Consider the following 57,671-nt stretch of genomic DNA (forward strand, 5'->3'; position numbering starts at 1 on the left):
CGGCAACGGGTCGGTACTGCCACATGCCCTGTACCACCCCGCCACCATTCCCCGACGACGGTATGGTGCCGAACGTAGTGGAGTTGGAGTAGCTGGCGCTGAATCCCATTTTTAACTGCTTACTAATACGCTGGTCCAGCGCCAGTCGGCCTTCGTAACGTTTCAGGCCCGTATTGAGAATAATACCTTTCTGGTCGTAGAGGGAACCCGACAGCGAAAAGCGCGTATCAGTACTTCCGCCCGATAGGTTCAGGGAGTGATTTTGGGTGATGCCGTCCTGCAACAATAACTGCTGCCAATTGCTGCCCGATTCATTTTTGTACGAATCCAGCGTCTTGTCGGCACTCAGGTAGATATTACGGAAGCGGGTTGAGGGAACCGAAGGCGTGCTGGCCAGACTGTCGAGTTCCAACTGAAGTTTGACAAACTCGTAGGGGCTCATCATTTTCATCGTTTTAATAGCCCGCTGGATACTTGTCTGGTAGCCGTAGGTAATCCTGACCGGGCCCGCCTTACCCCGCCGGGTCGTAATCAAAATGACCCCGTTGGCTCCTCTGGCCCCGTAGACTGCAATCGACGAGGCATCTTTCAGCACTTCCATCGATTCTATATCGGCTGGATTGATAGAGTTGACGTCAATGTTCTCCATCGGAAAGCCGTCAATGACATATAAAGGCGACGCATCCTGAGTGACCGAACTACCCCGAATTGTTATCTGGGCAGCCGCACCGGGTTGCCCGTCGTTGGAGGTTACCTGAACACCCGCAATTCGACCAGCCAGTGCCTGGTCGAAGGAGGGAACGGGGGCTTTTTTAACATCCTCCATATTCGCTTTCCCAACCGAACCGGTCAGGTCTTTCCGCTTGACCTGACCGTAGCCGACCACCACCACTTCGTCAAGATTATTTAAATCTTCAACCAGTGAAATGTCAATGGTACGCCGGTTGCCGACCGTAACTTCCTGTTTGAGATAACCAATGGAACTGAATACCAATACAGCCTTGTCCGTGGCTACGTTGAGCGAGTACTTGCCCTCCGCATTGCTGCTCGTTCCGACGGTTGTTTTCAGAACGGCAATGTTGGCACCGGGTAAGGGTTCACCTTTGGAGTCGGTAACGGTCCCATTTATACGAAAAGAGCCAGGCTGGGCACTGGCCGTAAAGGTGCCTAGCAGCAACAGGAGCTTGAATAGCCGCCATAAACCCGGCGGGCGATTCAGGAAATAGAAATGATTCATTTTATGAGGGTTTAGAACATGAGTTTTTTAACAGATTTTGTTGGCCTGACTAGCGGCCCTTCAACCGTTGCAGGTCTCCAGCAAGCATCTGATTCACTTCCAGAGCCGCAAACAAAACGGCAAACAAACCGTGGGTGTCGTTGTCGAAATAGGGGCGGTTCAGGTAGTAATTGACATCTTCGGAGCACATCGTTCCCATGCAGATATTATGCACGGTACCGTCGGCGTCGACCTGCGTTTTCAGGGCGTTCCAGCCTTTTACTACTATGGGCTTGTACTGTTGAGCATCAATCCAGCCATGCGTGATGCCGCGTGCCATTGCCATGGTCAGGATAGCCGTGCCCGACACCTCGATTTTACCATCGGGCCTGTCCATAACGTTTGGCCAGAAACCCGCTTCTGTCTGATACCTGACCAGCGATTGAACATGTTTCCGGTACTGATTCAGAATGGATTGATACTGCGGGTGGTCGTTCGGTAACGCCACCAGTACTTCCGAGGTTGCCCAGATGGCCCAGCCGTTGGCCCGTGTCCAGTGGGGTAGTTTCACGTCACGATTGGAGTAGCGGGCATGCATGTACAGATTTGCAGCAGGGTCCCATACCTGTTTTGTAAAGCCAAGTACCTGACTGGCCGCATCGTCGAGTATCGCTTTTCGGGTGGTCGCATCAGGTGTATACTGCGCGGCCTGTACCAGAAATGGGATACCCATAAACATATCATCGGCCCAGGTGGTGTATTTTTCGGGCGTTGTGCGGGTATAAATGCCGGAGCCGGGGAGCCTGATTTGCTCAAAGCGGGCATACTTAATCATATTGGCGATAAACGATTCGTAATCGGTCCGGTTGGCAAACGATTGATTTTTACGAAGTCGATAAATGAACGGGAGAGCGGGAGCCAGCGTAAAATCGAGCAGGGGCGTATCGACAAGCTGATAATTGGCTGAGTTCACCGCATTGAGCGTCTTGACCTGATACCTTACAAAGGGAATGCTGGCCAACTGGAAATCGCAGAAACGACTGGCAAAGTCGTCGTATTTCTTCTCGCCCGTTTGCTCCGCCAGTTGCTGCATAGCCCAGGCTACACCCCCGTTGTGGTAATTCCAGTTGTAGTTGGTGCCCCAGGTCAGTGGGTTATACACGTCGCCCAGTACATCGACTTTCGGTATTGTCCAGGTAACGGGTGCTTCGAGGCCGCCATACATGGTGCCAAACTGAATGCCGGTTTCCGGCCCGTTGGCCTTATCGAGACCCGTGCGTGTTGCGCCGGAAGCAGGGTTTGCAAACGGGCCAATGACAAGCCAGTTCGATAGGTCGGCCACACTACTATCCACGCTGTCAAGACCGTGTAGCCCGATGGTCAACGGAGCCTGTTCGCTAGTAAGTACGGCACCTTTCGTGCTGGGTGGCTGTAGATAAACTCGCCAGTCCTTACCGGCTGTTTCGGATTTAATGAGCAGGTCGTTGGCCCCTTTGTGCAGCGTCAGTTTAAGCACATTGGGTAATTCGATGCTGCGCTCATCATGGACGATGTTAATGGCGTGATTGCCTTTTTTCTCGTAAACAAGTTGCCCGTTGAGCCAGATTTTGCAGCCGTCGTTATGCTCGACCTGTAGGGTTCGGGTCTGATTGCCGGGGGCCGTTAACCGGGTGTAGGCATAGGCCACGGCGGGTTTGCACAGGGTAAATGTCCGGCCAAAATCAATAGCCTGTAGACCATCAAATGTTGTGGAAGGCGTCGCTCTGACCAGCCGATAGGAAAACGGTGTATCCCGAATGAGTTTATCGCCAATCCGTTTGATTACGTCGAGCGGGGTATCGGTCGTTGGGACTGGCTGAGCGACGGATAGACAACTGCTCAGACAGGCCAGCAAGAAGAGATGATTTTTCACGAAGAACGGGTTTGGTCGTGCATTAATTACGGTCAAGAATATCCTGCCCCAGTAGGTCGGCGCTTTCACCCTGCCCAAACCGGCCGATTTCGGCGCTGGAAGGCAGCTTTTTACGGTATTCATCGACGTACAGGCCGATTTTATCAAACGGAATCGGTTTAAATCCAGGCAGGTCTTTCAGTAGTTGCGCATCGGGTTTCAGGCTGAAATCGAACCGGTTCAAGTCAGCAAAGCCGGGGTTGGTTTCGTAGGCAATGTTTTTGCCCGATGCCAGCGACTCGTCGGTTTTGACTTCTTTGCCGTTGAGCATCTCGACGTACGAAAAGGGTTTCTTCGACTGAATGGCCACGTTATTCTCGATGTGGTTGCCGGGCCCGCGGACCGTAACGAACTGAAAACCGTAGTTGCAGTTGATGGCTACGTTGTTATAGCAGTCGATGGTTTGCGGGTGTTTGTCCTGAGAACCGCGTTTGTAGAGGTAGCCCGTTCCGCGTTTGTTGGGCGAACTGTTCAGGTACAGGATGTTACCAAAGATGTGCATATCCCGGTGGTCGTGGTCGAAATAAATACCATCGCCTTCGGTGCTGTTGTGGATGAAGTTGTAAGCGAACGTGTGGTTGCCCATCCGTTCGTACTGGTCGTAGCTGTAAAAGCCGCCCATATCATCGGAAACGAGACACATCCTGAAAATCTCGTTGTATTCGAATCGGGAATCCCAGCTACCGAACAGCACCCCGGCATGGGGCGTGTCGTGAATCAGGTTGTGCGCTACATACATGCCTACGGCTGGATGATGGCCGCCACCACCGCCCCCGGTGAAGCCCGCATTGACGGCAGGCGCATAAATCCGCGTAATCTGACTGAAGTGGTGAATGTGGTTGTTAACTACCTGATGGCCAGCTGCTACGCGCGGGGTCGTTGTTTCGTCGCCCCCGCCCAGCCACACCCCCCCGGCTCCCAAATCGAACAGGTCGGAGCTTTGTACGATGTGGTTGCTACCTCCATCCAGCCGGATAGCATACTGGTTTATGTTATGGATTGTGCAGCCCGCAATCCGGTTATTGGCCCCACCGTTGATAACGATGGCATCGGCTAGGTTTTCCTCGAACGTGATGCCCTGAATCACAACATTCGACACATCGGTCAGGCGGAGAAGCGGTTCACTCAGGTCGGCCAGGCGGACCTGAGTGTCCTGAGCGGGCGGATAGAAATAAAGTTTCTGGTCAGAGAAATCAACGGCCCATTCGCCGGGTAAATCCACTTCTTCGAGCAGGTTCATCAACCAGTACGGCTCCTTGCCGTTGCCTTCGGGCCGGGTGTATTTGTTGCCAATGCCACCCGGTACCGGTGCTGCCAGCGTAACGGTATGGGCAGCAGTGTCGATGGCGGCTACCCGCACGGCTTCGTTCTGCCAAGGTATCCGCCAATACCCTTTTAGCCAGACACCCCGGCTAACCTGACGCATCCAGCGGGCGGGCCGGTCGGCGCCAGTCGTGTCCCGGCCATTCGTGGCCCGGCGGTACTCGAAAACGCCGGGACGGGGTGGGCGGGGCGCTTTAGCACCGTCGGCGTAGAAATTCCGCCAGTCTTCGTTTTTCGATTCCTGTCCCCCACCATTAACAATGACTTTCTTGATTGTCATATATCCCTTGTTGGGGTAGCGCGAGAGCGGCATTCGTTTGCCATCGATAAACAGCGAAACAATGCCACCCTCGTCGTTGAACAAATCAGGATAAGCGTTACGGTGGGATATTTTCAGGGCTTTTAAATCAATGAATCGGATTTTAGGGCGTAAATCCGGCAAGATGCGGTCGAGTGTGGCCGGGTCACTGACGGGCTGTACCGATGAAGGCGGTACAGGGCTGGACCCGCAGAGAATGGCTTTCTCCTCACCGAATGCCCGGTAAACAACAGGAGCGGCTTCCGTGCCACCATCCTGTTTGGTAAGGTCTATGGTTTTGGATACATAATAGGTACCGGCCCGTAGATACACCGTTGCGGGTTTTTGCTGACTAGCCCGTTCTCGTACGGCATCGCGGGCACGGGTAAGCGTCGCAAACGGCGCGTTCTGCGTACCTGGATTGGTATCCCGCCCGTCGGGACTGACAAAAAAATCCTGCGCCAGCAGCGGACCAATGCCAAAAAAAGTAGTGACGGAAAGGGTCAGCAGCGCAACATAGCGGCTACATGTTAACGATAAAATCATACGGATTTAGGTATCAAATGAGGCCTGAAACGACTGGTCAAAAGTAGCCTGTCGCCTATCACAAGGCTTTTCCGTATGTTGCGAATGTTGGTCTCGCGGTTGCAAATTTGGATGGAATAGGGATTAAATAGGCAGAAAGCAGGGTGTTTTACGTCCCCAAGACAATTCAGCAACCTCCTGACCAGTACTTAGCACATCTCGTATAATGAAGTACTACCCGACTGTCTAGCTTTACGGATTGCTCTGATTGACCGCCTGTCCGGGGAAGTCAGGGTGTTTTTTATTTATTCAGACTCCGTTATTACATGAACGTACGCCGACTCAAACCACTGGTCTTTCTGACACTGGTCTATGCAGGCCTCACCTCGCTATTCCTTTATTTACTTTTTTTACTTCTATAAGCTGTATTCAGCATTTTAGCCGTAAAAAATAAAAGTATAATCAGATGCATTGTTGCCTTAGGTAAGCAGCGTATAGTGTGTAGAGACCTGTATGATTCCTCGTTATGCGATTACATACTACACTTTTCTGGCTACTCCTTTTTGTGGTGTCTCCGCCCGTTTATTCGGATGATGGCTTTACGGTGGCAACGGATAAGGCGATTAATCCGGATGTACTCTTCGAGCGATTTACCAGCAAATCAGGCTTACCTGATGAACGGATTCGGGCTTTCTACCAGGATAGTAAAGGGTTTTTGTGGATTGGTACAATGAATGGCCTAAGCCGGTACGATGGCTATTCCTTCCGGAATTATTTCAGGAACCAGGAGAAAAACAGCATCTCGGGCAACTGGACCTACGCCATTTGTGAAGATGCCGGCCATTCTCTCTGGATTGGGACGAAGGATGGACTCAGCCGGTTCGACCCGAAAACAGAAACGTTTACCAATTTCCGTAATAACCCGGCTGACCCGACCTCATTATTCTGTAATCAGATCAATACCATGCTGTTCGACAGCCAGGGTAAACTCTGGATTGGTACGCCCAAAGGTGTCACCGTTTTCGACCCGGATAGCCGGTCGTTCAGGCGGTTAAAGCAGTATCCGTTCAATACGCCCATCGGGAAAATGATTCGGTCGGCAGGCGATTACATCTGGATTGCGACCGCCGAAGGTCCCGTTCGCTATGATGTTCGCAACGGAAAATCGACCTTTCATCGGCTGACCGTCCGGCCCAATCCATACGGTGACCGCTTCTGGTCACTGCTGGAAGACAATCGCCATTTATACATCGGGACGGGGGGCGATGGGCTGTTGCGCCTGACCTACAACGCCGAACGCGGGACGTATGAAGGGTTCGAGTCGCTGAATCAAGTAACCGAAAGTGGCCAGTCGCTCCATCGGACCGAAATTTTCGACATCTGTAAAGCCGACGCTACATCATTCTGGCTAGGTACCGACCGGGGTATTGTGCGACTCGAAAAGCCCGGAACACCAGCCGCCCGGCTGCGCTTTTATAAGCATAATCCAATCAACGAAAAAAGCATTAGCAACGACCTCGTTTATAAGGTCTTCATCGACCGAACCAACGTGCTGTGGTGTGGTACCGAAATTGGTCTGAATAAGCTCGACCTGCACCTGTTACCCTTTCATTATTACACGTTTGCCAGTCAGCAGGCCAGCGATCAGGTCCGTAGCATCCTCTCCGCCGATGACGTAACGATCTGGTTGGGCACGGCTCAATCCGGTTTGTATCGCTATCACCTGGCCGATGGAACCACGCAGCGTTACCGCTTCCGCCCTGAACCGTCGTTCCTGAATTACCACCGCTCACTCCTCATGGATGCTGACCGAAACCTATGGGTTGGAACCCTCGGGGGAGCCACCCGATTGGCCGCGGGTTCCTATACCCGATCAGAGACGATGCTCGACGGCGCGGCCGTCTTCTCCATTTTTCAGGATTCCCGTAAAACGCTCTGGGTCGGCACGAATAATGGCTTGTATAAACTAGGTGCCGATGGTTCAAAAACCCATTTTCCATTCGGTGGCAGAAACCCCGGCGAAGCCACCAGCGAGTTCGTGCGTTCACTTTATGAAGACCATACGGGCGCTATCTGGGTGGGATTTGAAAACCGGGGACTTTGTCGGTTCGACCCTAAAACGGGGGCGTTTACCCCCATTGGGGGAAGTCGGGCCAATGAGCGTCTGGCGGGTGGGACCGTCTACTCGATTCTGGAAATGCCCCGGAATGTAATCTGGGTCGGTACCGAGTCGGGGCTTAACAAAATTACCCTTTCGGATGATGCGACCCGTCGAGTGCCGATGCGAATCAAAACCTATCGCGAGGTCGATGGCTTACCCGACCAGTCGGTGAATGGAATCCTGGCCGACCGTCAGGGCTTTTTGTGGATTAGCACGATTAAAGGACTGGCCCGGTTCGACAGTCGCCGGGAGCAGTTTCAGGTCTTCCTGCCTATGCTGAATTTTACGCATAGCTGCCTCAACCAGTTAAATGGGAAACTATTGTTCGGGGCATCGGATGGGTTTGTCATCTTCGACCCGGCCGAAATCAGGACGGATAAGCGTATGCCAGCGGTGGTTTTGTCGGACCTCAAATTATTCAATAAAGGGGTGGGTATCGGTCAGGTTGTCAATGGCGATACGATTTTACGCCAGTCGCTGGCCACCAGCCCGGAGATTGTCCTGAACTACCGCAACAACGGATTTACGATTGGCTTTACGGGGCTGCATTTCGCGAACCCGGACGAGAATGCGTATGCCTACCGGATGGATGGCTTCGATGCCGACTGGATTCCGACCGATGCCCAGAACCGAACGGCCACCTATACCAATCTGGACCCTGGCACCTATCGCTTCGAGGTGAAGGCGTCTAATAGTTCGGGGCGATGGAATCCCCATGCAGCCAGTATTACGGTAACGATTCTGCCACCACCCTGGAAAACATGGTGGGCCATTACCTTGTATGTGCTCCTGTTCAATGCGCTCCTGTTCATTTTCATCCGTTATCTGCTGATTCAGTCCAAACAACGTCAGCAAATTCGGTTCGAGCAACTGGAAAAAGAGCAGCTAAAGAATCTCAATCAACTCAAACTGCGGTTTTTTACCGACGTCTCGCACGAGTTCCGAACCCCGCTGTCGCTCATCGTCGGGCCGGTTGAAGACCTGTTGGCATCAACGGATATTCGGGGCGTAGCGCGGCAAAAAATTCAGTTTGTTCAGCACAACTCGCAGAAACTGCTGCAACTGATTGACGAACTGATGACATTCCAGAAACTGGACCAGGGCATGCTCAAACTGAAGCCCGAGCGGCTGGAACTGGTGACGTTTACGCAGGACATCTTTGGCAACTTTGAGTCGATGGCGCAGAAGAAAGGCATCCGGTTTCAGTTTTCGTCCGGCCTATCCTCCGTAGCCGCCATGGTCGATTCAGAAAAGTTAGAGAAGGTGCTCAATAATCTGATTGTCAACGCACTGAAGTTTACGCCCACGGGTGGGGCTGTTACAGTGCAGTTGACGGCTTCATCGCCCGGTCTGGTACCCGATTCCGACCGGGAATGGATTCGTCTGACGGTGGAGGATACCGGAAAAGGCATCACCCCCGACGAGCAGCAGTATTTGTTTGAACGCTATTTCCAGTCGGAGTCAATAAAGGGTGGAACGGGCGTTGGCCTGTCGCTGACCAAAAGTCTGGTCGAACTGCACGGGGGAACGATAACGGTCGATAGTGAACCGAATGTACGAACCTGTTTTACAGTGCTGTTACCGATAGACACTGTAGCGGCACCCGATACTCTGCCGTCCGTACAAGCCGCACCGAAGCCGTTTGTTTACGAGCAAATTGTCCCTAACCTAACGCTGGCGAATGAACTCGTGACGCTACCGCTGCCGAGTTTAGCAACTGGCAATGTGGCCAGTCGGCCAGACCTGCTCATTGTTGATGATAACCTCGATGTACTCGATTACCTGGAACTGACCTTTCAGAATCAGTACCGGATTGTGAAAGCCGAAAACGGACGACAGGCGCTGGACCGCATCCGGGAGCGCGAACCCGATGTGATTATCAGCGACATCATGATGCCCGAAATGGATGGTATCCAGTTATGCCGGACGCTGAAAACCAGTCTGGACACCTGCCACATTCCACTGATTCTATTGACGGCTCGTTCGACGGTTGAGAATCAGATTGAAGGCATCGGCACCGGCGCTGACGACTATATACCCAAGCCGTTCCATCCTGAACTCCTGCGGGCAAAAGTCGAAAATCTGATTGAGTCCCGGCTGCGGTTACTCGAAAAATTCCGGTCTAATTCCGTCGTTATTCCCAAAGACATTACCCGGAATCCACTCGACGAGGCCTTCCTGCAAAAAGTCATTGATACCATCAAGGCGAACCTCAGTAACGAAGAGTTCAGCGTGGAGGAACTGGGCGACCATGTCAGCATGAGCCGGAGTAATCTGTTCCGGAAACTGAAAGCTATCACCGGCCAGACACCCATCGAATTTATCTATTACATCCGCCTAAAACACGCCATGGAACTGCTGCTGGAACGGAAGCTAAACATCTCCGAAATTACGTATGAGGTAGGTTTCAAGAACCCGTCGTCGTTTAGCAAATCCTTCCGGAAGCAGTTTGGAAAAGCCCCCACCGAGTATCTGAACGACCTGCTGGCAGCTCAGAAAAATTAACGCTGGTTTACCGTCAAATCTTTTTCCTATTATTTGCCCCGTTATCAGTTCTGGCGCATAACGGGGCTTTTTGTGGTATTTTTTAGGGGCGTACCTGTACTTAATCGGGGCGAAATGCCTGTTTTAGCCCTGCTTATTCGATTTCTGCAACATCTCGGCTTACATCTGCAACATTTCCCTTCCCCGGTTTGAGTTGCCTGCCCCGTACTTTGTACCACTGAATTTTGAATTATTCACGGATAAAATAGCGATAGTCCAATAAGGGACAAACTGCCTTATGTGTATCGCATTCCTATTTGTAGAAGCCCCTTAAACCCTACATTACTATGCGCCCCCCTGTACAAAAGCTCGGTTGGATAGCATGCTTTTTGCTCATCATCCACTCATTAGCGGTTGGGGCTGTTCTGCCGCCACTCGTTATAACGGGTCGGGTAATCGCCGAAACCGGCGGACCGCTGCCCGGTGTCAGTATTGTTCTGAAAGGCACGCAGACCGGCACGACCACCGAGGCCGATGGAACGTATAAACTATCGTTACCCGAAGGCAGCGAAAACAGTACGCTGGTCTTTTCGTATATCGGCTACGTTTCGCAGGAGATTGTGGTAAACAACCGGTCCGTCATTGAGGTAACCCTGGCCACCGATTCCAAATCGCTGAGTGAGGTAGTCGTTGTCGGCTACGGTGAGCAGAAACGGAAAACGCTCTCGACAGCCGTCAGCTCTATATCCGGTACGCAACTAAAAGATATTTCGGTGGCGAACCCGGCGCAGGCCCTGGCGGGTCAGGTATCGGGTGTCAACATTACGCAGACGGGCGGTCAGCCGGGTTCAGCGCCCGTTATCCGGATTCGGGGTATCGGGTCGCTGGGGGCGGGTAACAGTCCTCTGTATGTAGTAGATGGATATCCGCTGGCCAGTGCCGACAATTTCAACCAGATTAATCCGGATGATATTCAATCCATCGAAATTTTGAAAGATGCCGCTGCAGCCGCTATTTACGGCTCGCGTGGAGGTAACGGGGTCATTCTGGTCACGACCAAACGGGGGAAACCCGGCCAGACCCGCTTTTCGTACAGTGGCTATTACGGCGTTCAGAACCTGAGCAAAGAGGTCGATGTGATGAACAATACAAACTTCATCGCTTATTCCAAAGAGTCGGCCATCAATGCAGGGTTAAAATATTATGCCTTCTACGACAACCCGCCTGCCGATTTGCCCACAACCGACTGGCAGAAGGAAATCTACCGGACAGCGGTCATCACCCAGCACGAAATCTCGGCCTCGGGTGGTACTGAAAAGTTTCGCTTCAATGTGTCGGGTGCTTATCTAAAACAGGATGGAATTCTGCGCAGCAGCGGTTTTGAACGGTTTTCGGTACGCGCTAACCTCGATGCCCAATTGTCGAATAAGCTGACGTTTGGTATGAGCCTGGCTCCGTCGTTTACTAATACGCAGTATCAGAATGTAGCCGGTAGTAATGACGCCAGCGCCATTGCGGTAGGTACTGACCCCATCGGTGTCGCCCTGCAAATGCCGCAGTTTTTCCCGGTCTTTCTGCCTAATGGCGATTATGCCAATACCAACAATTACCCCCTGACGCAGGGTGCCAATTCGGTTTCTCCCAATTTCAGAGGACCCACCGTGCAACTGGATTTATACAAAGACCGGGGCGAAACCCCGCGTTTACTGGCGAATTCATTCCTGGAATATGAGCTGATCAGTGGGCTGAAAATCAAAACCAGTTTCGGGGCGGAGTACATCAGCGACACCCGGAATCAGTTCGTGCCAGCCACAATGCCGTCCAACACCGCACCGACGGCGAACCTGAGTAATCCACTCGCCAGCAACATTGCAGCAGCCAAACGACTCAGTGTCAACTCGAACTGGCTCTGGGAAAACACCCTCAATTACAACAAATCCATCGGGCATGACCACTCATTTGCCCTGCTGGCGGGGTACACAGCCCAGTCGGTGGTCAGCACCGGAAACGTTATTACGGGTGTAACGGGCAGTTTCGTAAACGACCTGATTCAAAACATTAGCGGGGCCGGAACCACGACCAGCACCAACTCCTACGCAAAAAATACGTTGGTGTCGCTGCTGGGTCGGATAAACTACAGCTACAAGGAAAAATACCTCATGTCGGCGGCTATCCGGCAGGACGGTTCGTCGCGGTTTGGGTCCAACAACCGCTACGCGCTATTCCCCTCCGCATCGGTAGCCTGGCGGATGACGGAGGAGCCCTTTATAAAAACGATTCCCATCATCAGTGAATTGAAAATACGGGGTAGCTACGGCCTGACCGGTAACAACAACATCGGCAATTACGCATCCCAAAGCTACGCGACGCAAGCCAATTACGACTTTGGCAGTGGGGCGGGAACGCGGGTTTACGGCTATGCGGCCAATAACATCGCCAATGCCGATTTGACCTGGGAGACCAACAAACAATTCGACCTGGGTTTTGAACTGGGCCTGCTCAACGACCGGTTTTACCTGACTGCCGATGCCTACACCCGCAACACGACAGGGCTGCTCAATAACCGCAACGTACCGGCTATTGTCGGAACATCGGCTACGGTGGTGCAGAATATCGGGGAGATTTCGAATAAAGGGGTGGAGTTATCCATCACATCGCACAATACCAAAGGCGCGCTGCAGTGGACCACCAACGCCAACATCTCCTTCAACACCAATAAAGTTGTGTCGCTGGTCAATGACAAGCCTATCTATTTCAGCGCAGGCGGCTTTACCAACTACGCCATTGTGGTGCCGGGTCAGCCACTGGGTGAGTTCTACGGCTACCGGCAGATTGGCGTTTTTAAAGACCAGGCGGAAGTAGACGCAGGTGGTCAATGGGCCAGTGGCGGGTCGAAGCCGGGCGACATCAAATACGACGATGTGAATAAAGATGGCAAGATCGACGCCAATGACCTGACGTATCTCGGCAGTCCGCTGCCCAAATTCACGTACGGGATGACCAATACGTTTCGGTACAAAGGCTTTGATTTGAACGTAATTCTGCAAGGGTCGTATGGGAACAAGATTGTGGCGCAGTGGCTCCGGGCGGGTTATTATTTCAACGGCAATGCAAACACCATTACCGATGTGGTTAACCGCTGGGAGTCGCCGAGCCAACCCGGCAACGGCTGGCAGCCGCGCGTCACCAATACCCCTTCGGGTGGCACCAATAATTTCTCCAGCCGCTACGTCTACGATGCGTCGTTTCTGCGGGTACGCACCGTCACGCTGGGGTATACAGTCCCGAACGTGGTAACCAACAAGCTGAAGCTACAGAATGTGCGGGTGTATGTGAGTGGCCAAAATCTGTTCACGTTCACCAAATACATTGGCTACAATCCCGAAGCCAACGATAATGGCAATACGACCAACCCTACATATGGCTATGATTCGGCCTCGTATCCGCTGGCACGCACCATTACGGCCGGACTGAATGTTGGCTTCTAACCCTTTTTCTCGCATCAAGCGACTAAACATCTTCGAAATCATGAAACGATATACTCCTTTGATTGTCTTGCTGACGGCGCTCCTTGCGGGCTGCCAAGAGGACTTTCTGTCGCTGACAGACCCCACTAAGGTCTCGACGACAAACCTGTTTACCACGTCGGCCAACGTGACGGCTGCGGTGAACGGCGTCTACAGCGCCCTTCAGCCCGTTTACAACAACGATTACTACATTTTTGGAGAACTGGCCAGCGACAACGCCTACGAAAGCGTGGCGGCAAACGGCCATTATTTCTTCAGTACGTTTGCGGTTGATGCGACCAATCCGAATCTGCAATCGATGTGGACGGATACCTACAAGTGCATCAGCCGGGCCAATGCAGTCCTTGATCAGGCTGTTGCTGTATCTATGGACAGTACGCTGAAGAAGCGTTATTTTGCCGAAATGAAGTTTATCCGGGCGGTGAACTACTTTAATCTTGTCCGGATTTGGGGCGACGTACCATTAGTCGTAAAAGACCTGAGTGCTGACTATCAGGATGCATACGATTACGCACGAACACCAGCCGCTCAGGTATATGCCCAGATTATTCAGGATTTAAAAGATGCCGAAACAGTGCTGCCCGCTACCTATTCCGCCACCGACCTGGGCCGCCCGACCAGTTTATCGGCGAAGGCGTTACTCGGCAAAGTCTATCTGACGCAAAAGACATATGACCTCGCAGCCGCCAAACTAGGTGAACTGATTCCGGGTGCGCCAACGGCGGGTTCGCTGGCCAATATTAGCGGGCTGCTCCCTAATTTTTCAGATGTGTTTTCGCCCGCCAATGAAATGAATAAGGAAATTATTTTCGCCATCCGGTTTTTGTCGGGCGGATTGGGAACGGGTAGCAGTTTTGCCAGTGTTTTCCTACCCGGCTATTCGGGTACGGACATCATAAAAGTCGGTATTTCGGGTGGGCCAACGGAACGGCTTGACCTGTTCAGTGCTTATTCCACAGCCGACAAACGAACCCCCATTTCAACGGGCTATTATACGAAAGGAAACAGCGCGGCTACGTCGGACTATTACACGAAAAAATATATTTTCACCGGCCCGCCCTTTGCCCGCAACGACGCGGATAATGACTGGATTGTCTTGCGTTATGCCGATGTTTTGCTGATGTATGCGGAAGCGCTCAACGAGCAGAGTAGTCCCACCGGAGCGTTGCCCTACATCAATCAGGTACGTAGCCGGGCGGGTTTGCCCAACCTCACGGGGCTGAGTCAGGCTGAGCTGCGGCTCGCTATTGAAAACGAGCGTCGCCTGGAGTTTAGCTTTGAAGGCCAGCGGTGGTTCGATCTGGTTCGGACGAATCGCCTGATCCCGGTGATGAATGCTTTTTATGCCAAATACTCGGCCATACCCTCAACAGCAGCCGTGCCCAATAACGGCCTGTTTGTCAATAGTGGCGGGTCGGTGGTGCAGGTGCAGCCCAATCAGATTTTGTTCCCCATTCCGCTGGCCGAAATTCAATACAATCCCATACTGACCCAGAATACGGGGTATTAGGGAGGTGAAGTCGATAGGTTTCTAATGACTGTATTGATTACCGCTACTTTGATCCAGGCTTCTTTCTAAAACCATATGGCTAAATCAAAAAACCAGCTGGCTATTATTCTGATTACAACTCTGTTTTTTCTATGGGGATTTGTGCTCAACCTGAATCCTATCCTGATTCCGCACCTGAAAAAAGCGTGTCAGTTGAGCGACCTGCAATCGGCCCTGATCGACTCGGCATCCTACATTGCCTATTTCCTGATGGCGCTCCCAGCGGGGTTATTTATGAAACGTTTCGGGTATAAATCCGGCATTACGCTGGGCCTCGTCCTGTTTGCCTTTGGTACGTTTTTATTTTATCCAGCGGCTGAGCTGCGGCTGTTCAGTTTCTTTCTGGTAGCGCTGTTCATTATTGCCAGTGGGCTGACGCTGCTGGAAACAGCTGCCAATCCCTACATCACCGTACTCGGCGATGCCGATACGGCCACCCAGCGGCTGAACTTTGCGCAGTCGTTCAATGGGCTGGCGGCTTTTCTGGCCCCGCTAATGGGCGGAACGTTTATCCTGTCGGGAAATACCCTGACGGAGCAACAGCAACAGGTGATGTCTGCCGACCAACTGAATCAATACCTGACCAACGAAGCCGCTTCGGTGGAGGTGCCGTTTGTGGTGATCGGTGTTGTGGTGCTGGTGGTGGCGGTATTTTTCTGGCGAACACCATTGCCTGACATTACAGAAGAAGCCGAAACGACAGACCAGGCTGAAGGATCAATTTTTGCGGAGAAAAACCTGATTATTGGAGTTGTAGCCCAGTTTTTTTATGTCGGTGCGCAGGTGTGTATCAGTAGTTTCTTCATTCGTTTCTCGGATCGGGTGGCAGGAATCAACGAAAAAACAGCGGCCCTGTACTTATCCGTCGCGTTGCTGGGGTTCATGATCGGCCGTTTTTTTGGCACCTATCTGATGCGCTTCGTGGCTCCCCCGCGGCTGTTGGCTGTCTACAGCCTGATCAATGTTTGTTTGCTGCTGGTTGCCGTACTGGCACACGGACTGATAGCCGTTTATGCCCTGATTGGCGTCGAGTTTTTCATGTCGATTATGTTCCCGACCATCTTCGCTCTCAGTATCCGGGGGCTGGGTGCCAAAACAAAAATTGGGTCTTCGCTGGTCATTATGGCGATTGCAGGTGGGGCTGTTTTTCCCGTCATCATGGGAAAGGTGTCGGACCTGACCACGATGCAAACGGCTTATATCGTGCCTGCGCTCTGCTTCTTCGTCGTCTTCTATTTTGCCCTGCGCCATTATAAAGCGGAAAACGTTCAACTAGCCGTCACCCATTAAATACTATGAATCGATACTGTTTGGCTCTTGACCTGATTGATGACCCTACGCTGATTCGCCAATACGAGTACTATCATCAGAACGGCTGGCCTGAAATTAAAGCGAGTATTCTGGACGCGGGAATCCTCAATATGGAAATTTACCGAATCGGCAACCGGCTGTTTATGATCATGGATACCGATGCGTCGTTCAGCTTTGAAAAGAAAGCCGCCATGGATGCTGCGAACCCTAAAGTGCAGGAGTGGGAAACCCTCATGTGGACGTATCAGCAGTCGCTGCCGCAGGCAAAGCCCGGCGAAAAATGGCTGCTTATGGACAAGATTTTTCAGCTATGATCTGCGTTTTGGCCAAAGATCCAGAAGTAGGTTAACATATAGGTTGGTAATCAAGAAAGCCCCACCGGTTGCGTGACGGATTTCTCTTTTTTGGTATTTACTAAACAGAATGGATATATCATGGATTTACAACTTGCTGGTAAAATTATTATCGTAACCGGCGGAGCCAGAGGAATTGGCGAAAGTATTGTTAAGGTATTGGCCGCCGAAGGAGCCGTTCCGGTCATTATCAGTCGAACGGAAGCCTATAACCAAGCACTTGTTTCGACTCTGAATACGGCAGGGTACCAAGCCGCTCAGTTTACGGCTGATCTGACGCATCCAGAGGAGGCTGAACGAGCCGTTGAGTTTGTGTTAATTCAGTTTGGCCGGATTGATGGCTTAGTGAACAACGCTGGCGAAAATGATGGGGTGGGCCTTGAACATGGTGATTACGAAGGTTTTATGGCTTCGCTTCATAAAAATTTGACCCACTATTACCTAATGGCGCATTTTGCGTTGCCTGCCTTGAAGGAATCGAAAGGGTCGATTGTCAATATTACCTCTAAAACCGCTGATACCGGTCAGGGAGGCACTTCAGCCTACGCGGCTGCTAATGGAGGCCGTAACGCACTTACCCGGGAGTGGGCGGTTGAATTGCTGAAGTATGGCATCCGGGTCAATGCCGTAGTCGTGGCTGAATGCTGGACACCTTTATACGAACGCTGGATTCAGACCCTGTCCAACCCAGATGAAAAACTGGCTTCGATTGTAGCGAATATACCGTTCGAAAACCGGATGACTACCCCTGAAGAAATTGCCAACACAACTGTATTTCTGCTATCCAGCCGATCCAGCCATACTACTGGCCAACTGATCTATGTTGATGGAGGATATGTTCACTTAGACCGGGCCTTAGCCAACTCCTGATGAAAACGTTTTTTACCCTTCTGCTGGTTGTCATAAGCCTGCCGGGTAGTTACGGCCAGACACCGCAAACCACCAACAAACCCGAGCGCGTGGCCTGGTTTCAAGACCTGGGCTTTGGTATGTTTATTCACTGGAACGTCGATGTAGCACTCGGAACCGTGATTAGCCATTCCCTGGCCGGCGCATCTGACGATTACGTAGAACGGTACATCAACGAGCTTCCGACCTATTTCAATCCCAAACGATTCGACCCCGAAGAGTGGGCCAAACTGGCTAAGCTGGCTGGTATGAAATACGTGGTGTTTACCGCGAAACATCACTCCGGGTTTTGCATGTTCAACACCAAAACAACGCCGTTCAATGTGATGAATACGCCTTTCGGCCGCGACATCACGAAAGAACTAGTGGACGCTTTCCGCAAGGAAGGGATTGCTATTGGCCTGTATATTTCGCCGGAGGATTTCTATTTCCTGCACACCCACAACCTGCCTATTGGCCGATTACAGCATCCGCAGCACTACCCGGCTAAAAATCCGGAATTAATGGCCTATGACAAACAGCAGGTAAAAGAACTACTGACCAATTACGGTAAAATTGACATTATGTTTTTCGATGGTCCGGGTGACGGACTGCGGGAATACGCCTGGTCGCTGAATCCCGATCTGGTCATCACCCGCGACCTGATGAAAACGCCGGAGCAAACCACACCCGACCAGCCATTGCCCCGACCCTGGGAAGCCAACTATACGATGGGGACAGACTGGCAGTTTAAACCCACCAACGACCCGCAGAAAACCGGTACTGAGATTATCAATATGCTCATCGAGATTCGGGCGAAGGGCGGTAATTTCCTGTTAAATGTTGGCCCCAAACCCGACGGTGAGATTCAGATCGAGCAACAGAACCTGCTTCGTGAGGTGGCGCTCTGGCATTTTGTCAATGGCGAGTCGATTCATGCCGTTAAGCCCTTGCCGGTCATTCGGGATCACAACATCTGGTTTACGCAAACCAACGACGAGAAAGCCATTTATGCTTTTGTTACCCGGACCAGTTTCGAGGACTGGAAATATGGTGACCGGCGGGATTTCCTGTTACCGATGCTGGAGGGCACTTCCCAGACAAAAGTGTGTGTGCTGGGTTATAAAAGTGAATTGGTTGAGTATAAAAACGGGTTCGATGCCAGTGTTCGAGTTGTACCAACGCCGTTAGGACTAGCTGTCAGTGCCATAAATGGGCAACGCCTATACACTAATAATCGCTGGCCCAACGCAGTTGTGCTTAAGATTGAAGGCGCCACCTTTCGTCAGCCTCAGGCCGGAAAATCAGCACAGTCCACAATAGACGGCGCTAAATAAAAGGAAGAATAAAAATTATGGAATCTTTAATGTGTATCGCTCCTGGTCAGTTTATGTACCAGACCATTGATAAACCTGCCCTGACGCCTGGAAACGCTATTATCCACATTCAGCGGATCGGTATCTGCGGTACTGATTTACACGCTTTTGAGGGAACTCAACCCTTTTTTAGTTATCCCCGGATTCTGGGCCATGAGTTGGCTGGCCAACTGGTCGAAGCCGATGGGGCAGATGATTTTGCCATTGGTGAACCCGTTACGTTCATTCCCTATTTCAACTGTGGAACCTGCGTGGCCTGCCGGTCGGGTAAGCCCAATGGCTGCGTTCGTATTCAGGTAGCGGGCGTGCATATCGACGGGGGCATGGTTGAATACCTGTCAGTGCCTTCCTATTCGCTGGTTCATGGCGAAGGACTTAGTTACGATGAGCTAGCCCTGGTTGAGCCACTGGCCATTGGGGCTCACGGGGTTCGCCGGGCCGATGTTCAGCCGGGCGAGGTTGTGCTGGTGGTGGGAGCAGGACCCATTGGATTGGGAACTATGGAGCTTGCTCGAATTGCCGGAGCTACCGTTATCGCGCTGGATATTAACGAGTCGCGGCTGGATTTTTGCAAAAAACGGCTGGGTGTCACCCACACAGTCAACGCGCAATCGCCGGATGTAGCCCAGCAACTGGCGGCTCTCACCAATGGCGATATGCCCACGGTAGTCATTGATGCCACGGGAAGTTTACGGGCCATCAACACGGCCTTTGCCTACCTGGCACATGGAGGGCGTTATGTGCTGGTAGGGCTGCAAAAAGGCGACATTAGTTTCGCGCATCCTGAGTTTCATAAGCGTGAAGCAACCCTGATGAGTAGTCGCAACGCAACTCGGTCTGACTTCGAACACGTAATTGCCAGCATGAAAAAAGGACTGGTTGATCCCACCACGTACATCACGCACAGGCTTGGCTTCCATCAAATACAAACCGAATTTGAACACTGGCTTGACCCTGCCAATGGAGTGATCAAGGCGATGGTCGAAGGGCTGTAAGCGGTATTCGGCCACAGGGTGCGGTTTATACTGATACGCATAAATAATATAGCGCCCCCGCTATGTGTATGTTTTGGGGCCTTGGGTTGCTCAAACTTTGCTGGCATACTGACGTTCGTACTAAACCGATCTGCTCGGCGACATAGTCCAAAACAACCTGGAATGCCGGAATGAACAAGCAGCAGACTTGACGTTTACCCAGCTAACCGACGGACATTGCAGATCCGGTGTATATTGGTAGGGGAACAAGTAGTCTTATTCAGGTAAATTCACATCTCCTGAACCGGAAAGCAGGTTGCGGTAGAGAGCATAAAAAAGCCTGGGGTCAGGCAAGTTAAGCAGCCATCGAAATGACCGCGCCCGAGTCCGCCCGAAACTGGGGATACTGTTTCTTAAACTCACCCTCCCAGTCATCATTTAAGACTTTGGTTCGCACTACCAGCATTTGATGGGCTCCCGATTTACTCCATTGCATTTGCTGTTTTTTCGTGAACCGCTTGGCCACTACATAATTGACCGTCGATTCAACAAACCCTGTCGAAATTACTTCCCCGTACCGATAGCGTTCACTGTAGTCCACGATCAAATGAGTATTTTGCCGAATGTAGCTTTCCAACTCGCTGATATACCGGATGAGGGGTTTGATCTTGTCGTATTTGGTAGTGGCTTCCTGACGGTGTAGATCGGCATCCCAATCTAGATCATGGATCAGCTCTAACCCTTTGGTCGTGTTGCCGTGCCACAGATGCCACTTCGCGCTTTCTAACCGTTTTTGCATTTTCTCTCCATCCGCATCAACTTTGGTCAAACCCTGTAAATACTGTTGGAGGACCGTAAAACGCATGCTTAGGTGGAACCAGTCCAAAATATGTTGAGCGTTCGGTGTCAGGTAACTTTGTAACTGCCGCAGATTGGCTGCGCCATCGGACAGAAAAACGACCCGCTGATTGCCTTGTAGTCCTTGTTGGTTCAATAACTCAGAAATGCGCTGTTTGGCTTGCTGATCATACCCTTGTACAAAGCCGAAACACTTAGCGGGCTGCTCTGCTGGAACGGATTTGCCCACAATTACTTCAAAACAGGTCTTCTTCTGCGACCAGTCTCGCAGATAGCCCCCATCCACGCCCATAACTAGTGGGCCTTCAGCCTCAGTCACTGCACTTTGGCAGACAAGAAGATCTGCTGGGTTGGTTAAGGGAGCAACGCTTAAATGACTATCGACTTGACGAGCGACCTGTCCCAAATGATTTCGGATAGTAGCGGCATTAAGTTTTTTATCAACTGGCAACACGTCTTTAAGCAATGTAGCGGTTTGTGAATACGATAGCGAGGCAGCCCATTTCGTTTCCAGATAAAGCATTTCCGGTGTAGTACGCTGGGTAAGCAAGGAACGTAATGGGCTCACTGTTTGGGGTTTATCCAATAATTGAAAAACGGTGAATCGAGGACTTCTCAACCGTACAGTACCAAATAGCGTTCTTAGGGTTAGGGGCCGATAATCTTTTAAAACTCGACTGGTTGGTAGCTTGGGTAATGCCTGTGCTAGAAAACAGTTGGCTTGTTGTTGAACGATTTGTGCTTGTAGCGCTTCGAGTAACTGCTTTGATTCAGGGAGCGATAAACCGATGTTGGCCACGTCCTGACACTCTTTATCGAATGCCAAAACAGGCATGGTTTGAAGCGGTTCACCAGAAGCTTCAATGCTTAATGAGATGGTAAACTTCATAGTAGTCAGGGTTTTAGCATTATATACTCATTGACTTTACGAACCGTATTTATCGATATATCGCACAATTTGGCCGTTTTGCGTATACTAAGCCCTGCCCGCAGGTTTCGGGCTACTGAAGTATATTTTTTCAGAAAAATCGTTTTCTCCTCCCTTGTTCCATCAGGGCGACCAATCTTCTTTCCTTGCCGTCGGGCTTCGTCCATGCCCGACAGAATGCGTTCGCGTAGCGTCTCTCGTTCCAAACGAGCGAATTCGGCCAGTAAGGTAAACAGGAACTGGGCCACGGGATTACGCTTCCCATTCCTGAGTGTCTCAATGCCAAAGTTTTGAACGTAAATGCTGACGCCCAACTGGGTTAGCTCTTCGACGACCTGCAAGACTTCAACCGTTGAGCGGCCTAACCGGGAGACTTCGCAAACCAACACTTTCTGAATAGCACCCTGACGGCTCAACAGCAATAATTCCTGAATCCCATCGCGCTCCTGGTTGGTACGCGCACCACTGACCTTCTCCGTAATCTCAGCCACTACCTGTACCGATTGACTTTGGGCAATCGCTCGTAAGTCTTTCAACTGTCGTTGGTAGTCTTGTTCCTTCTTGGATACCCGAACGAAGATGGCGGCCTGTTGCATACCCTAAAGCTACTCAACTGTATCAACTAAACCACTTGGTTATCTTGATACGGTTATGACTCGTCGGAATCATCCTCTAATTCATCGTAACAGCCCTGTGCCTCCCAAAAACCGGAGTTACCTTTAATTTGATACAGTTTTGCCAATTTTTGATTGATCGCTTTCAAGTCGAACCGTTCGGGTTGGTGAGTGAAATACCAGGCCGGCACATTATCTTCTAACGGGTTCTCGCCCGCTAGTAATCGTTCCATTAGTGTTTCTAACCAGTCATACGCCCAATACCGTTGTTCTTCAATTCGGTGAGTGTACACGGTTGGGCCTCCTGTGTCCTCAGGTGGGCAAGCTCGTTTGCCTTCTAAGCAACGTGGATGCCGATAGCGACCATCATCAGGAGTTATGGCTTCGATCCGCAGTTGATGAGCCCAACGGTCGTAATAATCATACAGGTAATGAAACGTGTCATTGGTACGTAGACCAAAATCACCCAGGCGAGTGATCTGGGGAATACCCAGAAACTGATCGCCACCGGTATAATCGATACCATACTGACGCCCAAAAATCTGAAAGTAATGCAAGTGCCAATTGTCCCATCCCATGACTAACTGGACAATATGGTGCAACTGAACCACCGTCGTATCTCCTCTGACGATGAACCGGCGATAGATTTGCGGGTTGATGCCAAGCAAATGAATTTTAAGCTGATAAAGGCACTTGTAGGGTTTGGCTGGAGCTGGTTGTGGAGTTGGGCGTTTTGTCTTTTTCATCAGGGGAAGACAGCTTTCCCTAAAGTATGAAAATCGTCGATTGACCCCAAGCTTTTTTATGCTCTCAATATATAGGTCTATAGTGCAAAACGGGGCCAAAATGAAAATAGGGCTTCTCATTTGGCTCTTTTTACAGCTCCAGGTGATTGTTGGTTAGCCCGCACATAGGCGTACAGCGTTGGCTTACTAATAGCCAGCATCTCACAAATCTTCCTGATTGATGTCTTCTTGGCCTCATAAAGCTGAACAGCCAACTGTTGCTTGTCTGCATTCAATGTTTTGGGACGTCCGCCCAACCGTCCTCGCGCCCGGGCGGCCGATAAGCCCGTCATCGTCCGCTCCTGAATCAAATTGCGCTCGAACTCAGCCAGCGCGCCAAACAGATGGAACACTAACTTACCCGTTGACGTCGATGTGTCAATCGATTCGTGTAGACTCTTCAATGCGACACCCTGGCTTTCCAGATAAGCGACCCAGTCAATGAGGTCTTTCAAGGAGCGGCCTAATCGGTCCAGCCGCCAGACGACCAAGGTGTCGCCTGACCGCAAGAGTTTTTTTACCTCGTTTAGGCCTGATCGTTCGGCCACTGTGCTACTGATTTTGTCGGTCAGTATCCTTTCACAGCCCGCAGCACGTAGCAAATCCTCCTGGGCATCCAATACTTGATCGTGAGTCGAGACGCGGGCGTAGCCAATGAACATAGTGGTAAGAAAACTTGATAGGTTGTCAAGTTACTTGACGTTGATTTCTTAACCAAGTTTATTGCCTATTTTGAGGCCTATCGATGCCCGCTGCTCCCCTGATGGCCATTGGGCAAGAAAACCCTCCTTTTCTTTACTACCCCATGAGCCGAATCAAGATTCTGCAACCCCAGGAGATACGTCGTTTCGATGAGCCACCGCAATTTAGTGATCGGCAGCGAAGCCAGTTCTTTCACCTGCCAACCGGGCTTGAGCAGGCTGTGCCCCAGCTACGCAAACCCATCACCAAAGTCGGCTTCATCTTACAATGGGGGTATTTCCGGGTCAGTGGCCGCTTTTTTGCAACGCACCTGTTTCGCACGGAAGACCTTCAATACATCTGTGACCGACTACAGATCGAATGGCCCTCCTTGCTGCTGGATGCCCAGAGTTACTCCTCTCAATTGGCGGGCGTACACCAGCGGCATATTCTCAAATTACTGGGCTGGCAAGCTTTCGGACAGGGACGGGAACGACTCCTTCAACAAATCGCTCATCTGGTTGAGCAACCCCTCATGCCCCGCAAAGTGCTCCATGAGAGCAGGGCCTTCCTGGTACGCCAGCAAATTGAAGTACCTTCCTATGACGTATTTCAGCGCCTGATTACCACCGCTTATCGACTGAGTGATGGTAGGCGCATGAGTCGACTCAATCAAGTACTCACACCCCCCCACCGGACGTTGCTGGATGAACTACTCCAAAACGAAAAGCCCTTTGATGAACTTCCCTTACTGGCCTACAAAAAGATATCGCAGAGCGAACGTCCCAGTGAGATTAAAGCATCGCTTGTCCTGTTCGATTCACTCAGTCATTATTTTGACACCATTCAGCCAATTGCCCAGTCGCTCAGATTGAGCGACTCTGCCATCAGTTATTATGCCTACAAGGTACGACAGCTCCGAAATGTACAGTTAAAAAGTCACCGGGAACGCCACCTATATCTGATTTGTCTGGTTATTCATCAATATCGAGTATGGCAGGACACCTTCGTCGATATTTTGCTGTCGAGTGTGCGGGCGGCTCAGAATGCCACCAACAAAACGCGGCAACAGCTGTATTTTGCTTCCAATCGCCAGCGAAAAGCCGCCACCTTGTTGGCCTTGGAATCGAGGGCCGATTATCGGATGCAGGTAGAAGCGATCCGGTTAATCACCCGTCAGTCAGTGGATGATGCGGATAAACTACGCGCCATCGAAGACATTTTAGCCGCTGATCTCACCCTAACGACGGATCAGGAACAGTTAGTCAGCCAGTTGGCCGGTGAAACCAATCGGTCTGATGATGAAGACTTTCGGCGGCTGTTTGCCGGGCGGTTTTTATGGCTTAACCTGCGGGTTGGTGCGTTGTTAACCCGGCTCCGCTTTAATGCCCAGACCAGCGAAAAGCCTCTGTTAGACGCGGTACTGGCCTACCAACAGAGCAAAGGGGGGCTAACTGAACCGGCGGATGAACTAAGCTGGCTGACGGAGTCCGAACGGAAAGCCTTATACGGAATCGATAGTCAGGGCAATCCCGTCTTCCAAAAACAGCTCTATAAAGTACTGCTCTTTGAAGCTGTTGCGGAAGGACTCAAGAGCGGACGGCTAAACTTACTTCACTCGTACCGCTACCGATCGCTGGAAGAGTACCTGATTGACAAGGCAACCTACGAGGCGAATCGGAATGAATTACTACGAGACTGCGGACTGACACCATTTGCCGATATCAAGGCCTTGTTAGCCAAACTTAAAACTGAGTTAGATGCACAGTATCAACAAACCAACACCCGTTCCATAGCGGGACAAAATGACCACCTGACGTTCAATGCCCTCAAAAAGCCAATTGTTGATACACCGAAAGTCCATGAAACCGACACTTCCGTAGTGAGTCCTTACTTTGCCCCGGTGCGGTATATTTCGGTACTGGATTTACTGGCGGAGGTCGAACGGAGTGCGCCGTTTCTGAGTCAGATTGAGCATTTAGGTGGAAAATATGCTAAAACCAGGCCAAGTGCCGAAACGTTTTTTGCGGCTATCGTCGCGCTGGGTTGTAATATCGGGATTGATAAAATGGCCAATATCAGCAAAGGCGTTAAACGCTCAACACTCCAGCTAACAGCGGATCTCTACTTGACGGCTGACAGCCTTAAGCAGGCCAATAATCAGTTAGTCACCTTCAAAAATCAATTGGCCTTACCTGAACTGCACCGCCAAAATGCCGATGGTCTGCACACCAGTAGTGATGGTCAGAAATTTTTAGTGACGGAGGAGTCCTTGAATGCGGATTACTCCTATAAATATCCGGGCTTTGATAAGGCATCGGCGGTGAACACAGCCATTGACGAACGATTTGCGTTGTTTCATAGCTTAGTTATCAGTGCTTCCGAGCGGGAGGCTCCGTATGTGATTGACATCCATCTGAATAACCCCGCCATTCGCAGCACGATCCACTCTACCGATACGGGTGGGTATTCAGAAGTTATTTTTGGGGTGATGAACTTGCTGGACATATTATTCGCACCACGCATCAAAGATGTTGGTAGTCAGCAGATTTATACGATGAATACCCGGCGTGAGTATGCTCAGCGGAACTACCCGCTGTTGCCGGATAGCCGGATTGATACCGACCTGATCATCGCTCAGTGGGAGGATATTTTACGGGTAATGGTCACGCTAAAATCAGGCAAGACGACTGCCTACCGCATCTTTAAACGACTAAGTTCCTACGCCCGACAGAATCCTCTCCACCAGGCGTTGAAGGAATATGGCAAAATTATCAAGTCAGGTTTTATCTTACGCTACTTCGATGATCTGGTTCTTCGACAGGCCATTGAAAAGCAATTGAGCCGGATTGAATTGGTCAATCGGTTCAGCAAAGCGGTATTCTTTGGGAATAACCAGGAGTTTTCGGTTGGGCTAAAAGAGGATCAGGAAAAGATTGTTCATGCCCGGCGACTGATTCAGAACGCGATCATCGTCTGGAATTATCTATATCTATCGCAGCTCATGAGTCAGTTGACCAAGCAGCGTGAAATCGATGCCTTGGTTGATGCCATCCGGCAAGGTACGGCTGTGGTCTGGCAACATGTCAATTTGCAAGGGGAGTATGATTTCAATAAACTGCTCAAAAACAAAGCATCCCGCTTCAATCTGAAGGCTATATTCAATCTAAAGGTCCCGCATAGATAGCTAATTCTGTTTGGCTCGGTCTATCTCATAGTCCAGTATCATCGTCTAATCTCGGCGGCAACGACATAGCAGGAAAGATAGGCGATTCGATTCCGGCTGGTAGCCAACCGGTTTTGAGCCCAGCCGACTAAAGGGCGTGTCTGACCCGCGAAATGACAAGTTCAGCCAGTTTTTTTTGAGCGAACAGACGGATAATTAGAAGTTTGGGGTAGCAGACCAGTCAGCCGACTAACCGGCTTCGCCGTACGAAAACCGTAGATTGGCTGATACAGTCTGGTAACTTCCAAAATGATGAATCAACACGATACGGCCGACCGTCAGGTAATTCCGGCCCAGTTCATCAGCTTCCTGCTGGCCGGTGTTATCGGGCTGCTAGGGGATGCCCTGCTGAACCGACCTGCCACCACCATCGCCTTCAAGTTTGCCGACGCTATCTTCATCACCGGCTGCATTCTGGTGGCTATGAAATTAGCTCGCAAAGGGTGGGATTTGCCCGCAGCCGGGTACACTGTGCTCTCCATCGCGTGGGGCGGCTTCTTTCTGGCCAAAGATTTTGCCAGCCAAGAGATGGGACGCGACATCGCCGGGTCGGTATTCTACTTTCTGTTGCCCTCGCTTATTCTGATTGCGCTTTATAGGCCGTTTCCGCTCTGGATCAAACTCCTAACGCTGGCGGCTATGCTGCCTTCTCTGTTGCAGCTTATAGTATTGAAAACGGATACACTGTCGGACTACGAGAACCTGATTCGAAAGCTGGGATTTACGCTGATTCACCTAATTAGCCTGGTCTGGGGTAGTTTTTTCTACTGGCAATACCAGCGCGACGTAACTCGGTCGACCACAACCAATAAATCCTAACGAAATGAATATCTACCTTATGCTGGTTGGCGGACTGTTGCTGGCCCTCGAAACCGTGGCGCAGCCGGTGGCTCCCAACTCGCGGCAGCAGAGCCGCCCGAAGTCAGTTATGCTCATGAACCGAATCGCGCCGTCCGTCTCGGAACTGTACGTGGCCAATGCCGACGGATCCGGCGAACACAAGCTACTGACAACCAATACGTTCGATTACCACGGCTCGTTCTCCTTCGACGGCCGCTGGATTGTGTTTACCTCGGAACGGGCAGGCGATGGGCAGGCCGATATTTACCGCGTTCACCCCGACGGGTCGGGTCTCGAACAACTGACCGACAGCCCTGCCCTGGATGATCAGGCGGTCCTCTCACCCGACGGGACACAACTGGCTTTTATGTCGACCCGCGACCGATTTACGGCCAATATCTGGCTGCTGAACCTAAAAACCCGTCAACTTCGCAACCTGACGGCCTCACTGATGGGCGACAAAAACAAACCCAATGGCTACTTCCGGCCGTCGTGGTCGCCTGATGGGCAGTGGCTGGCGTTTGCCTCCGACCGCACCACCGACTGGAAAGGACACAGCGACGGCAAAGGCTGGGAGCACGTGCAGGAGTTGCGTATCTACGTCATGAAACCCGACGGCACGGGCCTGCGTAAACTCTCGCGCGACAGCGTCTGTTCGGGTTCACCGAAGTGGTCGCCCGATGGCAGACGCGTGATTTTTTACGAATTACCCGTCGAAGGGACCTGGGCAGCCCGTGGCTCCGGGGCGGCTCGGGCCACCTCGCAGATTATATCGGTAGACCTCAAGACGGGTGAGCGGCAGGTGCATACCAGCGGCCCCGGCCTGAAACTGCTGCCCCAGTATGTCGCCCCTGCCACCATCGGCTACTTGGCCAAAGCGGGGCCCAATGAAGGGCTTGGCTACACCAACGGAACCGTTGTGAAAGCAAAGCTGCGTTCGCCCAACTGGTCGCCCGATGGTAAGGTGGTGGTCTACGAAAAACAGGACTGGACGCCACGCCCGCAGAACAAACTGCTCTACAGTTGGGACCCCATCCACGAGTACCGCTACACCGACGTATTTCCCAGTTTCTCCAAAGACGGCAAACTGTTACTGACCGAGAAAAACGACAACTCGTCCATCGCTATCCTGGACGCCGATGGCTCGAACCGGAAGCGGATTTTCGACGCCAAAGGCGGGGGAGCTGCCTTCTCGCCGGGCTGGTCGCCCGATGGGCAGCGAGTGGTGTTTGGCTTCGGTGGATTTCTGAAAAGTCGGGAAACCCGGGCCGCCAAACTAATGGTGGTCAAGCGGGACGGGACGGGCCTGATGGATCTCACCGATGGGACGCCCAATGCCGGCTTTCCGAGCTGGTCGCCCGACGGCAAACACGTTGTGTACCGGGTCTGGGGCGACAACCAGCACGGATTACGCATTCTGAATCTCGACGACCGCTCAGTGCAGGTACTGACTGCCGAGTTTGACAATGTACCCTACTACTCGCCCGACGGGAGCCGCATTCTCTTCACGCGCCAGCACGAGAATAACAACTTCGACGTGTTTACGATCCATCCCGACGGCACGGGGCTGGTCCGGCTGACCACCGCCCCCACCAACGATGCTCATGCCGTCTGGACCGACGACGGCAAACATATTCTGTGGAGTAGTGGCGAATACGGATTCAAGGAAGAAGCCGCCCTCAGCGACAACACGTTTCAACCCTACGGGGTGGTCTGGATCATGAACGCGGACGGCACGGGTAAACGACCGCTGACCGATAGCCTTTGGGAAGATTCCATGCCCTGCTACGTCCCTCAGCAAACAGCCCAATCGTCCCGGTGAGCAAGGGCTACGAACTAGTGCACAGCCGACCAACCGTTCAGGGGATGTCGTACCTTTATGGGCCATGAGCCTCTTAAGCGATAACCATCTGACTCTCCGACAGAAAATCAGGCTGGCCCTGAGCATCGCCCTCATTTACTGGCCCATTCGGGTGTACGTCAACATCAGCCCCCTGAGTTGGGCCGTGGTTGGGCATAACTGGCCGTTTTTCTTAGCAGAGGGCCTGCTGATCATCGGGCTTTTGCTGGGCTGGGTATGGCTGATGGATGAACTCCAGGAGCGCCTTACCAACCGGCTGGCACAAACCGACACGGGTGAGCTGCGGCTGACGACGCAACTTGTTACGCTGCTGGTGGCTATCTGGCTGGCCCTGCTGGCCAATAAGCTGTTTGGGCAACTGCGGCAGTTTTCGGAGCAGCGGCTGGAACATGGGTTTTCAACGACAGGCTGGGTGCGCGACGACCCCTTCGACACCCGGCCCGACAACCGGGGGCAGCGTCGTCGAATGAACAACGGGCTAACGGTCCTGGCGCTGCTGGCCGCCTTCTACCTGACAGCCAACAGACGCTCGACCCGGCGCATCCATCAGTTGCAGATTCAGGCTGAACGCCAGGAGAAAGAGACCGTACGGGCGCAGTTCGATGCGCTGAAAAATCAGGTAAACCCGCATTTTCTCTTCAACAGTCTCAGTATTCTCTCGTCGCTGGTCGATACCGAGCCCCGACTAGCGGGCGATTTCATCAATCAACTGGCCAAAGCGTATCGGTATATTCTGGAGCAGCAGGACAACGAGCAGGTAAGCCTGGGCACGGAACTGGACTTCATCGAAGCCTATGCGTTTCTGCTCTCACTGCGGTTTGAGGATAAGCTGTTTGTTGTCATCGACGTGCCTCCTGCCGCCCGCAACCGCAACCAGATTGCCCCACTTTCGCTGCAACTGCTGGTCGAAAACACGGTGAAACACAACCAGTTGTCGGAAGAGGAGCCACTCCGGGTCTATATCGAACTGGCTGGCGATTATCTTCAGGTACGCAATGCCCTACAGCCCCGATCAGACCAGGGCGTATCGACAGGTATCGGCCTGCGTAACATCACCAACCGCTACAGCCTGCTGACTCCCCGGCCCGTCTGGGTGGGGGAAGTAGATGGGTACTTTGTCGTTAAACTGCCGCTGCTATGAACGTGGTTATTATTGAGGACGAAAAACGAACGGCCCAGCGACTGGAAAGCTTGCTGCTTCAGTACGACCCGACCATCCGGGTGCTGGCCAAACTCCCTTCAGTCGCTAAATCACTGGCCTGGTTTGCCAATCCGACTCCGGCGGAACCGGATCTGCTGTTTCTCGACATCCACCTCGATGATGGATCGGGTTTCCAGTTTCTCGAACAGGCTGGGCTGACGCTGCCCATTATTTTCACGACGGCTTATGACCAGTATGCCCTTCAAGCGTTCCGAACCAACAGCATCGATTACCTGCTCAAACCTATCAGTGCGGCCGAACTGGCGAGGGCCATCGACAAGTTCAACCGCCTGTGGGCATTACCCCAACGCGCCCTGATGCCCGACCTAACCGCGTTGATGCAGACCATGAAACAGACGCACTCCTCCTATAAAGACCGGTTTATGGTCACCATCGGCACCAAAAGCCGCAGCCTGCCCATCGGTGAGATTGCCTACTTCTTCTACGAAAACAAAGCTACCTGGCTGACCACTCGCGAGGGGCAGCCTATCAGCATCGACTACAGCCTTGACAAGCTGGATATCCTACTCGACCCCCGGCAGTTTTTTCGCGTCAACCGGGCCTTTCTGGTCAGCCTAGACGCGATTCAAACTGTTCACACCTATTCGGGCAGTAAACTCAAGGTAACCCTTCATCCCCCGGCCCGGCAGGACGTACTCGTCAGTGGCGAACGAGTGGCTGCCTTCAAAATATGGTTGGGCAAATAAGCGCATAAATCGCAAAACCAGTACTCCATCAAATCGTCAAGCTAAAGTGGGACCAGTCAACAGGGGCAGGTGTCCAGATCTCCACACCGCTATTTTCATTTTGGCCCCGTTTTGCACTACAGACTTACTACTTCAAAATAAAATCAGATAAAAAGAGCTTTTTGTAATTAGAAATTTCTAATTACAAAAAGCTTCCCTAATAGTTCTTGAACAAAAAAGTCGTATTGCTTCCGATAAAACCACGATTGCCATATGGGAGTGAAATGACAAGTATGCTGTGTTATTGGTACCGCAGCTCAATTAAAGACCAGTCGTCAATTAAGTACCCTTACCTTAAATTACAAAAACTCTACCCATACAAATAAAGTTGAACTTAGAAATACAACCTTAAAATGGAAACCGAAAAAGTCCCTATAAATCAGCCTACTAAGCCATCACCTACTGAAATCACTAATCCACCTCGGCCCAAACGACTACGGATAAAAAAAGAACGGATTCATTCAAATACCTACGGTGTGAACTTGAAGTTGGGTTATTCTAATAATGTTATTCTCAAACGTTTACAGTCATAACACAAGCCATGTTATATTAAAAATGGATTCTTACTTAATCAAAGATCTTATTCCTATAAGCATTGACATTGGGACAGATGGGACTGTTGATAGTTACTATAGACTACCAACTCCCATGGTGTGGATTTTTCGAATTCCTCACCCAGATGACGTAGAGACTTACACTCAAGTGGAGACGATTGTAACGAAAGTAGCCGTAAGCCTCATACCGGCGTCTGCCGAAAAAAAGGCTACAGCATGGGTGGCTCCCCTGAATGAAGACGACGAACCCGATATTAACGGGGCTTTAGCCTTTGAGGGAGTCAATTCGTATGAGAGGGTATTAGTCAAATTAGGATTTACTCCTGCTTTGCCAGCTAACTAACAAGTTAGCTACACATATATTAATATTAATCAAAGGGAGGTTTTCGTGAACGATTTTTGCCGTTGAATAACCTTACTACAAATGATTCATTGACTACGAGTTATGACCTGAATCAGTACAATTAATTAACGTTTTTCTGAACAATTATTACGGGAAATAGCCTTAGTCAAAAGCGTTTACTAACAATAATGGTCAGAGAAAGCAGTGGATCAGCTTGTACTGATATAAAATAAGTGTCACTAAATAGAAAGCTTAGCAACTTAACCAGGAGCTTAGGATGAGCGTTTCGAGTTACTCTTTGGAAAATGAAGCTGCACAATAGTGTATCGAGTGTATTATTTTAAAACTGGTGCCTGTCAAATTGCAGGCACCAGTAAAACCAACCTAAAATAAATTATTCGTTCTTGCGCTTGAGCCATACGGCCAAGTCTCCCCCTGTTTGACCGGCCTCGGCAAACGGAACCAGCTTCAGGGTAACTGGCTTTCCAGCTACCTTACCAGCTACGCCGTACACCTGCGATCCTACCCATCCCTTCGGCAGGATCGTGGCTGGCAGCGGCTTGGTGGTTGTCTCCACCAGGCTTACCGCCTGTAAGTCCGACAACTCTGGATTCAATGCCTGATCGAGAGCTAACACTTGTGGTCCCTGTTTGAATGCAATCCGCCCCGGATAACTGCCCCCACCGTCTAATACCTGCGGATTAAGGTCAAACGAGATGTCAACCGTCGTGTTGGCATCCCAGGACTTATCGATGTTTAAATACTCACCCTGTACACCTGTCCAGCTTTGCCCCTGTGTAGTTACCTGAAACGAACGACTCCAGGCAGGAACATGTAATGCGAGTCGAAACGGGGCCCGTTGTAGAGGGCTGATCGTCAGTTTAACCCGGCCATCTGCCGGAAAGCTCGTAGCTATAGTTAGTTGAACGGGGACTAATTTTCCGTCGCTGGAACGGACACTGTCCTGCACGGATCCGGCTGCATACAGATTGACAGCCAGACCGTTCGTTTGACTACGTGTATACGCCAGTTCGGGAATGATAGCAAAACCACGGGGTATGCTCGCCAGGCAGCAATGGGCCGTAATGGTACAGCGATAGGGTTTGCGGCCCATCAGCGCCGTATAGTAGCTTACGCAACCCGTCTGCGGATTTTCGGCGGCAAAGAGGTGGTTGAAAATGGACTTCTCCATCTCGTCAACGTATTTAGCCTCGCCCGTCAGGCCGTACAGTGCCTGACTTAATTGTAGCCAGGTCGTAGTGACGCAGCCTTCCCCCATGCTGTCTTTGTTGTCTGCCGGCAAATCGCCATCAGGCTGGAAATGCTCGTGGGCACTGGCAGTCCCCGTAATGTACAGTTTATGGCTGGCGATGTCCTGCCAGGCCGTCTGAGCCGCTTTCAATAAGGAAGGCTCGCCCGTCAGTTGATACAGCTTGACTACGCCAATCAGGTTCGACATCATCTCGTACGCTTTCGCATTGGCTGTTTTATCAACTTTGCCGACCGTATTGAGCGTCGTAATAATCTTAGGGCCTTTTGGGCTATCGTAAGCCTGAATGATGTAGTGACAGAAATCAAGGTAGCGTTTGTCGCCGGTGTATCGGTAGAGTTCGGTCATGGGCTCGAGTACTGACGCCGACGCCATGCCGACGTGATCGCCGGTTTCAACGATGTTTAGCTGACCAGGACCGGTGCCAAATGTTTTGATCAGCAGACCACCAATACGTCGGCTGGCTTCAAGAGCGGGTGAGTAGCCGGTGGCTGCGTAGTAGCTTAGCAAGCCCAGCAAATCATATTTATGCGCCCATACATCCCAGGCTTTCCAGTACTGGTCAGGCGAATACGTTCCCAGGTAGCCGTTCGGTAACTGAGTTCCGATCAATACGTCCACGATGCGGTCCATCTGCGTTTTGAGCTGCGGGTTTTTCGAGTAACGCCAGACCCGGCTGGCGGCATGCAGGTACTTGCCGGGGTATTCACCCACCCAGGTCTGAGTACCCGGTCGGTTATAGAAGCCCTCCAGAATGCCCTGTTCGTCGATGTTTAGCAGACGTTGCGTAAGATTGGCATTGAGCCGCTGTTGGAGAAAGCCCTCAAACCGAATATGTTCGAGCGGAAAAGCGGTAACCTTGTCGGGTACCTGCTGGACCACGACAGGGTAGGTCAGGTGCTCGTGGGTTCGGGCCTCTCCCTGGTAGCCAATCAACGTGCTATAGCGAAGGGTATCGCGTAAGCCAGGTACTACAAATACGTAGCTGGCCAGATACGAGCCGCTTCCGGGTATTGGAACCGAATAGCGATACGCCACCGAGTGATTTCCATCCAGCGTCAGTGGCATTGTCTGGTCAAAAACTACGGCCTTGGTGCTAACCTTTGTCACCGTGGTTCGGATTGAGCCTGGCAGCGGTTGACAGGGAATCTTAGGCTGAAACTGTACCGCCCTGGCCAGCGTTTGTGAAACCTGGCCGGTAATTAGCGAGGGCATCTCCGAAGAGATTAAGTTATACAACGTGGCTAGTCTGGGAGCACCTCCTAATTCAAAAGGCCCCCGCACCAAGCCGCCATTGCCGAACACATCTTCTACGCGGACAGCAATGACATTGTCAGCGTCCCAATGAACCAGTTCATCGGGAATGATGTATTCGCGGTTTGCATCCCAGCCCGAGGTTTGGCCTACTTGGCGGCCATTGATATACGTTTGGTCATTATCGTCTATTCGGCCAAGCGCCAGTCGTAACCCCGACAGCAAAGGGGCCTGTTTTCGCAACGAAGAAGGGATAACGATGTGCAGTCGGTACCAGACTACGCCATTGTAGTCAGGCAATCCCTGCTCCTCCCAAGCCTTACCGACCTGAATAGACTTCCAGGATTGATCCAAATAAGTAGGGCGGGAAAAGTCGACATTGTCAGCGGATTCATACCGCCACCCCTTAGTCAGATTAAGAGCCGGTTGGCTGTAACTAATTCCAATTGTAAGCAGCTGGCTGAAAGCAAACAGAGCTAAGCGATTCATACGATTCGATAATTTTTAGATTTGAGAGTTGAGCAGGCATACTTTACCGACAAGCGGCCTTAAAAACGGCTACCGGGCCGCAATGATCAGCCCGAGTCCAACTACGTAAAAACCCAGCATGAGCCGCAGCAACGTCTGCGTGGACGAGGGAGCCCCCTTGAACTCGTTCCAGACGTAGATTCCCCAGATGGCAGCAATGACCGTTGCCCCCTGACCAAGCCCGTAGGAAATGGCGGGTCCAGCCTTATCCGAGGCCAGGATATTGAATGACATGCCAATGCACCAGATGATACCGCCAAGAATACCCATGACGTGGTTAGTCCGGTTTCCTTTCCAGTACTGACCGTACGAAACAGGCGCTCCGACGAACGGGCGGTACATCAGCAGCGTATTAAACACCAGGTTGCTGGCTAGAATACCCAGCGAGAAAAGAAGGACGGCCGAATAGGGACTTAATTTCCCTGGTTGAGGTTGCGCGAAGTCCGGGAACATCGCCTGAGCCACGTACTTATAGAAGAGACCCATCATAGCCCCACTGACGACGGCCAGCAGCAACCCTTTCCCAGAAACGCCCTGTCGATAAGCCGACGCCTGTCGATAAGCGGTGGCGTTTAGAACGATGGCGATAACAATGAAGCCTACGCCGGAGAAGAGCAAGGTCGATTGACCTACGGGTTGGTCAATATAATTGACGACAACCCCAATAACCAGGGCCAGGCCGATCCCTACCGGAAAGGCTACCGACATGCCCGCAATGGAGATGGCTGCACCCAGCAGAATATTGGCTGCGTTGAAGATAACACCTCCAAGATAAGCGGAACCTATATTCGTTATCGACGCTTGCTGTAGATCGGGCCAAAAGCTTCGTCCCTGCGATCCAAGGCTGCCCAAGGTAAGAGCAAACACTGTAGCAAGTAGGACAATGCCCAGGACGTAATCCCAATAAAACAGTTCGAACCACCAGTTGGCAGCAGCCAGCTTTTGCGTGTTCGCCCACGAACCCCAGCAAACCATCGTAATCAGGCAAAAAATAACGGCAATGGAGTAACTTTCAATAATAAACATAGCAGACGTACTGGTTAGAGTTCAGATCGTTTAGGCATGGATGCCTGGGCCCCCATACGGGTAACTGAAATAGAAGCAGCCTGACAGGCAAACCCAACCGCTTCGGCTAGTGGTTGCCCCTCGGCAATGGCTACGGTCAACGCTCCGTTGAAGCAATCGCCCGCAGCCGTTGTATCAACTGCTTTCACTGGCTGAGCAGCAATTAGCTGCGTATGCCCCGGCTCCGAGAGCAAAGCCCCTTTCGCCCCCAAGGTTATGATGACCGTCTGGACACCTCGTTCGTGCAATCGGGTCGCGGCTAACCGGGCGGAGGCTTCGTCGGTAACTGGGATGCCCGTGAGCTGTTCAGCCTCGGTTTCATTCGGGCTAATGACGAACAACGATGCCAGCAGTTCATCGGGTAGGATCTGGGCCGGAGCCGGATTTAAAATAACGCGGCCGCCCCGCTCGGATACCCGCCGGGCTACGTACGCTACGGTGGCAATGGGCGTTTCCAACTGAGTCAGAACTAGGCTTGCTGGATCAATCTGATCGAGTGCCGACTCAAGGTCAGCTGGCTCCAAATGCGCATTAGCTCCAGAAGCAACGGTGATGGCGTTTTCACCCTGGGTATCGACAGTAATCAACGCAACGCCTGAGGGATGTTCCGGGTCCTGCAAAATGAAACGGGTGTCGATGCCCTCCTGATGAAACCCGCCGATGGCCTGCTGGCCAAATACATCCGTGCCTACTTTGGTTACGAACGTAACCTGACCACCTAAGCGGGCGGCCGCAACGGCCTGATTAGCTCCTTTGCCGCCCGGATTCATCAGAAATGTTCCGCCGATTATCGTTTCGCCGGGAGCCGGTAAACGAGATGTTTTGATGACCATATCGGTATTCGATGAACCAATGACAAGGATAGGAGCAGACATAGATTGTTTTTGAGCCAATGTTGATTTTAGTAATAAACTTTTGTTTTAGGGTTGGATGGGTGCCAGTTCAAAAGCACCAATGTCAACGGTCCTGCCAACGGGTAGCGGGCGCTGGTCAAAATCCAGGACATACTTCAATAGCAGTCCGGCATCAATAGCGGGGCTATGGGCCCGCAACCGATAATTACCTGACTGGCCGTCTATAAAGCAGGGGTCGGCTATCCGCTCACCTTTGCCTAATGCTTGTCCGACGGGGTCCTTGCCATCTGTGGCGTAGTACAGATTATGCTCGTGCAGTTGGTTGAAATTTCGGGCTTCGTAAGCCCCACCCGCAAAGGCTTGTACGTTATTAGCGACTTCGATGATGTTATTGCGAATCCGGAAGCCATTGTTCTTGAACGTAAAGACGACGTTCACGCCTGAGTTAGCGGGCTTCGTACGGATGATCGTGTTGTTATCGACGTCGCAGCTATCACCCTCCCAGAAGAAGATAAACTGCTGAAAATCGTTGCTGACATTGTAGGATACCATTATATGCCGCCCCGAGTTGGTTACCTCCATAAACCCTTCATTGCCCTCACTGTAGTTATGATGGATGGCAACGGAATGAATCGGCCCTCCGTAATAGCGACTGTCTAACTCGATAAACCCACCGTCGGCCCCAAAAGCACCGCCCAACACCTTGTAATTGCGACACGTATTGTAGGAAACCTCATTGTAAGCGTTGGCAATGACAACCGCTACCGGTCCCCAGAACGGCTTCCAGACAAACCGGTTGCAGTCCCGGAAGCTGTTCTTGGTAATTTGATTATATTGACCATTGCAGTATACGCCAAATGGACAATCGCGGAACGAACACCGGCGAACGGTCAGGTGATGCGCATCGGAACGCTGATAAATGGCCCCTACGAGTAAGACTTGCTTGTCAATACGGGTTCGCAGGCCTTCGTCTTTCCAGTAGGTATCCGGTTTTTCCTGATACGTGCAGGCGGCTGTGTTAGCAAACGAAAGCCCCTCGATGACTACGTGAGAGGCCCGTACCTGAATCACGTTTCCGTTGAGGTGGCCGTAGTCAGGGTTTGAGAAGTATGGGGATGCTCCGCGCCCATACGATCCGATGTAAATCGGTTGTTGCATGGTTCCTTCCCCATTTACCACAAAACCACCCCTAAAACGCGAGCCTCGTGCGAACAAAACGGAATCGCCTGGCCTAAACGGGAGCGACGCCAGTCGGGAAAGTGTTTTCCAGGGTTTGTCGTTGGTCCCCTTGTTACGATCCGATCCGGTCTGGCTGTTGATATAGTAGGTTTTGGCCCAAACCAGTTGGACAACGAGCAAGCAGGCCATAGTGGCTAGCGTCTTCATGGGCTTCTAGTAGAGCGTTAGTGATTGATTCCCCGCCTTGAGCGGTTTTTCCTGCCCTTTCCACACAAACCGCCCTGTTACACCGGTGGGAAGGCTGATCTGAGCCGTTAGTTTCCCGGTCGGCGTTACCACGTAGCGGACGCTGATCTCGCCGTTGGGGTGGGGTACTTGTCCGGCGGCTTGTCTGAGCGAACCCAGATGCGGGCTGATGACCACCTTCGCAAAACCGGGTGCGTCAGCATCAATGCCGAGTACGATCCGGTACAGGTCAATATTTGGGCTGGCGCCCCAGGCATGGCAATCCGAGCGCGACGGTTCTGGTTGTTCGGCCCAGGTGGTCAGGCCCAGCTTAATCTGGTTACGCCATTCGCGAAGCAAGTTCAGGTACTCATCCCCCAAACCGGCCTTAAGAACCGCCTGGTGCAGGTAGTACTTAAAATAGATGGTGGCCTGCGTCAGGCTGGTGTCCGTAAGGACTCGCTGCATGAGCTGACGCGCGGCCGGGCCATCGACAACGCCCCCGAGTACGGCCAGAATATTCGCGTGCTGGGAGAACTGCTGCTTATCGGGTGTATCGGCAAAGAGTTGCCGTTTCTCATCCCAGTACGCCCTTTTAATGGCCTGCCGCAACGTCTGGATGTCTGCGGTGTACTGCCTGGCAAAATCAGGTAATCCAACGGTTTGCTCTAACGCTAAGGCCGACTGGTAGGCCAAAAGCCGCTGTAAATCCAGCAGGGCCGACTGGCCACTCGACGATGTTGGGCTGACGCCCGCTCGCCAGCCGGGCGCTTCGGCCCAGTCGGTGAAGTTCCAGTAGGGTACGTTAGCCAGTAGCCCGGAAGGCGTTTGGTGAGTCTCGAAGAAATGAAGGATGGCCCGGCTGACGGGCAACTGATCGCGGACGAAGGCCCGGTCGCCCCGGTACGTCAGGTAATCGTTGACCATGGCAATCCACCACAGCGAGAACGGGGGGATGTATTGGGGCATCTGAGTCGGGTACCGGCTCTGGGTGAGCCCGGCAAGCCCGTGCGACATACGGAGCTGGATGATGGCGTTCCGCATCAGCCGGTCGTCGCCACTGTTAAACAGCGAAACCAGCGCCTGAATCCGCGTATCGCCGATATACTGCATTTGCTCGTAGTACGGGCAGTCGATATACGTTTCGTGGGCGCAGAGTCGGGCCGTTCGCCAGCCAATGTCCAGAATCTGGTTCAGGTCGGGCGCTCCTTCCGCTGAGAACGTCGCCTTCCTGATGAAGGGGTAGCCGGTGTATATGCCGGATAGGTCATCTACAACCAGGGGCGCATCTTTGGTTTCTACTGATAGCTCCAGATACCGATACGTCCGCCACCAGAGTGATGTAAACGTACGGTGGCTACCCCCATCGCTGATGACCGTATCGGCATAGCCGACAAACCGTTTACCGTCGATGTCGTTGCGGTTGCCTTTATTGGGAACCCTACCGGCTTTGTTGCCATCGGCCGTGTTCAGGGCTTCAGCCTGCCGGAGTGAAATCACCGCACCCGCTCCTCCGCTGATGGTAAGCGTGGTGTAAGCCGTCGTTTCGAAGCCCTGATCCAGAATCAGTCGGCCTTTGGTATGGGCCGGAATAGTAAGGGCCACCGCTTGCTGCGGAAAGCCAGCCGGTATGGTCAGGCCTTCCACGTTTCGGACGCTACTCAGCCGCTCGGGTCGAAGTTCCATGGCCGGAATCGTTCGGGGCGTCAGTTCCCACTGCTCGTACCAGGGCTCAAAGAGGCCACCGACCAGACCCGGCCCCAGCGCAATGGCTGGCTTCCAGGCCCTGTCGTCGAAATCGGTGGTTTCCCAGCCCCAGGGGTACTGACCAGCCTCGATGTGTTCGCCCGGACCAACCACCAGAAACCCGCTGAACCGGGGGATAATGGTCGAATAAGCCGGATTACGGATGCCTTTCCAGGCTGGGCTGGTGTCGAGAATCCGTTCTCGCTCCGAATTACCCTGTAGAATAAAACCGGTGCGCAGTGAGGTTTGAGCTGCCGGTCCCTGCCGCCCAAAGTTCCAGACCACAGCCGCCACCGTATTGGTACCCTCTTTCAGAAAAGGAGCCAGGTCAATCGTTTCAAACACCCAGTGGTGTATGTCGCCCCGCGCCGGACCCAGGCTGGCCAACTGCCCATTGACAAACAGTTTGTAGCGATTATCGCCCGATACGTGCACCACGAACGAATTGGGTTTGCCTGTCAGGTTGATCTGTTTGCGAAAATGATACACGCCATATTCCTGGGCGGGCTCACCCGCTACGGCAATCCACTTGGCTGACCAGGGCTTTTGACGTAACTCAGCGGGCAAGGTTGAATTCGGTATCTGAGCAATGGCAACTGCCTGAACCCAAACAAACAAGGTGATTAACACATGCTTTCTCATCGAACGGTAGAGGACAACGGTTTACACTTGGCTTACCCGCGCGGGCTCAGTTAGATCGATCGTTAAGGCATCGGTTACGCACCCTTGGGAGGCCGATGCCACCAGGCGACCGTATTTGGCCAGCACCCCACTCGTATACCGGGCTGGTGGTCGCTGCCAGGTTGTTCGTCGTTGACGGATCTCTTCATCCGAGAGCGCTACGTCGAGCCGGTTGTTGACGGCATCAATCGAAATGAGGTCCCCGTCCTGAATTAGCCCAATTACTCCGCCCTCGTAGGCTTCGGGCGTAATATGACCGACCACAAAACCATGCGTACCACCCGAGAATCGCCCGTCAGTGATTACAGCGACTTGGTTACCCAAACCGGCCCCCATGATAGCCGACGTCGCTTTCAGCATTTCCGGCATACCGGGACCACCTTTCGGCCCTTCGTATCGGATCACCACCACCTCACCTGCCCTTACCTGTCCAGCTTTGATCGCTTCGATAACCGCCGGTTCGCGGTCGAACACGCGAGCGGGTCCCTGAAAGAATTCGTCTTCCTTGCCCGTGATCTTGGCAACTGAGCCCCCGGGAGCGAGGTTGCCGTAGAGAATCTGGATGTGGCCCGTCTTTTTCAGGGGCTGATTGAACGGTACGAGAATCTTCTTGTCGTTGTTCCAGTCTGGTATGTTCTCCAGATTTTGGCGCAGAGTCTGCCCCGTTACGGTCAGGCAGTCGCCGTGCAATAGCCCTTCTTCAAGCAGGATTTTCAGGATGGCAGGCGTACCTCCGCTTTCGTGTACATCTTCCATCAGGTACTTGCCGCTGGGCCGCAGGTCAGCAATCAGCGGAACCTGATCGCTGATGCGCTGAAAATCGGCTAGTTCCAGCGGCAGTCCAAACGCCCGGGCAATGGCGAGGTAGTGAAGGACGGCGTTTGTGGAGCCTCCCAGCGCCATCACCACGACCAGCGCATTTTCCAGCGACTTGGCCGTAACAATGTCGCGGGGTTTGAGGTCCCGTTCCAGCAGGTGCTTCATGGCTTTTGCTACGCCAGCGCACTCCTGCCGTTTTTCGGCACTGGTGGCCGGGTATGACGAACTGTAAGGCAGGCTCAGCCCCAGCGCTTCAATAGACGACGACATGGTATTGGCCGTGTACATACCTCCGCAAGACCCCGCTCCCGGGCAAGCGTGGCGGATGATAGCCTGCATTTCGGCTGCGTCAATCAAACCAGCTACCTTGGCGCCATACGCTTCAAACGACGACAGGATGCTAATTTTCTGGCCATTGTGATGCCCCGACAACGAACTGCCCCCATACACCATCAGCGCCGGGCGGTTCAGTCGGCCCATTGCCATGATGGAGCCGGGCATGTTTTTATCGCAGCCCATGACGGCCACCACCCCATCGTACCACTGAGCCGAAGCGACCGTTTCAATGCAATCGGCAATCAAATCGCGGGAGGGCAATGAGAACTTCATGCCTTCGGTACCCATGCTGATGGAATCACTCACGCCAATGGTATGGAACGTAAACCCGACAAGCTTTTCGGCTTCCATACCCTGCGAAATAATATCGGCCAGGCTATTGAGGTGCATGTTACAGGGATTACCGGCGTAGCCTGCGCTAGCAATCCCAATCTGTGGGTAATGGATCGTGGTTTCGGTGAGTCCGGCTCCGTAGAGCATGGCCTGTGAGCCGGGCTGATCTTCGCGTTCGGTGAGCGTTCGGCTGTATTTATTCAGAATCTGGGTCATGGTTCAGGCGGTAAATGAGTCAAGAGAAATACCTCCGCTGTCGCTGGAGAGGTAGGCCGCTTCGACCAGTTGCATGGTGTTGACGGCTTCGGCTACGGATGTAATATGGTGAGGAGACGATCCTTCGGCAAAGCAGAGCAGGTCGGCCATCGAGCCGATGAACGCGTCGGGGTACCAACTGCCTGCCAAATGGGCCGACTGCCATTCGGGTGACTGGCCTTCGTCAAGCACGACGTATTCGAACGTATCGGCAACGCCGTCGGGGAAGTTGATATTCAGGCCGAGGGTCGTTTTAATAGCTCCGTGCGTACCTTCCCACTTAATGAACGAATCCTGGTGGCGCGTGCCAAACGCGTGGCCGTGGTTGGTGTTAATGAACGCCCGTACCGGCCGGTCGTAGTCGAAGATAATGACCGAGCGGGTCGAGGCCAGTTGCATCTGATGCGGGTGCTGCATTGTCTTGGCATAGACCGCTTTAGGCATCCCGAAGAAGTATTTTAGCAGGTCCATGTAGTGAATGCTGTGGTAGAGCATTTCCATCCTTGGCAGCCCAAACAAAAACGTCCAGAGCTGCCAGGGGTGGTCGATATTCATTCGGATTTCCAGGTCGTGCAATTCGCCAATCGCCCCCTGTGCAATGAGGTTTTTGGCGGCTATAACGGACGGAATGAACTTCATCTGCATGTTCACACTGGCCATAAACTGCCGTTGCTCACAGATGCAGAGTAGCTGGCGGGCCTCGCCGAGTGTTTCCCCGAAGGGTTTTTGAATCATAATGATTGACCGCTCGGGTAACAACGGCAGAATCACCGGTAAGGCCGAAGCTGGCACAGCAATGTCAAAAACTGCATCCGGCAATGCCTGCTCAATGAGTTGTTCAATTGAATCGGCCACAGTCGGAATACCAAACCGCCCCGCTACCTGCTGAGCCTTATCCTGATTCAGGTCGTAAAGTTGTTCAACCGACCAGCCTGCTTTTCGGTACGCGGGCAGGTGCGCATCCTGCACAATCGCCCCGGCCCCAATTATGGAAATGGGACGCGGACGGAGGGGTAGCTGAAAGGTGGTATCAATTATGTAGCTCATGGGGTCAATCGGTAAAAGCGTTCAGCATTAGCCCGAAATAGACAATCCCGCTCGTCATTAGTCCAGTCGGCGCACAGGGTCAGTACCGAATCAAGCCAGGTTGTATACGATGCGGCTAGCGTCATTACCGGCCAGTCTCCGCCGAACACCAGCCGGTCGGTACCAAACTGCTCGACCACGAATTCGAAATAAGGCCGTAGCTCATCCAAACGCCAGTGTTTCCAGTTAGCTTCAGTCACCAGTCCCGACACTTTGCAGAAAACATGTGGATGGCTGGCTAATTGTCGAATGTGGGTTTGCCAGTTTGCCAGCTCCTTACCGGCAATGTTGGGCTTGCCCAGGTGGTCGAGCATAAACGCCGTGTCAGGACATTGTTCGACCAAGCTGATGGCGGCCGGTAGTTGATGCGCCTTCAGGCAGATGTCGAAGCTAAGCCCAACGGTGGCCAGTTTACTCACGTTTTCGATGAATTGTGGCTGTTCATACAGCGACCTGGGCGACTCCTCCAACCTTCGGACGCCCCGTACCAGAAAATAAGCCTGTAAGGCTTGTAGTTCAGTGTCAATATTGGGTTGTTCTAACGGAAACCAAGCAACCAGGCCCCGAATGCGCGGATCAATGGCTGCCGCCTGGGTTACGTAGTCGATCTCCCGTTTGTATTGTTCGGGTTCGCATTCACACTGCACAAATACCATCGCCTGCACCGGCACGCGGGCAATAGCCCGCTGATAGTCGGAAATGGTGAACGTTCGGTTAATGGCCGGTACGTCCGACAACCACGCGTAATTCAGGTGCTGAACGTCCCAAATGTGCAGGTGCGTATCAATAATGGCCGGTGGCAGGTTTATGGTCATTGAACGGTTAAATCGAAGGTTTGGTGACCGGCGGTCAATTGGCGTTGCTGACCTTTCCAGCGAAACGTACCGGTCACACCTTCGGGTAAGCTGATGTCGGCCCGCAACGTACCAGCCGGACTTAGCGCGTACTTCACGCCAATGGTTCCTTTAGGATGGGGCATCTGACCGCTTGCGTTCCGCAGTGTACCCAGATGCGGGGTGATGCGCACTTTCTCGAAGCCGGGTGCGTCGGAATCAATACCGAGGATAATGCGGTAGAATTCAATATTCGGGCTCGAGCCCCAGGCGTGGCAATCTGACCGCGACGGTTCGTGCGACTCTGCCCAGGTCGTTAAGCCCAGCTTCATCTGTTGGCGCCATAGCCCCAGCAAGTTCAGGTACTGATCGCCAAGTCCCGTTTCAGCCACGGCCCGGTGCAGGTAATAACGGTAAAAAATAGAAGGCTGTACCAATGACTTATCAGTCAGCGTACGCTCCATCAGTTGCCGCGCCGAATCACCCGTAATGACCCCCGTCAGGGCGGCCAGTATATTTGAATGCTGCGAAAACTGCTTTTTCTGGGGTGTATCAGCAAACAGTCCGCGCGACTTGTCCCAGTAAAGCCGCTGGATGGTCTGCCTTAACCGGTTGCTACGTTCGGCGTACAGGTCAGCAAACGCCGACATACCGGCCTGAGCTTCCAGATCACCCGCTACTTGATAAGCCAGCAGCAACTGCAAGTCCAGCGGAGCTGAGTTGCCATTCTCAGTGTACGGAGCCACACTGCCCCAGGTTTGCCAGTCTGGGCTGGTTGTCCAGTCCGTAAAAGGCCAGTCCGGAAAGCGCTTTAGCGAACCGTCGTCGTGCTGGTAATTAGCAAAATAGTTCAGCACCATGCGGGTAACAGGCAGCGACGACTTCACGAACGCTTTATCGCCCCGGTAGCGCCAGTAATCGTGTACCATGTTGATCCACCAGAGCGAAAACGTCGGAATGTACTGAGGTTCGCGGCTAGGATAGCGGCTCATGGTCAGGCCGTTGGCGGAGAGTGACTGGCGGAGTTGCATAATGGCCTGCCGCACCAGTCGATCGTCGGAACTGTTGTAAAGCGAAATCAGCGCCTGAATACGGACGTCCCCAGCGTATTGCAGTTGTTCATAATAGGGGCAGTCCATGTACGTCTCGTTAGCGCAGAGCCGGGCCGTGCGCCAGCCAATATCGAGCATGTTGGCTAGTTCTGGCGATTCAGGTACCTCAGCGGTACTTACCTTCGACAGTGGGTAAGCTGTAAAAAGACCCGAGAGATCATTGAGTATCAGCGGCTCCTGTTTGGTTTCAACCGTTACCTGTATGTAGCGGTACGTCCGCCACCAAAGGGTGGTAAGTGTGCGTTGTTGCCCGCCATCAGTGACAAACGCATCGGTACAACCAAAGAAAACCTTTCCTTCAATTTTATTCCGGTCCCCTTTTACGATCGGTGCAGTCCGATCCTTCGGAGCCGGTTCAAACAGTGACTCAGCGTAGGCCAGCGTCACGTTTGCGCCCCGTCCACCACTCACCGTCAGCACTGGATAGGCGGTAGTCAGATGCGTCTGGTCGAGCAGCAATACAGCTTTGGTCTGAGCCGGGATATGTACCGGAACCGCTTGTCCGGGAAAACCAGCCGGAACCGTTATGCCATCCACTTTACGTAGTTTGGCGATGCGTTCGGGTTTTAACTCCATCGGCGGTATAGACCGGGGGTTGAGCGTCCAGTTATCGAAATCAATATTGAGGTTCCACATGCTGCCGGGCTTGACCTCCTGCGCATTTGGCCACTGTGCGTCGGCATACTGTACCGTTTCCCACCCCCAGGGATAGCGATTATACTGGATAGCCTCACCAGGACCAACCTGAAAAAAGGTGTATAAATTTGTCTGAAGGGGTGAATACGCGCCATTTTGTAGACACTTCCACGACGGATTGGTGTTGACGGCCTGCTCGGCAGGGCCGTTGCCTTGCAGGATAAAGCCGGTTCGGAAAGAGTGTTGAGCGAACGACATCGTCTCGCCGAAATTCCACACAACAGCCGCCAACGTGTTATCGCCCGAGGTTAAGTAGGGGGCCAGATCGACCGTTTCAAACGACCAGTGACGCACATCCGAACGGGCCGGACCCAGCGATACCAGCCGTCCATTGACAAACAGTTTATAGCGGTTGTCGCCCGACACGTGTACAACGAACGCGCTGGGCTTACTGTCTAGTTGAATGGTTTTACGAAAATGGTATACGCCGTACCCATGGGGCGATGTGCCCGGTACGGTAATCCAGCGGGCGGGCCAGGGCTCAGTCAACAGTGCCTTCGGCAGCGCTGCCGTGTCAATCTGAGCCCGTAAGGCCGAAAAACTAAACGCCAGTAGGAAGGTGATCGAAAGCCAATAACGCATGGTGTGTGTCGATTAGGGTAAAGAAAACGCTACGAAGCGGTCACCTTTTGGTGCCCCAAGTTTGTCGCCCCCGCAGGCAATGACGACGTATTGTTTACCACCCGATTCGTAGGTGCTGGGTGTAGCAAAGCCAGCGGCTGGTAGCTCATGTTGCCAGAGCAGCTTGCCCGTTCGTGAATTAAAAGCCCGAATTTTTCTGTCTTTCGTACCTGCAATGAACAAGAGTCCACTGGCCGTCACCACAGGCCCTCCGTAGCTTTCAGCCCCGGTTTTGGTAAAACCCTTTGCTACCAGCTCGGGATATTCACCAAAGGGTATTTTCCAGCGATACTGACCGGTGCTCAGGTCAATAGCATTGAGCGTTCCCCAGGGTGGGCGAATGGCCGGAAACCCCTGGCTGTCGAGAAACTTCGTAAACAAGGCTACCCGGTAGGGAACCGTTGTCGGTATGGGTTGCTTAAGCAATTGACCCGGTTCTTTAGCTGCCTGACCTGGCTCTTTGGTCGTTGTAGCGGGCCTGTTCAACAGATAGGCCACCAGCGTTTGGCGCTGGACCTCGGAAAGGTGAGAAAAAGCAGGCATCATACCTTTTCCGTTGGCGATGACCTGGTGGATGTATTCGGGTTTTCGGCGGGTTCCAATGTCGACTAGTGACGGATAACCTCCGGTGGGATTTCCTTTCCGCTCTGGGCCGTGACAAGCTCCGCAGTTGGCCGCGTAAAGCCGCTCACCCGTGGGCGGTTGCGCGGTAGTCGTTGGCATTTCTACGTCAGCCAGCTTAACCAGCCAGGCCATTTCGTTACTATTAAGGTAGAGAATACCATTCGGATCAGCCGCGGCTCCACCCCATTCAGCACCCCCATCAAAACCAGGAAAGATGATGGTACCCTGCTTGCTGTGGGGTGTAAACGCCCCCTCGTAGCGGCTCTTTCGCAGCGTAGCCAGCAGTTCTTCACGGTTTTCGGCGTAGGGGCTTAGGTCGGCTTCGGTCAGCGTTTGCCGGGCGTAGGGCGCGGGCAAGCTCGGGACAGGCTGCGTGGGCCACGGCTTTTCGCCGGGGATGTCAGACCCAGGAGCTGGTTTTTCGGTGATTGGGTAAATCGGTTTTCCCGTCACCCGGTCAAAGAGAAAAACCAGGCCGTGTTTAGTCACCTGCGCAACGGCGTCAATGCGTTTGCCTTCGCGCGTGATGGTGACTAAATTCGGCGGAGCGGGGGCGTCGCGGTCCAGGATGTCGTGGTGTACGAACTGGTAATGCCAGCGTCTCTTACCAGTCTGGGCATCAAGAGCCAGCAAGCAGTTGGCAAACAGGTTGCTGCCGACCCGGTTGCCCCCATAGTAATCGGCCGCGGCCGACCCCGTGGGTACGTACACAATCCCACGGGGTCGGTCGATGGCCATGCCGGGCCAGTTGTTAGCCCCGCCTATATCGGGATTTCGGTAGGCCTCTTTCGGCCAAGTATCGTAGCCGAATTCACCGGGCTGTGGAATCGTCCGGAATGTCCAGACAAGCTTACCCGTTTTGATGTCGAACGCTTGAATGTGACCAAAGGCCGGGTCGACACCATCCGACACACGCAGGGGCATGATCAGCAGATCGCCGAACACTGTACCGGGTGTATTCGAGACCACGAATCGATCCTGCGAAACAGCGCCCAGACCCGCTTTCAAACTGGTACGGCCCCCTTCGCCAAACGACGTAATTTCTTGGCCCGTACTGGCGTCGATGGCGTATAGCCAGGAACCGTTGGTGAACAGAATGCGCTGGTCCGTATAACCAGCAGACGCTTGCCAATAGGCAACACCCCGACTATTGTTGTAGGCAACGGCTCCAGCTTTCTGCCAACGCCAGCGTTCTTTACCGATGGCTGCATCAAGCGCAAACGGCTGGCAAGAAGCCGTCATGCCGTAGAGCGTTCCATTCACGACAATCGGGTTGCACTGCATCTGTCCCGAATCCTTAGTCGCATACTCCCAGGCAACCTGCAGTCGGCTTACATTGGTTGAATCAATCTGACGAAGGAGAGAATAATGATTACGATCTGGCCCTCCCAGGTATTCGGGCCAATCCATAAGCTTTGCAACTGTATGGGTGCGTAGTAGGAAGGCCGACGTTAAGGCCAGTAACCCAATCAGAAGAGTACTAACAATGGCTCGCTTCATCGCAGACAAAGAAGTGAAACGTTATGACTTTATAATCAAAACAAAACCGCCATTGGCTTTCAGGGTTAACGGCAGGCCGCCAGCAGTCGTCCAGTTCACTGGTCTGGACGTAAAATCTCGGTTGGTTGATCCATCCGTGACGATGTTGCCGGTCGTGTTTTTGATAAAAGGTAGTGATACCGTCAACGACTTGTCAACCGCTTCTCCGTTTATGCCAGCTATATACCAGACGTTACCTGCCCGACGAGCGATGACGACTAACTTCCCCGGATACCCATCCACGAACCGACTCTCATCCCAGGCTACAGGTACCTCCCGCATCAACTGCTGTACATATTCCGGTACACTGGCCATACCAACTCCAACTTCCGAAAAATGCTGGATGCCCGACGTAAACAAATAGGGCAAGGCCAGCTCGAAGGCGTTCGTTGTCCGGCGCTTAATATCCGGGTCTTCCGAAAATACCACGGGCGTGTAGTCCATGGGGTCGAAGACGTTGCGCGTGAAGGGCAAAACGGCGCAATGAGTGGGTTGCTTATCAGCATTCTCCTGGGCGAACGTGACGTTTTCGTAGCCCCGCACGGCTTCCATCGTCAGTAGGTTCGGGTAGGTCCGCTGCCAGCCGCGTGGTAGGGTGCAGCCGTGGAAGTTGACCAGCAGACCATATCTCGCGGCATCTTCGGCAATGTCCTGGTAGTAAGCCATCATCGACTGCCCATCGGCTCCAAAGAAATCCACCTTAATGCCTTTGATCCCCATATCTCTCAGACGGGCAAATTCCAGATTGCGGACGGTCGTCGTTATAAGTTTATCCTTGGGCGTATGCGGTACAGTATTCCAGTCGCCCGCCGAGTTATACCAAACCAGCAAGCTAACCCCTTTTGCACGGGCGTAAGCCGCTAATTCAGCCAACTTTTCGTAGCCAATCTGGCGGTCCCAGTTAGCATCAATCAGGCTGTATTCCCAGCCCATCCGCGCGGCATAGTCGATAAAGGTCCGCGAGGCTGAGTAGACTGTTGAGTCGTCGCCAAACATGGCCCAGCTCCAGGCCGACCGGCCTGGCTTGACAAATGAAAAATCACCTGCAATGGCCGGCCTAGCTAAGTCCGTTCCCAGGGTTGATTCGACAATGGTACCCAAGTGGTTACCTACAGTAATAATTCGCCATGGGGTTGCCCAGGGTAAAGTTGATTCCGGCCGAGCAGCACCTCCGGTAATCGTTTCCCGTGGGTCGGCCAGCGCGACGGTAAAGGCATTTTTCTGAGGGATATGTTTAAGCCGTGTTCCGCAGTAATTACGATCCGGCGCGGTTTCGCTGAGTAATACCCAGTAGGTTCCCGACCGAAACAATGCCGGATAAACCCAGCTCGACATGCTATCGGGCAAGGTCGTCAACAAGCTGTTCTGGCGGTAGTTTTCTTCGTACGAAGGCTGGGTCTGGTTCCAACCCGATTTGGGATCAGGGCAGGGCTGTATCCAGCTTTTTGTACCCTCTTGAAAGGTAAATGACGTTGTTTCCTGCGTTATGGCTTTGCGGTCAGCGGAACGTTCGGGAAAGTAGTACCGAAACGCCACACCATCATTCGACACCTGAAACTCAACGTCCAGTTTCTGCCCCGACCGATTCGCCAGATGAACGACGCATCGGTTGGCCTGGTAGGTGACCTGTCGTTGCTTACCATGCTGCATTCGGTACGAATCCGTAACCAATACCGGCTTAGAAATGGCGATCATCTGCAGGTGAGTGGAAAAATCTCCATCGTCCCGGACCAGGCCCAGATCCGAGGAGGGCATCACGACTGTGTGGTTATGGCGAATCGTATAACTAGCCCTGGCTTGACTAGACAGGCTAAATTCGACAGATAACTGCTTGTCGGGGCTAACTACTTCAACCTGGCCTGCCGGTTGAGCCATCAGCGAGACTGGCAAAAAAATACCACTGAGACACCCACTGTATAACAGGGCTATCCCCACATTACGGAGCATTGAACGAATGGAAATAAGTTGAAGACCAGGCCAATTCATAGTCAGGTTGTTATCAGTGCACAAATGAAGACTAGTTTCGACCGAACGTCAGTCCGGGCCAGTCGTCGGTACGGAAAGGTACCGCCGGTAGCCCTTCCCGGTTATAGAGGTTGCCATCAGGTGTGTTGCCCCAGTTATAGCGGACGGCTACGGGGTTGGGCACTTGTTCGCTGTTCAGTAGTAGTTCATTGCCGTTCAGTGTGCCTTTCGCCCAGTGGAAAATATGATCTGGACCAGCTACGCTAAAGCCCCGGACATAACCGTATTTGTCACGAATGGTTAAGCCAGTACCTACTTCGTTGAACGTTACCCGCACTTGCCTGCCCTCAACGGTCATGGATTTGAAAACGGGTCCCGAACTGACGACCTCCGCTTCGTTGTAAGCAACCCGGCGAGCCGCCAGCGCTAGGCGTCTGCCAACTTCCTGCTTATTGACCGGGTGAATATTGGTTGAATCGCCAATATCGATAGCCACTGCCATGCCAGTTTTGGGCAGGGAAAGCGTCATCGTCTGAGCTTCCCGAAGTTCCGCCCACATATAGTCGGCGGGCTGCTGATTGTCGTTCATAAAGCCTGCTAACTGCACGAACAGGAACGGAAACGCATAGCCCCAACGCGTTCGCCAGTCTCGGATCAAGTCTGGAAAAAGCTGCCGGTACTGATACGCCCGGTCGGCGTTGGCCTCTCCCTGATACCAGATAACGCCCTTTAGCGCGTACGGAATCAGTGGCGCAATCATACTGTTAAATAAGGCAGTCAGCGAGTTTTGGCTGAACAGCAGATTCGGGGCTTTGGGCGCGTCGCGGGTATCGATGCCCACTTGATAAGCCCAAGGCCCCGCTAGCGAGATCGTATCTTGTCCAATAGTAGCGTACAATTCGTTAGGATTGCCGTAAAGTCCACCGCCACCGCCCGTATCCAGCATCCGGATAGCAATCGTGTTGGGTCCTGCTTTGATCAAATGACCAGGAACCCGGTACTGCCGCACCGCACTATAGGGACTTGTGCCACCCACTTTCTGACCGTTGAACCAGGTCGAATCTACATCATCGACGCGGGCCAGGTGCAGTACCAGTGGCTTTCCCGCCTGTTCGCTAGTTAGGGTGATCTGCTTACGTACCCAGACAACCCCATCAAAATCGGGCAATGTTCCCGACTGCTCCCAGTGTCCCGGTAGCTCTATCGTCCGCCAGTTAGTGGTGGCGAGATCGGTGGCGAACCAAGGCTTGTTTTTATCGGCAAAACCCCGGTCGGCAGCCGTGTAGGTTCGCTGCCATTCGGCCAATTTCCGGCCGAATGCCTGTTTAACCTGCTCGAGTGAACCACCCGGATTTTCTTCTACCGATGCGAGCTTAACGGCAAATTCCGGAAACGGGCGAAGGGCCGCTGGGCTCATCCAGGCTTCAATCTGTGTACCGCCCCAATCAGAGGTAATGAGGCCAATGGGCACCTGGTACCGTTTATAGAGATCTCGGCCATAGAAATAAGCCACCGCTGAAAATGTAGCGATACTCTGTGGACTGCACAACCGCCAGCCGTCGCTGGAAACGTCGGCTAAAGGAGACGGTGAGATAGTGTCGCGCACATCGAACAGACGAATCATCGGGTAGTTCGCGCTAGCTATGTCATTTTTCGTATGGGGTAACAGTTGCTGCATCCGCCACTCCATATTCGACTGGCCCGATCCTAACCACACATCGCCCAGCAGAATATCGTTGATCACTAGTGTATTCTTCTTTCCCCGGATCGTCATGGTGTAAGGTCCACCAACTGACATAATCGGTAAGTCGAGCCGCCATTTTGTATCAGAACCGGCTTTGGTCGTAAACGTTTTGCCAGCAAACTTGATGGTTATTTGTTCATTTGGGTCGGCCCAGCCCCAAACCGGGATCGGCTGATCCCGTTGGAGAACCATGTGGTCACTTACAAGTCGGGGTAGCCGTACCTCGGCATGCGTGGTGACTAGGCAACTCAGTTGAATCAAACACGTCAAGAAAATACCCAACGATTGATACATATAAAGAAAACAAGAAGAAAGCTTTGAGAAGCGACTATGAATAAAATGCTGTTTTAAACGGCCTTACCGTAAGGCCGTTTAAAACAGACCCAAAGGCATCAATATCCAGGGTTTTGCTTTAAGCCCTTATTCAGATCCATCGCTTGAAGCGGGAAGGGGAACAACAGATTTTTCTCACTCACGTTAGGCCGACCGGCGGCTTTGTTTTCGCTTATAAGCCGACCCGTTCGAACCAGGTCGAAGAAACCGTGCCCTTCGAAGCAAAGCTCCATCTCGCGCTCGCGGTAAACAGCCTGCCGAAACGTATCCTTTGATAGACCTGAAAGATTCGGTAAAGCGGCTATGTCTTCGGTACCATTAGGCCGGGTCCTGGCCCGCTTTCGAATCTGATTGATCGCATCGTAAGCCGCAACCGTTGGGCCGTTTACCTCGTTTTCGGCTTCTGCGAAAATCAGCAGGGCTTCTGCATATCGCATGATGGGGAAATTATTATCACCACTAAAGCAGACGTTTTCTTTGCCCCAGGCGATGTATTTCTTAATGAAGGGTCGGCTGTAGCTGATCGTCTTGTTGTCCGTTGTTACGTAGGATGTCATCATCGAAATCTCTTTGCGATATGTACTGGGGTAGTTGTCGAAGAATTGTTGCGACACCCCCGCTAACCCTTCGGCAAAACCACAGCCGGTTGTACCCGATGGACTCAGGATCGACTCAAACCAGGCACCCACGCGGAACATCTTGTACTGCGCAGATAAGATATGCTCGGCATTGTTTTTCTTGGCCGGATCAAATACATCCCGGTAGTCAGCCATGAGTTTGTATACTCCTAAGTCGATCACTTCTTTACTCTTGGCACGGGCCAGATCGAACTGCTTGAGTGTGAGATACACACGCGCCAGTTGAAGTTTTGCGGCTCCACGTGTAGACCGACCTACTTCACTCGGCGGATAATCGACGGGTAGTGCTTTTTCGGCAAACTGAAGGTCTTCCAGAATCAGTTGATAAATCTGCTGCTTATCCGTACGTGGATTCGAAACGGCCACATTTAGGTCGACCGCAGGATTTGTAACCAGTGGCACATCGCCAAAGAGCCGGACCAGGTTAAAATAGTGAAGGGCCCGCATAAACCGAGCCTCGCCCAGGTATGCATCCCGCAGGTTCTTGTCCATGGTAATAGCCGGTACACGTTCGAGAATGAGGTTGGCCCGCTGAATACCGACATAGGCCCCACCATAGTAGTCCAGATACGCCAGCGTGGCATCATAGGAGAAGTTGTCGGTAGCCACCGTGTTCACATTGACCAGGCCATCCATGGCCGGAGTGGGCAAGTCAGCTAGGAAGTACAGCGAGACATTATACGCATTGCCGTTAATTAGTGTATTGTAGAGGCTATAAACGGCAGCTTTAGCTTCGTCGGCTGTCTTGAAAAAATTGTCTGGTGTGACAAAATCAAGGGGCTTTTCTTCCAGTGCACTCTTGCAGGAGTCTACTAGTACGAAGGATAAGAGTAACAGGAAAATTTTTTGTAGTCGTTTCATCGTGATCCAGTTGTAAATTGATGGGTCGATTGACTTTTATTAAAGACCTTTTTTGTGCTTAGAAAGACAGGTTTAGTCCAAAGACGAACCGCTTTTGCACAGGGTATGAGTACAGATCAATGCCCTGGAGGGCCTGCGCCTGTCCGGCGATATTAACTTCCGGATCGAAACCGGTATACTTGGTGAATGTCAACAGGTTCTGGCCTGTAGCGTATACACGCAGACCATTCAGCCAGTTAAGGCCCCATTGCCCCACCGGAAAGCGGTACGAGAGCGTAACGGTCCGCAGGCGCAGAAATGAACCATCTTCAACGAACCGGTTGGTCACAAAGAAATTAGTCGGGCTAACGCGTGGTATGGTGTTACTCGTGTTGGCCCCTGTCCATCGATTCGCCATCTCGCTAGTCGTATTAAACTGACCCGCAGAAGTTTCCAGGTTGTAGCGCGTCAGATTAACGACATGTACGTCGGCCACACCCTGTAGAAACACGTTCAGTTCCAGGTTCTTGTAGGAAATAGTATTGTTCAGACCAAACAGGTATTTAGGGATACCATGGCCCGTGATAGCACGGTCATCGCCATCGATCTTTCCATCGTTATTGAGGTCTTTGTAGCGAATGTCGCCAGGTTTATACACGCTAAAGCCGGGACCAGCGGCATTAATCTGGTCATTGGTCTGCCAGATTCCATCGGCAACATAGGTATAAAAAGAGCCGATCGGCTGCCCAGTTCGGATGACACTCAACCCATCAACGCCACCATTGGTATTGGGAAATAGACTCACCAGTATCTGGCGGCTACCATCTGGGTTTGGTGTTGTACCATCGGGCAGGCTAATTACTCGATTCGTGTTGATAGACAAGTTGGCATCTGTAGTCCACCGAACAGCTCCCGTCAGGTTTTGGCTACTCAGGCTAAACTCAACTCCCTGGTTTCGCACCTGACCCAAATTCCGCCATTGGGTCTGAAATCCCGTTTCGAGTGGTACTGGTGTTTGAAATAATAGATCGGAGGTATTTTTAAGGTAATAGTCAGCCGTAGCAGTCAGGCGGTTATTCCAAAAACCCATATCCAAGCCTAAATCGAACTGGGCCGTTCGCTCCCAGCCTAGGTTCGGATTGTATAAATTACCTGTGGGGGCAAAACCCGTCACCTGGTCGCCACCCAGCACCTGTCCCCGGTCAGCTTGCAAGATTGGTAATGACCGGTAAGGCGGTATTTCCTGATTACCCGTTACTCCATAACTTGTTCGCAGCTTAAGATCGCTGAATGCCTTTGTTTTCTTAATAAATGATTCGTCACTAAGCCGCCATGCAAAGGCTCCTGAAGGGAAGAAACCATATTTACGACCATCACCAAACTTTGATGAGCCATCACTACGGGCTGTAAACGTGAACAGATACTTATCATCTAGACTGTAATTAAACCGACCGAAAAACGATTGAATCGTAAAATTGAAACTACCCGATGGAGCGTAATTTCGATCATTAGCACCCGCCGTTACGATATAGTACGAGGTAGCATCGGTTGGAAAACCGGATCGGCGAATGCCGTAATTCAGTACGCTTTGTCGTTGAAACGAATTGCCCAGTAAAGCCGTCAGACTGTGCCGAGTACCAATCTTACGGGTGTAAGTCAGGGTGTTTTCATTCAGCCAAGATACATTTTCGACGGTACTAATATTCGCAATTGAGTTTTCGTTTAGGCCCTCCAAGGTAGTTTTAGGCGAATAGCCACGACCTGTTGAGTAGGCTACATCAGCTCCCACCAATACTTTACCCACCAGGCCTTCGATAAATTTAAATTCACCGTAAATGTTTCCCAGTGCGCGAGTGACAATGGTTTTGTCGGTCTTCTGATTTCCAACGGCCACTGGGTTGTCGATCTGCGAGCTTTGCCCGCCAATAGACGTACTTTGCTCCAGGAAGTAATTCCCGTTGGCATCGTAAACTGGATTGAAAGGCCGGGAGGCCAACGTTTGGTAGATGATGTCGCGCACGTCTCGGTCGGTACGGCTCAACGTCAGGCTGTTACCAAATTTGAAGCGCTGGCTAAAGGTTTTATCAAGGTTAAACCGCAACGACATTCGCTTAAAACCCGAGCCTGTCACAGCTCCTTTCTCATCATAATATTCACCCGACACAAGGTAATTCGTCGATTCGTTACCTCCAGAAAAACTGATGGCATGATTTTGTACCGTTCCTGTCTGGAAAACCTCTTTTTGCCAGTCGGTGTTGGTCGTCGGAATGGTCGGATAAGGCGTAACGGGGGGCGTCAGGCTCTGCCCAAAGCTGTTAGCGAGTGCTGCCAGTTGGGAACTATTCATCAGGTCGTAGCGACTACGAACCTGCTGAATGCCCACGTAGGAGTTGACGCTGATGCGGTTCTGCCCCGATTTGCCGCGCTTGGTGGTAATGAGGATAACCCCATTAGCCCCCCGGGCACCGTAGATCGCCGTGGCCGAAGCATCTTTGAGCACTTCAATGCTCTCAATGTCATTG

At 52.4% G+C, this 57,671-nt stretch carries 35 protein-coding genes (2 of these 35 cut by a window edge); 14 read left to right on the forward strand and 21 right to left on the reverse strand.

Annotated elements, in window-relative coordinates:
• The 3 genes in view from WBJ53_RS33280 to WBJ53_RS33290 are tightly spaced (at most 49 nt apart) and all read right to left on the reverse strand, a layout consistent with a single transcriptional unit that may run on beyond the window.
• Positions 1-1,237, reverse strand: the 5' portion of a protein-coding gene (locus WBJ53_RS33280; RefSeq protein ID WP_338877349.1) for a TonB-dependent receptor. Its footprint begins 2,105 nt before the window's first position; 1,237 of the gene's 3,342 nt are visible here — the first part of the coding sequence; its start codon is at positions 1,235-1,237; the stop codon falls past the left edge of the window.
• Between the two features lie 49 nt (positions 1,238-1,286).
• Positions 1,287-3,128, reverse strand: a complete 1,842-nt coding sequence (locus WBJ53_RS33285) for a glycoside hydrolase family 88 protein (RefSeq protein WP_338877350.1) — start codon at positions 3,126-3,128, stop codon at positions 1,287-1,289.
• Positions 3,129-3,150: 22 nt separating this feature from the next.
• Positions 3,151-5,334, reverse strand: a complete 2,184-nt coding sequence (locus WBJ53_RS33290; protein ID WP_338877351.1) for a right-handed parallel beta-helix repeat-containing protein — start codon at positions 5,332-5,334, stop codon at positions 3,151-3,153.
• 505 nt (positions 5,335-5,839) lie between these two features.
• Here WBJ53_RS33290 and WBJ53_RS33295 point away from each other — a divergent pair.
• From WBJ53_RS33295 to WBJ53_RS33330, 8 genes are all read left to right on the forward strand, one after another.
• Positions 5,840-9,979: a two-component regulator propeller domain-containing protein gene (locus tag WBJ53_RS33295; RefSeq protein WP_338877352.1), complete on the forward strand. Its 4,140-nt coding sequence runs from the start codon at positions 5,840-5,842 to the stop codon at positions 9,977-9,979.
• A 326-nt stretch (positions 9,980-10,305) separates the two neighbouring features.
• Complete coding sequence (locus WBJ53_RS33300) at positions 10,306-13,446, forward strand: TonB-dependent receptor (RefSeq protein ID WP_338877353.1); 3,141 nt, start codon at positions 10,306-10,308, stop codon at positions 13,444-13,446.
• Between the two features lie 40 nt (positions 13,447-13,486).
• A complete protein-coding gene (locus WBJ53_RS33305) occupies positions 13,487-14,995 on the forward strand; it encodes a RagB/SusD family nutrient uptake outer membrane protein (protein WP_338877354.1) in 1,509 nt (502 codons plus the stop codon).
• A gap of 75 nt (positions 14,996-15,070) precedes the next feature.
• The gene (gene fucP, locus WBJ53_RS33310) at positions 15,071-16,324 is read left to right on the forward strand and encodes an L-fucose:H+ symporter permease (RefSeq protein WP_338877355.1); all 1,254 of its coding nucleotides are present in this window, start codon (positions 15,071-15,073) and stop codon (positions 16,322-16,324) included.
• 5 nt (positions 16,325-16,329) lie between these two features.
• A complete protein-coding gene (locus WBJ53_RS33315) occupies positions 16,330-16,659 on the forward strand; it encodes an L-rhamnose mutarotase (RefSeq protein WP_338877356.1) in 330 nt (109 codons plus the stop codon).
• 120 nt (positions 16,660-16,779) lie between these two features.
• The gene (locus tag WBJ53_RS33320; protein WP_338877357.1) at positions 16,780-17,568 is read left to right on the forward strand and encodes an SDR family oxidoreductase; all 789 of its coding nucleotides are present in this window, start codon (positions 16,780-16,782) and stop codon (positions 17,566-17,568) included.
• Positions 17,568-18,923, forward strand: a complete 1,356-nt coding sequence (locus WBJ53_RS33325; RefSeq protein WP_338877358.1) for an alpha-L-fucosidase — start codon at positions 17,568-17,570, stop codon at positions 18,921-18,923. Before WBJ53_RS33320 ends, WBJ53_RS33325 begins: the two co-directional genes overlap by 1 nt.
• Before the next feature lie 17 nt (positions 18,924-18,940).
• Positions 18,941-19,957: a zinc-binding alcohol dehydrogenase family protein gene (locus WBJ53_RS33330; RefSeq protein ID WP_338877359.1), complete on the forward strand. Its 1,017-nt coding sequence runs from the start codon at positions 18,941-18,943 to the stop codon at positions 19,955-19,957.
• 334 nt (positions 19,958-20,291) lie between these two features.
• Here the strand turns inward: WBJ53_RS33330 and WBJ53_RS33335 are convergent, their stop codons facing one another.
• The 4 genes from WBJ53_RS33335 to WBJ53_RS33350 all read right to left on the reverse strand — a co-directional run bounded on the left by WBJ53_RS33335 (position 20,292) and on the right by WBJ53_RS33350 (position 23,783).
• Positions 20,292-21,683, reverse strand: a complete 1,392-nt coding sequence (locus WBJ53_RS33335) for an ISKra4 family transposase (protein ID WP_338877360.1) — start codon at positions 21,681-21,683, stop codon at positions 20,292-20,294.
• 5 nt (positions 21,684-21,688) lie between these two features.
• Positions 21,689-22,318: a recombinase family protein gene (locus WBJ53_RS33340; protein WP_293692645.1), complete on the reverse strand. Its 630-nt coding sequence runs from the start codon at positions 22,316-22,318 to the stop codon at positions 21,689-21,691.
• 53 nt (positions 22,319-22,371) lie between these two features.
• A complete protein-coding gene (locus tag WBJ53_RS33345) occupies positions 22,372-23,082 on the reverse strand; it encodes a plasmid pRiA4b ORF-3 family protein (RefSeq protein WP_293692646.1) in 711 nt (236 codons plus the stop codon).
• A gap of 116 nt (positions 23,083-23,198) precedes the next feature.
• The gene (locus WBJ53_RS33350) at positions 23,199-23,783 is read right to left on the reverse strand and encodes a recombinase family protein (protein WP_338877361.1); all 585 of its coding nucleotides are present in this window, start codon (positions 23,781-23,783) and stop codon (positions 23,199-23,201) included.
• A gap of 83 nt (positions 23,784-23,866) precedes the next feature.
• Between WBJ53_RS33350 and WBJ53_RS33355 the strand changes: the two genes are divergently transcribed.
• From WBJ53_RS33355 to WBJ53_RS33380, 6 genes are all read left to right on the forward strand, one after another.
• Complete coding sequence (locus WBJ53_RS33355) at positions 23,867-26,989, forward strand: Tn3 family transposase (protein ID WP_338877362.1); 3,123 nt, start codon at positions 23,867-23,869, stop codon at positions 26,987-26,989.
• 288 nt (positions 26,990-27,277) lie between these two features.
• Positions 27,278-27,847: a hypothetical protein gene (locus tag WBJ53_RS33360; RefSeq protein WP_338877363.1), complete on the forward strand. Its 570-nt coding sequence runs from the start codon at positions 27,278-27,280 to the stop codon at positions 27,845-27,847.
• A 4-nt stretch (positions 27,848-27,851) separates the two neighbouring features.
• On the forward strand, positions 27,852-29,690 hold the full coding sequence (locus tag WBJ53_RS33365) for a hypothetical protein (protein ID WP_338877364.1): 1,839 nt from the start codon (positions 27,852-27,854) through the stop codon (positions 29,688-29,690).
• A 64-nt stretch (positions 29,691-29,754) separates the two neighbouring features.
• Positions 29,755-30,870: a histidine kinase gene (locus tag WBJ53_RS33370; protein ID WP_338877365.1), complete on the forward strand. Its 1,116-nt coding sequence runs from the start codon at positions 29,755-29,757 to the stop codon at positions 30,868-30,870.
• Positions 30,867-31,637 carry a LytTR family DNA-binding domain-containing protein gene (locus WBJ53_RS33375; RefSeq protein WP_338877366.1) on the forward strand — a complete coding sequence of 257 codons (771 nt, stop codon included), beginning with the start codon at positions 30,867-30,869 and terminating at the stop codon, positions 31,635-31,637. The genes WBJ53_RS33370 and WBJ53_RS33375 overlap by 4 nt, the downstream gene beginning before the upstream one ends.
• A 741-nt stretch (positions 31,638-32,378) precedes the next feature.
• Positions 32,379-32,573, forward strand: a complete 195-nt coding sequence (locus tag WBJ53_RS33380; protein WP_338877367.1) for a hypothetical protein — start codon at positions 32,379-32,381, stop codon at positions 32,571-32,573.
• 394 nt (positions 32,574-32,967) lie between these two features.
• Here the strand turns inward: WBJ53_RS33380 and WBJ53_RS33385 are convergent, their stop codons facing one another.
• From WBJ53_RS33385 to WBJ53_RS33450, 14 genes are all read right to left on the reverse strand, one after another.
• Complete coding sequence (locus tag WBJ53_RS33385; protein WP_338877368.1) at positions 32,968-35,586, reverse strand: beta-L-arabinofuranosidase domain-containing protein; 2,619 nt, start codon at positions 35,584-35,586, stop codon at positions 32,968-32,970.
• Positions 35,587-35,655: 69 nt separating this feature from the next.
• Positions 35,656-36,651 (reverse strand): GRP family sugar transporter, encoded by a 996-nt coding sequence (locus tag WBJ53_RS33390; protein WP_338877369.1) that lies wholly within the window; start codon positions 36,649-36,651, stop codon positions 35,656-35,658.
• 14 nt (positions 36,652-36,665) lie between these two features.
• A complete protein-coding gene (gene rbsK / locus WBJ53_RS33395) occupies positions 36,666-37,565 on the reverse strand; it encodes a ribokinase (RefSeq protein ID WP_338877370.1) in 900 nt (299 codons plus the stop codon).
• 45 nt (positions 37,566-37,610) lie between these two features.
• The gene (locus WBJ53_RS33400; RefSeq protein ID WP_338877371.1) at positions 37,611-38,930 is read right to left on the reverse strand and encodes a choice-of-anchor Q domain-containing protein; all 1,320 of its coding nucleotides are present in this window, start codon (positions 38,928-38,930) and stop codon (positions 37,611-37,613) included.
• A 6-nt stretch (positions 38,931-38,936) separates the two neighbouring features.
• Positions 38,937-41,336, reverse strand: a complete 2,400-nt coding sequence (locus WBJ53_RS33405) for an alpha-L-rhamnosidase C-terminal domain-containing protein (RefSeq protein WP_338877372.1) — start codon at positions 41,334-41,336, stop codon at positions 38,937-38,939.
• A 21-nt stretch (positions 41,337-41,357) separates the two neighbouring features.
• On the reverse strand, positions 41,358-43,079 hold the full coding sequence (gene ilvD, locus WBJ53_RS33410; protein ID WP_338877374.1) for a dihydroxy-acid dehydratase: 1,722 nt from the start codon (positions 43,077-43,079) through the stop codon (positions 41,358-41,360).
• Positions 43,080-43,082: 3 nt separating this feature from the next.
• Positions 43,083-44,165, reverse strand: coding sequence for a Gfo/Idh/MocA family oxidoreductase (locus WBJ53_RS33415; protein ID WP_338877375.1), 1,083 nt, complete (start codon positions 44,163-44,165; stop codon positions 43,083-43,085).
• A complete protein-coding gene (locus WBJ53_RS33420) occupies positions 44,162-45,019 on the reverse strand; it encodes an amidohydrolase family protein (RefSeq protein WP_338877376.1) in 858 nt (285 codons plus the stop codon). The genes WBJ53_RS33415 and WBJ53_RS33420 overlap by 4 nt, the downstream gene beginning before the upstream one ends.
• Positions 45,016-47,427, reverse strand: a complete 2,412-nt coding sequence (locus WBJ53_RS33425; RefSeq protein WP_338877378.1) for an alpha-L-rhamnosidase C-terminal domain-containing protein — start codon at positions 47,425-47,427, stop codon at positions 45,016-45,018. Before WBJ53_RS33425 ends, WBJ53_RS33420 begins: the two co-directional genes overlap by 4 nt.
• 12 nt (positions 47,428-47,439) lie before the next feature.
• Positions 47,440-49,590 carry a PQQ-binding-like beta-propeller repeat protein gene (locus WBJ53_RS33430; RefSeq protein ID WP_338877379.1) on the reverse strand — a complete coding sequence of 717 codons (2,151 nt, stop codon included), beginning with the start codon at positions 49,588-49,590 and terminating at the stop codon, positions 47,440-47,442.
• Positions 49,591-49,611: 21 nt separating this feature from the next.
• Positions 49,612-51,615, reverse strand: coding sequence for a glycoside hydrolase family 97 catalytic domain-containing protein (locus WBJ53_RS33435; protein WP_338877380.1), 2,004 nt, complete (start codon positions 51,613-51,615; stop codon positions 49,612-49,614).
• Between the two features lie 31 nt (positions 51,616-51,646).
• Positions 51,647-53,530 carry a sialate O-acetylesterase gene (locus WBJ53_RS33440; protein WP_338877381.1) on the reverse strand — a complete coding sequence of 628 codons (1,884 nt, stop codon included), beginning with the start codon at positions 53,528-53,530 and terminating at the stop codon, positions 51,647-51,649.
• Positions 53,531-53,730: 200 nt separating this feature from the next.
• Positions 53,731-55,170, reverse strand: coding sequence for a RagB/SusD family nutrient uptake outer membrane protein (locus WBJ53_RS33445; RefSeq protein ID WP_338877382.1), 1,440 nt, complete (start codon positions 55,168-55,170; stop codon positions 53,731-53,733).
• A gap of 58 nt (positions 55,171-55,228) precedes the next feature.
• A protein-coding gene (locus WBJ53_RS33450) for a TonB-dependent receptor (RefSeq protein WP_338877384.1) crosses the window boundary here: on the reverse strand, positions 55,229-57,671 show its 3' portion. The gene runs 998 nt beyond the window's last position; 2,443 of the gene's 3,441 nt are visible here — the last part of the coding sequence; its start codon lies off the right edge, out of view — the gene reads right to left on this strand; the stop codon is at positions 55,229-55,231.

The organism is Spirosoma sp. SC4-14, assembly GCF_037201965.1.
Lineage (GTDB): Bacteria > Bacteroidota > Bacteroidia > Cytophagales > Spirosomataceae > Spirosoma.

Coding starts and splice junctions, on each gene's coding strand:
- WBJ53_RS33330 (WP_338877359.1), top strand. CDS start 18,941: ATGGAATCTTTAATGTGTATCGCTCCTGGTCAGTTTATGTACCAGACC.
- WBJ53_RS33415 (WP_338877375.1), bottom strand. CDS start 44,165: ATGAGCTACATAATTGATACCACCTTTCAGCTACCCCTCCGTCCGCGT.
- WBJ53_RS33430 (WP_338877379.1), bottom strand. CDS start 49,590: ATGAAGCGAGCCATTGTTAGTACTCTTCTGATTGGGTTACTGGCCTTA.
- WBJ53_RS33405 (WP_338877372.1), bottom strand. CDS start 41,336: ATGAGAAAGCATGTGTTAATCACCTTGTTTGTTTGGGTTCAGGCAGTT.
- fucP (WP_338877355.1), top strand. CDS start 15,071: ATGGCTAAATCAAAAAACCAGCTGGCTATTATTCTGATTACAACTCTG.
- WBJ53_RS33340 (WP_293692645.1), bottom strand. CDS start 22,318: ATGCAACAGGCCGCCATCTTCGTTCGGGTATCCAAGAAGGAACAAGAC.
- rbsK (WP_338877370.1), bottom strand. CDS start 37,565: ATGTCTGCTCCTATCCTTGTCATTGGTTCATCGAATACCGATATGGTC.
- WBJ53_RS33370 (WP_338877365.1), top strand. CDS start 29,755: ATGAGCCTCTTAAGCGATAACCATCTGACTCTCCGACAGAAAATCAGG.
- WBJ53_RS33385 (WP_338877368.1), bottom strand. CDS start 35,586: ATGAATCGCTTAGCTCTGTTTGCTTTCAGCCAGCTGCTTACAATTGGA.
- WBJ53_RS33390 (WP_338877369.1), bottom strand. CDS start 36,651: ATGTTTATTATTGAAAGTTACTCCATTGCCGTTATTTTTTGCCTGATT.
- WBJ53_RS33290 (WP_338877351.1), bottom strand. CDS start 5,334: ATGATTTTATCGTTAACATGTAGCCGCTATGTTGCGCTGCTGACCCTT.
- WBJ53_RS33345 (WP_293692646.1), bottom strand. CDS start 23,082: ATGAAAAAGACAAAACGCCCAACTCCACAACCAGCTCCAGCCAAACCC.
- WBJ53_RS33375 (WP_338877366.1), top strand. CDS start 30,867: ATGAACGTGGTTATTATTGAGGACGAAAAACGAACGGCCCAGCGACTG.
- WBJ53_RS33420 (WP_338877376.1), bottom strand. CDS start 45,019: ATGACCATAAACCTGCCACCGGCCATTATTGATACGCACCTGCACATT.
- WBJ53_RS33320 (WP_338877357.1), top strand. CDS start 16,780: ATGGATTTACAACTTGCTGGTAAAATTATTATCGTAACCGGCGGAGCC.
- WBJ53_RS33325 (WP_338877358.1), top strand. CDS start 17,568: ATGAAAACGTTTTTTACCCTTCTGCTGGTTGTCATAAGCCTGCCGGGT.
- WBJ53_RS33365 (WP_338877364.1), top strand. CDS start 27,852: ATGAATATCTACCTTATGCTGGTTGGCGGACTGTTGCTGGCCCTCGAA.
- WBJ53_RS33440 (WP_338877381.1), bottom strand. CDS start 53,530: ATGGTTCTCCAACGGGATCAGCCGATCCCGGTTTGGGGCTGGGCCGAC.
- WBJ53_RS33400 (WP_338877371.1), bottom strand. CDS start 38,930: ATGAAGACGCTAGCCACTATGGCCTGCTTGCTCGTTGTCCAACTGGTT.
- WBJ53_RS33445 (WP_338877382.1), bottom strand. CDS start 55,170: ATGAAACGACTACAAAAAATTTTCCTGTTACTCTTATCCTTCGTACTA.
- ilvD (WP_338877374.1), bottom strand. CDS start 43,079: ATGACCCAGATTCTGAATAAATACAGCCGAACGCTCACCGAACGCGAA.
- WBJ53_RS33355 (WP_338877362.1), top strand. CDS start 23,867: ATGCCCGCTGCTCCCCTGATGGCCATTGGGCAAGAAAACCCTCCTTTT.
- WBJ53_RS33360 (WP_338877363.1), top strand. CDS start 27,278: ATGATGAATCAACACGATACGGCCGACCGTCAGGTAATTCCGGCCCAG.
- WBJ53_RS33435 (WP_338877380.1), bottom strand. CDS start 51,615: ATGAATTGGCCTGGTCTTCAACTTATTTCCATTCGTTCAATGCTCCGT.
- WBJ53_RS33315 (WP_338877356.1), top strand. CDS start 16,330: ATGAATCGATACTGTTTGGCTCTTGACCTGATTGATGACCCTACGCTG.
- WBJ53_RS33425 (WP_338877378.1), bottom strand. CDS start 47,427: ATGCGTTATTGGCTTTCGATCACCTTCCTACTGGCGTTTAGTTTTTCG.
- WBJ53_RS33350 (WP_338877361.1), bottom strand. CDS start 23,783: ATGTTCATTGGCTACGCCCGCGTCTCGACTCACGATCAAGTATTGGAT.
- WBJ53_RS33305 (WP_338877354.1), top strand. CDS start 13,487: ATGAAACGATATACTCCTTTGATTGTCTTGCTGACGGCGCTCCTTGCG.
- WBJ53_RS33335 (WP_338877360.1), bottom strand. CDS start 21,683: ATGAAGTTTACCATCTCATTAAGCATTGAAGCTTCTGGTGAACCGCTT.
- WBJ53_RS33295 (WP_338877352.1), top strand. CDS start 5,840: ATGCGATTACATACTACACTTTTCTGGCTACTCCTTTTTGTGGTGTCT.
- WBJ53_RS33300 (WP_338877353.1), top strand. CDS start 10,306: ATGCGCCCCCCTGTACAAAAGCTCGGTTGGATAGCATGCTTTTTGCTC.